The organism is Salinicola sp. CR57, from assembly GCF_003206585.1.
Lineage (GTDB): Bacteria > Pseudomonadota > Gammaproteobacteria > Pseudomonadales > Halomonadaceae > Salinicola > Salinicola lusitanus.
In genome coordinates, this window is record NZ_PZJL01000002.1 from 1 (window position 1) to 57671 (window position 57671).

A 57671-nucleotide genomic window follows, 5' to 3' on the forward strand; every position below is an offset into this window, starting at 1 on the left:
CCGCCGTTGGAACCGGCGATGGCCCTGCCCACATTGGCATCGTTGCCATTGACCGCACTAACGCTCAGGGTGCCACCGTCAACATCGCTGTCGTTGGCCAGCACGCCCTGGGCGGCGGCCACGTTGAGGGTGGCATTTTCACCGGTGCTGCCGGCATCGGCTCGAGCAACCGGCGCATCATTGGTGCCGATGATATTGATAGTAATGGTCTGACTCGCAGAGCCATCAGCCGATTTCACCGTAAAGGTTTCGGTCCTAATCTGGCCTTCACCAAGGTATTGAACCTTGCTGTTATCGACATTGAAGGTCCAACGGCCATCAGCTGTGATGGAAAGCGAGCCCAGCGAGGAGGTCACGCCGTCAGTCGCGCCACTGGCGCCCGTGAAGATCGCGCTACCCGGATTGAAACTCGACTGCCCGGTATCGACGTCTGTCACCGAGAGCAAGCCTGTCGTCGCGAGCTTTCCACCGCTAACGCCACTATCTTCCACGACGCTGCCAACAGCGGGGCCGCTAATGATAGCCACATCGTTCGTACCGACGATCGTCACAGTCAATGTGGCCACTGAAACATTACCTTGACCATCACTGACGGTGTAACTGACCTGGGACGTGGTTTGTTCGCCCGCTGCGAGAGAGTTGTAGGTATTTCCCGGCAGGAATCGATAACTGCCGTCGGATTGCACGATGAACATTCCGCCGTTGGAACCGGCGACAGCTCTCCCAACGCCCTCCGAGTTGCCATCGATGGCAACGACATGCAGCGCAGACCTGTCACTACCCAGGTCAGAATCATTGGCTAGAACACCGTGTACCGCATCGATGCTCAGCGCCTGCTCTTGCTGGGTGGAGCCAGTATCGGCAATCGCCGTTGGCGGCGTGGTGTCGACACCATAAGCGTGGGTGGTCGTTGCGGTGCCGGTATTACCGGCCCCGTCAGTGTGGCTGACCGTGGCATTGACCCGATCAGTACCGGCGTTGGCCAGCACCGCCCCCGGGACAGAGACGCTGAAGATGCCGTTGGTACCCACCGTCGTGGTATAGGTCTGGCCGCCTACCTCGATCGTCACCGTGTCGCCGCTGATCGCATCGCCGCCGGCCCTGCCGCTCAGAGTGACATTCTGCCGTGCTTCTGTGGCATTGATCACGTCGTCGCTGGCTACGGCGTTCAGACTGATCGTGACGACCGGCGCATTGGTATCGACAGCATAGCTGCCGGCAGTATTGGCGGTGCCGGTATTGCCGGCAGCATCGGTGTGGCTGACGACGGCCTGGATCGAACCGTTCTGGGCCAGCTGACTGCCGGGCACGGTGATGCTGAACGAGCCATCGGCTTTGACGCTGCCGCTGTAGGTCTGGTTGCCCACGGTTAGCGTCACGCGATCACCGGCGGCATACTCGCCGCTGACCTTACCAGTCACCGGAATCGGTTGGCCGGCTTCGGCGGCATTGACGACATTATCGCCAGCGATGGTGTCCAGGGTGATGCCAAGCGTCGGTGGCACGGTGTCGACGCCATAGGCGTGCGTGGTGGTGGCAATGCCTGTGTTGCCGGCCGTATCGGTGTGACTGATCACCGCTGTCACCGTCGAGCCCTTTGCAGCCGCCAGGAGACCGCCCGGCACGACGACGCTGAAGGTCAAATCGTCGGCGACAGCCACCTGGTACTGCTGGTCACCGATCGCGATCGTGACAGTATCGCCCGCAACGGCATCGCCGCCAGCGCGTCCCGTCAAGGTGATGGACTCCCCGGACTCGGCAGCGTTGATCACGTCATCACCGGCGATGGTATCCAACTGCACGGTCGGCGCAGGCGCATCGAGGTCGACACTGTAGGGCCGGATCGAGGTCGCAGTGACCACGATACCGTCACCGACATGTGTCAACGTCGCTGTCGCCGAGGGGAATTGCGCCAACACGCTGCCCGGGACGACGACCGCAAAGCTGAGATCCTCGTTCAGCACCGTGCTATAGGCAATACCACCGATGGTGATCGTCACCTGATCACCAGCAACGGCATCGCCACCGCCTTTGCCGCTGAGCGTGATGTTCTGCTCCGACTCCGCGCGGTTGACGATGTCATCGATGGCGATGGCATCGAGGCTGACACTGACGACCGGGGGCGCCGTGCCTCCGCCGCCCGCCGCGCCATCGCCCGTCGTCGTGTTCGCCTCGGGATTGAAGCTGGCAGGCGTCACCGTTACCCGTTCGGGACTAGCCTGCGCCGCCGTATAACGGTAGGTGCTGGACTCTTCGCGCCCGGTCCGGGCGATATCGAAAGGCGCGGAGAAACCACCGCCGCCTGCAATCGTCCCGCCACCTTCTCCGGCACCGGCCGCCGGAGCTTCCTGAATGGCCGTGGGGTCCTGTCCTGAAGCGATGGCCGCTTGAAGTGCCGCTACTTCCGGATCCGTCGCGGCCGGATCCGCCACAGCGACCGTGGCGATGCCTTCGATAATCTGCAAGGTAAACGGTTGCCCTGCGCTCAACGGCAGCACGGTGCCGTCGGCCAGAACGAGTCGACCGCCATCCGGTGAGAAGAGGGTGGCGCCTTCCGGAACCGCCATCCCCTGAACCAGGGGCTTTTGGGGATCCATCAAAAAGACATTGCCATCGACTCGAACGATAACGACGAGAGCAGCCATCGACTTTCACCTCAGCAGACCGAAGACACGGGGAATCGGGGGAGCCCCATTATTCGCGAAAAGTAACCGTTTGGTATCCAGATGCAACAAAATTCTATTAATCATCCTGAAGATCTTTGATTAATCGTAGCTCAGTTTTTACAAACCTTAGCAAATCCAGCGTGTTATAAAATGTTAGCGCGATAGGGCTCGACCAAAGAGACGATTAGCACCTCAAATCGATCGCGTTATAAGATTGGGCGGGCCCACTTCCTCCCCGTGCGAGATCGCCATGCTCGATGCCATACCCGCCAACCTGAGCCACCCCTGCTCTTCCCGTGTTCAAGCGATGCCCGACAACCAGATCGTCGCGGTCGCGGATCTCGCCCGGCACGACGCCTCGGTCGTCAGGCTCTGGATCGGTGAGGGTGACCTGCCGACACCTGAATACATCAAACAGGCGGCAATGGATGCATTGACGGACGACGATACCCGCTACAGCTACTCTCAAGGGTTGCCCGAGCTTCGCCAGGCACTGGCCGACTACCATCGTCGCCATTGGCAGGTGGACGTCTCCAGCGATCGCTTCTGCGTCACCGTCGGTGGCATGAATGCCGTCACCATGGCGATGCAGGCGATTCTCGATGAAGGAAGCGAAGTCATCATGCCCACCCCGGCCTGGCCCAATGCCAGGCAGATGATCGAGATCGTGGGAGGGGTCAACGTGCCGGTTGCCTTCGACTTCTACCCGGATGGCAATATCGAGCTCGACCTGGACAAGCTGTTCGCTAGAGTGACCGAGCGCACCCGTGCAGTCTTCATCAACTCACCGTCCAACCCGACGGGCTGGCGCATGCCGCTCGAGGATATGCGGCGGTTGAGAGACTTCTGCCGAGAGAAAGGGCTCTGGATCGTGGCAGACGAGGTCTACAATCACTTCGTCTATGACGGTGAAGGCCCAGCCTCCTCTTTCCTGCAGGTCTGCGAGCCTGATGACAAGTTGCTGGTGACCAACACGTTTTCCAAGAACTGGTGCATGACCGGCTGGCGTGCGGGATGGATCACGTTCCCGGGCGGCATGGATCAATTGTTCGCCCGACTCTGCCAGTACAACACCACCGGCGTGGCATCGTTCATTCAGCGGGCCTGTATCGTCGCTCTCGAGGAGGGCGATGAGTTCATCGCCCAGCAGGTCGCCCGCTGCCAGGCATCGCGGGACGTCCTGGTCGACGGGCTGACCGCGCTGGACAACGTGACCGTATTCTCACCCGAAGGTACCTTCTACCTCTTCTTCAAGGTTCACGGGCTCGATGAATCCAGCCTGGAGACGGCCAAGCGGATTCTGCGGGAAGCCAAAGTCGGCGTAGCCCCGGGCAGCGCCTTCGGTCCGGAGGGTGAAGACTACCTTCGGATCTGCTTCGCCATCGATCCCGAGCTTGCCAAGGAAGCGCTCGACCGGCTGACTCCGTTCCTTACCGATCTGGCCGACGCGTCACAGGACACCACTGCCTATCTAGAGGGCTGAACGAGACTGCCCGCCATCATTCGGCGGGCAGTCTCGCGCGGGGTTCGAAACCGTTCAGCAGGTCGACAGCCTTGCCAAGAGCTCGCTGCGGCGAGTCTCCGACATGAACGCGACTTCGATCGCGTTACCCGCCAACTGCTTGAAAAGCTCCCGATCCCAGTCGAAGGCCTCGAAACAAGCCAGGTAATTATTCAGTACGCCGCCGCCGAAATAGGCCGGGTCGTCCGAATTGAGCGTGACTTTCACCCCCTGCTCGATCATCGCTGGCAACGGATGATCGGCCATCGTCGGAACGACCTTCAATCGCACGTTGGAAAGCGGACAGACGGTCAGCGGGATCTGGGACTCGCGCAGACGCTCCAGCAGCGCCTCATCCTGCAGGCAGGCGACACCGTGATCGACCCGACAGATATCGAGTACGTCCAACGCTTCGCTGATATAAGTCGCCGGCCCCTCCTCCCCTGCGTGTGCCACGCGAGGAATGCCCAGCGCCTTGGCCCGTTCGAATACCGCCGCGAACTTGGCCGGCGGATTGCCCACTTCCGCGCTATCGAGCCCCACGGCGTCGATCGACTCGTAGAAGGGTGCTGCTTTCTCGAGCACGTCCATCGCTTCGCTCGCATCACGATCGCGCAGGAAGCTCATGATCAGTGCCGTGGTCATGCCCCAGCGGCGCTGTGCGTCTCGCATGGCACGGCGCAACCCTTCGAACGGGATCGCCAGCTCCACTCCCCGGTTCAGATGCGCCTGGGGATCGAATGACAATTCGACATGCACCACGCCCTCTTCGTGGGCACGCTCGAGGTACGCCATAGCGAGATCATGAAAATCCTGCTCGGTGTGCAGCACCCGCATACCCTGGTAGTAGAGATCCAGAAAAGATTGCAGATCACTGAAATCGTAGGCCGCGCGCACTTCATCTACCGTGTCGTAAGGCAGCGCCACGTTATTGCGCGCCGCCAGCGCGAACATCAGTTCCGGCTCCAGTGAACCCTCGATATGCAGATGCAGTTCGACCTTGGGCAGGCCCCGCAGCCAAGTCTTCATGAGCGTTCCTCGCCAGTTGATGGAATGCGATTCAGGATGCCGAAAATGAGTCGGCGAGGAAAGCATCGGCGGGGATGCCGACGGACGTCACGAGCGATACCCCTGGAGGCAAACTCCGTCGAAGAAACACCGTTCACGGGCAGTAAACGAGCATTTTGAGCCGGATTTCAACGCAATGTGGGCGAGCGCAGCTGTGTGCCGGCATTGTCGGGATCACACCCGCGTCGTCAGCACCTTGATACCCAACGCCACCATCGCCAGCCCCAGCACCCGGTCGATCCAATGACTGAAGCGTTTGAACGCACGATGAATTGGCGGAGTCGAGAGCAGTAGCGCTACCGCCGAGAACCAACCCAGTTGGATGAGCATGATCCAGGCGCCGTAGATGGCAATCTGGTATAGCGGCATCGACGGCGACAGCACGATGGTGAACAGCGAGACGAAATAGATGGGTGCCTTGGGATTGAGCGCGTTGCAGAGAAACCCGGTGCCGATGGTGCGCAGCGCCGAGCGCGGCGCCACCACCGGGGCATCACCGATATTCGCCGTCACGGCAGCCGGCCGTGAGCGCAACCCCTTGATCCCCAGATAGAGAAGGTAGGCCCCGCCCAGCAGCTTGATCGCCCACAGCGCTTCGGCGGAATTGGCGATCACCGCGGCGAGCCCGAAGGCGGAATAGACGATGTGGATCGACAGGCCCAGCGCGATGCCCAGGCTGCACAGCAGGCCGATGCGCTTGCCGTGGTTGAGCGTCTGTTGGGTGACGAGGACGAAGTCCGGCCCCGGCGAGGCGGCCGCCAGCAGATGCACGAAGGTGATGACGACCAAACCGTGTAGGATTTCCATGACGACTCCTGCGATACCGAAGAGAAGCGCGAGGTAATCCTGTCATGATCCAACACTTTCGCCATCAGGCCTACTGCAATCTGTGGTCGAACCATCGCCTGCTGACGGCCTGCGCCAGATTGTCGGTGGCCGAGCTACAGGCCAGACGCAGCAGCTTCTTCCCGTCGATCCATGCCACGCTCAACCATATCCTGGTCGTCGACGCCTACTACATCGACGCGCTCGAGGGGGGTACGCTCGGTCAGCGGGCGTTCGAGGACGAGACACCGCACGCGCGCATCGACACGCTTCTGCCGGCGCAGGAGATGCTGGACCGACGACTGATCGCTGTCTGCGACGAGCTGAAACCTTCGACGCTCGCCGACAACGTCACGCTCGAGCGGGCCGACCGTCGACAACTCGAGCCAGCACATCGCGTGCTGGCGCATCTCTTCGTCCACCAGACGCATCACCGTGGCCAGGTTCACGCCATGCTTTCGGAGACCGACGTCGCCCCACCACAGCTCGACGAATTCTTCCTGCTCGACGAAGCGCCACTGAGGCAGGCGGAATTCGAGGCGCTGGGCATCAGCGAAGCGCAGGTGTGGGGTGCACTTCGCTGAAGGCAATCACGCCAACTCGCGATGCGCCTCGGCGAGCGCCGCCATGCTGTTGAAGCGGAAGTCGACCCTCGGCATGTCGCCGGGATTCATGGTCGCGCCGAAGCCTTCCTTGTCGTGGCGACGATAGATCCAGCAGTTGGCCAATCCATAGCGGTTGGCCGGCTGGTGGTCGTGGAACATGCTCTCGGCGGTATGCAGGATTTTCGACTTGTCGATCCCGCGCTCACCGAGTTTTTCCAGCATATAGTCGAAGTTGCGCGCCGCCGGCTTGTAGGAACCGATGTCCTCCGCCGTGTAGACCGCATCGAACTCGACGCCAAGCTTGCGTTGGCTGTAAGCGAAGCTCTCGTTGTCGACGTTGGATAGTACCACCAGCTTGTAGTGCTGCTTGAGATAGCCAAGCGCCTCCGCCGTGTCGGCGAAAGCCGGCCACTGCTTGACGAAGTCACCGTAGGCCAGGCACTCGTCATGGTTGACCGCCACGTCCCACTCTTCCGCCAGGCGCTTGTAGACGACCGCCAACAGCAGCCGATACTGCAGGTGTGGCGTGTAACGCTGCTGGGTCGATTCATGTCGGGCGTGCGCCTCGAGCACCTGGTCGCGGCTCAGGCTCAGCCCGGTGCGCTGCAGCAGCGGCTGCAGCCCGGCGACCATGCCGCTCTCCCAGTCGATCAGGGTGCCGTAGACGTCGAAGGTCAAGGTGGTGAAATCCGTCAATTGCATGGTGTTCTCTCGGGTAGTGTCGAAATGCGTTTCCAGAGTCGTATGTCGATGCTTCGGCTGGCGTTCAACCGGACTCCGCGTTGAGCAGGCGTATGGCGACCTGGAGCTGCAGTCTGGCGTCGGCGTCGTTCAGGGGCATGCCCAGCGCCGTCTCCAGTCGCTCGATCCGATAACGCAGCGTGCTGATGTGGATATCGAGTGCTCGGGCGGTCTGTGCCAACTGGAAGCCGCTGTCCGCCAGCGCCGAGAGCGTCTCGACAGCACTCTGCCGTCGCGCGCCCTGCCCCAGGGCACGGGAAATGCGTTCGAGGAACAGCCGTCGCGCCTCGGCATCGCCTTCCAGCACCCGGTCGAACAGCAAGGCTTCGAAATCCCGGCGCTCCCCCGGCTTGAGGGAGGGCAGCAGACGCGCCACGTCGCCGACGCCCTCGGCAATGGCTGCCGTCCCCCGCGCTTCGCGACTGACCGCCATGGCCGCCGCGCCATCGTTGAGTTCGCGCCATAGCAGTGCCGTCGAGACATCGGTGCGAACCAGAAACAGCAACTGGTTGAGCGAGACGGAAATCAACGGCGGCAAGCCTTGGGTCTCGAGCTGCTCCCTCAGGCGACGCTCCCATTGCTCCCGACGCAGCAGCCCGTCCCGGCTCAGCGGGACCGGCTCGTTGAGCAGGATGGCACAGACATGGTAGCCGGCACGGGGATCCCACCCCTGCAGCGACGCCCGCTCCAGCGCGGCCGGGGTGGGCTCGAACCGCCCTTCCAGCAACGAGTCGACGAAGGCGTAGCCGAGCCGGGTCTCCTGTGCCTGCAGCGCCCGCTGGTGGGACAGGTGTAGTGCGGAGATGAGGGCAGCCTGCTCGGCGGCGCGCCGTTCCAGCTCGCCGACGGGAGACGCCGTCTCGTCGATCCACAGCGTAGCGGCCGGCACCTCCAGAATCCGTACCGGACAGGCCAGCATCCGGCCACCGCCCTCCTCGCCCAGGGAGCGAGCCGAGACCGAGGTCAGAAACTGGGCATCGGCTAGCATGGCCGATGTCGGCAGGCGTATCGTCTCGAGCCCGGCGCTGCCTCCCAGCCATTCGCCCTCCAGACCGGTAAAGAACACATCCCGCTCGAGCAACAGGCTCAATGCCGTAGCGATATCGCCCAGACTGCGCGCAGTCAGCGCCGACCGGGTGAGGTCGCGATGAATCCTTTCCGCCTGGGCGATCAACTGCCCCTGACGAGCGATCAGCCAGGCGTGCACCTCCTCGGTGATCTGGCTGAACGGTACATCCCAGGGAATCTCCAGGAGCGGGAAGTCCAGCGATTCGGCGACGCGACGGCTGGTCTCGGGGAAGGCAGTGAGAAACCTCGGCACCGCCAGCGCCACGCCGGCCAGCTTCTTCTTCACCAGCGCCTCGATCAGCGAGCGCTCGGCGGCCGGTTCGTCGGGCCAGTGGTAGCCGGTGGTCAACAGCAGTTGACCCTCGCGAACCCAGGCGACGATATCGGGATGATCGACCATGTGCACCCAGCGCAACGGCCGACCCAGCGAGCGCTCGCCGGCCACCACGCGAGCGTGACGCAGATTGGTCTCACGCAACGCCGTGGCCAGGTCGAGCTCGACCGGCGGCCGCTTCAGGTCGGTTTCGTCAACCGACACGGCGGTCAGCCATCCAGCCGCGTCGAGACGAACTTGGTGTCGAGATATTCGTCGATGCCGTAACGCCCCCCCTCGCGACCCAGCCCGCTATCCTTGACGCCACCGAACGGCGCCTGGGGCACGGAAGGCGCACCGTCATTGACACCGACGATACCGTAGTCCAGCCCTTCGGAGACGCGCGCCGCCCGCCCCAGGTTGCGGGTCCACAGATAGGCGGCGAGACCGAACGGCGTGGCGTTGGCGGCGGCGACCGCCTCCTCCTCGCTGTCGAAGGCGATCAGCGGGGCGACGGGACCGAAGGTCTCCTCCTGCATGATCTGCATGTCATTGGTAACGTCCGCGAGCACCGTCGGCGCAACGAAGAACCCGTCGACCTCACGCTCGGCCGTCAGGCGACGGGCTCCCTTGGCCAGGGCATCGTCGATATGAGACTGCGCCTTGTCGCGCCCCGCCTGGCTGACCAGCGGACCGATCTGGGTCGTCTCGTCTTCCGGCTGCCCCACGCGCAGTTCGTCGACCGCGGCCGTCAGGCGCTCGGAGAAAGCGTCGAGAATGCCACGCTGAACGTAGATGCGGTTGGCACAGACACAGGTCTGGCCACCATTGCGGAACTTGCTCGCCATCACCTCGGCCACCGCGGCCTCGATGTCGGCGTCGTCGAAGACCAGAAACGGCGCATGCCCACCCAGTTCCAGCGACATGCGCTTCATGGTGGCGGCGGATTTGGCGTAGAGATACTTGCCGACCGGCGTGCTGCCGGTGAAGGTCACCTTGCGGATGCGTCGATCTTCCATCAACACGTCGCTGACGGCTGCCGGTCGTTCGGCGGTGATCACCTGGAACACCTCCGCCGGCCCACCGGCCTGCTGCCAGAGCCGAGCCAGCAGCAGCGCCGTGATCGGCGTCTGCTCCGCCGGCTTGACGATCACCGAGCAGCCTGCCGCCAGCCCCGGCGCCACCTTGCGGGTGATCATCGCGGCCGGGAAATTCCACGGCGTGATCGCGAACACCGGGCCGACCGGCTGACGCAGCACGGTCAGGCGCTTGTCCGGATGCTGGCTGGGCAGAATGTCGCCATCGACACGCTTGGCCTGTTCCGCGTACCACTCCAGAAAGCCGGCGGCGTAATCCACTTCACCACGGGCCTCGCGGATCGGCTTGCCCATCTCCCGGGACATGGTGACGGCGAGGACTTCCTTGGCCTCCATCATCACTTGGTGCCACGCCTTGAGCAGAGCTGCCCGTTCGAAGGCGGTGGTCTTGCGCCACGCTTCGAAACCGCGTTGGGCATTGTCTGCAGCCAGCTTCGCCTGCGCCACGCCGCAATCGGCGACCTCGGCGATCACCTCCCCGGTGGCGGGGGAACGCAAGGCGTAGCGGCCGGCATCGGTGGCATCGAAGCCGACGATGGAGGCGGCGTAGTAGCTGGCGTCGGCGGGAGGGCAAAGCGGCACGGCGGGATTCTGAGAAGACGATGAGGTAGCAGACATCGATCCGGTCACCTGTTCGAAAAGTAGGAAGTCTGGCCATCCTACCCCTAGGGCGACACGAATTCCTCCTATCAGAAACAGGATTTTTCCGCTGTAGAGTTCTACTAAAAAAAGGAGGATCAGACCACGTCGATCTTCGCGATCACCTCTGCGGGCATCCGGTCGCGCCAGGTCCGGCCGGGATCGCCACTGGTCAGCAGGGTGTCGAAATCCGACAGCTCGGCAAAAAATGCCGCACGCATCACGTCGAGCTTGCTCTCGTCGGCGACCAGGATCCTGCGCTCCGCATGCTCGATGGCGGCCTGCTTGGGCGCCACTTCATGAAAGTGGAAACAGCTGGCTCCCTTTTCGGCATGGACGCCAGCGGCAGAGATCAACGCCTTGTTGATGCCCAGGCGTCGAATCGCCGTGGTGACGTCCTGCCCGCCGAAGGAGTCGGAAGCGGCGTAGTAGAGCCCCCCGAGCACCACCAAGCGCATGTTGGGCATGTCGCGCTGGCTGAACGCGTTGGCAACGTTGAGGGCGTAGGTGACGATGGTCACGTTCATCTCGCGCGGCAGCAACGCGCAGAACGGCATCAACGTCGTGCCGCAATCGACGAAGACGGTATCACCCTCCTCGATCATCGACACGACCGCCTCGCAGAGACGTTGCTTGGCCTTCGCGTAGCGGTCTCTCTGCGCATCGAGATTGTAGGCGACCGCGAACTGGGGGTTATCGGCCATCACCAGATGGCCGCCGAAAGAGACGATAGCGCCATTGCTGGCGGCGATATCCCGCCTCACCGTCATCTCGGAGACATCGCACAGCGTCGCCGCGTCCGCCAACGGAAGCGCACCGTGACGCCGAATCGCTTCACGGAGTCTCTCGAGCCTTACGGCGCTGCGGCCATTCATGGGGTTCTCCCGACATCATCTTCCAGATCAGGGTGTCGCAACAGTGTCTCGCGCGGCATGACTCTTCCTTGGAGGCGTATCTGGCAGCTCGGTATTGCCGTCGGTCGATGATCATACCCTGTAACGCAGCGAGGAGCCCGCAGGCTCCCCGTCGACGAATCTCTTCCCGCCAGGTTAGAACTGCCAGCCGACGCCGAAGTAGTAACCCCAGCCGGTGGAGCGCAACTCGAAACTGTCGCCATGACTGTTGGGGAACGGCGCCATCTCGCCATCGTTCCACTGTCCGCCGTTGTGGAAGTAACGCGCCACTGCCATGAACCGCAGGTGCGTGAACTGATATAGCAGCACGTTGGTCGCCACGGTCGATTCGTTGGTACGGGTCGGGTCGTTGTCGCCCAGGTCCGAACCGAAGTCGTGGTTGGTGAAACCGACGTAGACCAGCGACGCACCGTTATCGAAGCTGCCCAGCGGGTAGGAGTAGTTCAACTGGGCGCGATAGCCGTCCCAGGAGTGCTCGTTGGCGGCGCCGTAGTTTTCCCACTGGCGACGCTTGTAGAGATTGAACGAGAGCCCGAGCGGCGAGCCGGTGTCGATATCGGTGCCCAGGCCGGCATAAAGGGTGTTCTGGCGGCTCTCGGTGGTGTGCCCCCAATCGAAGATATAGTCGAAGGCGACGAACCACTCCTTGAACGGGCCGAAGCTGAGGTCCTGGCCGGTCATGTCATCGATGGAGAGGCGCGGCTCCAGCTCCATGAACACCGGCGACCCCTTGTCGAAGATGCCGCTGTCCGCCGCGTTGCCGACGCCGAAGAACTTCGGAAAATCGATATAGCCGTAGAGATCCAGCGGCCCCTTACGACCGAAGAACTCGTACTCCAGATAGATATCGTCGACCTGCTGCGGCCCGAATCGGATATTCTTGCTGCCGATGACGGTGAGGTTCTGATGATACCAGTCGGAAAGATAGGGGCCGTCGGCGGTTTGCCCCTCGGCGGCTGGCCCCTCGTCCGGCGTCTCCTGCTCGATGACCGGCGCACCGCCCTGATCATCGGCGGCCCAGGCCGGAGAGACGGCGAGCAGCATCGCCCCAACCCCTGCCGCCAGTGCCAGTCGCGAATGACGAATTCCCCCGTCTGCCGGCCTCACCGAATCCACCCTCGGCCATGCAAGTCGCTCTATCATGCGATCCCCCTACCTTGTTTGTTGTGACATCGTTGTTCGATTGGTCTGAAAAATCCCCGCGCTCACCCACACGGCGTCTTTGCGCCGATTCTTGCCTTGGCTGACCGACGCTCATCGATTTTTCAAACAGGGCCTACGGCATGGCCGTCTTGATTTTGTGACTATTTTTTCATCTACACCGTCGACCGACACCGCTTTGACACAAGCAAGTCTGGTAACGAAGCAGCCTAAAAAACACCATATATAGGCCTACCCACGGCTCAAAACTACTTTATGGGCTTGTTAAAAGAAAAACAATAAGTGACGAGCAAAACCCAAAAATGTTAAAAATATCTCAGGAACTGCGCTACTCGAGTGCCGGCCATCGTCATATCGGTCCATGACCACAGGCGCCAGGCCACGGGATCCGCTCCCCGCTCGCCGATGCCCTTCATGTGCGCTTCCTACCCACAAAGGCCAACACCAAGGACAACAACATGACACTCCTCATGGGTCTGGTCGGCGTCATCGTGCTACTGCTGATCGCGCTGATCTTCTCGAGCGACCGCAAGGCGATTCGCTTGCGTACCGTCATCGGCGCTTTCGCCATTCAAGCCGGTATCGGCGCCTTCGTGCTCTACGTACCTGTCGGCCAGAGCGTGCTGGGCTCCGTCTCCAGCGCCGTCAGCCAGGTCATCAGCTACGCCAACGACGGCATCGGCTTCCTGTTCGGCAACCTGGCCGACCCGACCAATGTCGGCTTCGTCTTCGCCATCAAGGTGTTGCCGATCATCATCTTCTTCTCGTCGCTGACGGCGGTGCTCTACTACCTGGGCATCATGCAGTGGGTCGTGCGCATCCTGGGTGGCGCGTTGCAGAAGATGCTGGGCACCTCGCGCACCGAATCGCTTTCCGCCACGGCCAACATTTTCGTCGGCCAGACCGAAGCGCCGCTGGTGGTAAGGCCGTTCCTGGCCAGCATGACGCGCTCCGAGCTGTTCGCGGTCATGTGCGGCGGCCTGGCGTCCGTCGCCGGCTCGGTGCTCGCCGGTTACGCCGAGCTCGGCATCCCCATGGAGTACCTGATTGCTGCCTCGTTCATGGCGGCGCCCGGTGGCCTGCTGTTTGCCAAGATTCTAATGCCGGAAACGGAGACGCCGGACGATCGCACCCAGCAGGCCAAGGAGGTCCTGGAAGCCGAGGACAAGCCGGCCAACGTGCTGGATGCCGCCGCTTCCGGTGCCTCGTCGGGGCTGATGCTGGCCGCCAACGTCGGCGCGATGTTGCTGGCCTTCATCGGTCTGATCGCCCTGATCGACGGCATCCTCGGTGGCGTCGGCGGCTGGTTCGGGATGGATTCGCTGAGCCTGTCGATGATCCTCGGCTGGCTGTTTTCGCCGCTGGCGTTCGTGCTCGGCATTCCCTGGCATGAAGCGACGCTGGCAGGTTCGTTCATCGGCCAGAAGCTGGTGGTCAATGAATTCGTGGCATACATCAACCTGGCCCCCTATATCAGCGGGGATACCGTGGTCGAGTCGACCGGGCAGGCGATGTCTCCCCACACCGCCGCGATCCTGTCGTTTGCGCTGTGCGGCTTCGCCAACCTCTCGTCGATCGCGATCCTGCTCGGCGGCCTCGGTACGCTGGCGCCCAGTCGCCGGCCCGAGATCGCCCGCTACGGCCTCAAGGCCGTACTCGCCGGCACCCTTTCCAACCTGATGTCGGCCACCCTGGCCGGGATCTTTCTGTCGCTGGCCGGTACCGCCTGACCCGGGGTGCTTGCCGCACAAACGCCATCAAGCCCCGGCAGACTGGGCGGAAACGCGCTAGGAGCCGGGCCGGCAGGAAACCGGCGCAAAGACGCCGGACAAGGAGATAAATGGATGAGCAGTCTCGAGCACGCCGCCAGCCAGGCGCTGGCAATGATGGACCTCACCTCGCTCAACGATGACGACGACGAGGGTGCCATTCGAGCCCTGTGTCGTCGTACCGACACGCCATACGGCGCCCCTGCCGCGGTCTGCCTCTACCCCGCCTTCATCGACGCGGCGGATCGCGAGCTGACGGCGATGGGAATCCGCGACCGGGTGCGGATCGCCACGGTGACCAATTTCCCCGACGGCAGCGTCAACGTCGAGCGCGCCTGCCGGGAGACCCGGGCAGCCGTCGCGGCCGGCGCCGACGAGGTCGATGTGGTCTTTCCCTACAAGGCGCTGATCGGCGGCGATGCCGAGTCGGGACGCGCCCTGGTCTCCGCCTGCCGCGACGCCTGCGGCGACCGCCTGCTCAAGGTGATACTGGAAACCGGCGAACTCAAGGACCCGGCGCTGATCCGCCAGGCGGCAGACATCGCCCTCGAGTGCGGTGCGGACTTCCTCAAGACCTCCACCGGCAAGGTGGCGACCAACGCCACGCTGGAAGCCGCCGAGATACTGCTTGGCGCCATTCGCGACAGTGGCCGCGACGTCGGATTCAAGGCCGCCGGCGGCATCCGCTCCAGCGACGATGCCAAGGCCTATCTGGACCTGGCCGCCAACATCATGGGCGAGGCGTGGCTCACGCCCGCGCACTTCCGCTTCGGCGCTTCCGGTCTACTGGACGCGCTGCTCGCGACACTCTCGGGCGACGACACCCAACCGACCCGCGGCGGATACTGACACGGTCGATCATGAGCGGAGAGCGCCATGCTGACGCAGGAAATCATTCGACGTAAGCGCGATGGACAGACCCTCGACCGCAAGATGCTCGACCTGGTCATGGGCGGCATCGCCGACGGCAGCATCGGCGACGCGCAGATCGGCGCGTTCGCCATGGCCGTCTATCTCAACGGCATGAACCGGGACGAGGCGGTGGCGCTGACCGAATCGATCCGCGACTCCGGGCAGGTAATGCGCTGGGACGACCTCGCATTTGACGGCCCAGTGCTCGACAAGCACTCCACCGGCGGGGTCGGCGATCTGGTGTCGCTGGTCCTCGGCCCCTGGGTCGCCGCCTGCGGTGGCCACGTGCCGATGGTCTCCGGTCGCGGCCTGGGCCACACCGGCGGCACCCTGGACAAGCTCGAATCGATTCCCGGCTACGACGTGACCCCGTCCGACGCCGTTTTCCGCCGCCTGGTGCAAGAGGTCGGCGTGGCGATCATCGGCCAGACCGGGTCGCTGGCGCCGGCCGACAAGCGTCTCTACGGCGTTCGCGACGTCACCGCCACGGTGGAGTCGATCCCGCTGATCGTCGCCTCGATTCTGGGCAAGAAGCTCGCCTGCGGCCTCGAGACGCTGGTGATGGACGTCAAGGTCGGCAGTGGCGCCTTCATGCCGACGCCGGAAGCGTCGCGCGAACTGGCCGAGGCGATCGTCGCCATCGGTTGCGGCGCGGGCACCCGGACCAGCGTACTGCTGACCGACATGAACCAGCCGCTGGCCGACTGCGCCGGCAATTCACTGGAAGTCTTCGAGGCACTGCGGCTGCTTGGCGGTCATGGCAAGGAGAGCCGCCTCCATCAAGTGACGCGGTCGTTGGCCCAGGAGATGCTGATCCAGTCCGGCCTGGCCAGCAATGCCGGTGATGCCGACAAGCGCCTGGATCGCGCGCTCGACTCCGGCGAGGCGCTCGAGCGCTTCTCGCGCATGGTGCATGGTCTCGGCGGCCCTGGCGACCTGGCGGAGCGCGCCAACCACTACCTCCCCCCCGCCCCGGTCACGCTCGACCTCGAGGCGGATCGGACGGGATTCCTCCGCGCCATCGACACACGCGCACTGGGCCTGAGCGTGGTCGAGCTGGGCGGCGGCCGACGTAACGCAGGTGATGCCATCGATCACCGAGTCGGCCTGTCACACATCGCCCCGCTCGGCCAGCACCTCGAACCGGGACAGCCGCTGCTACGCATCCATGCCGCGGACCGGGCCGATGCCGACGCCGTCAGCCAACGCCTGCGTCACGCCTTCGACCTCGGCGATGCGCCCGTCGAGCTGCCCCCGCTGGTTCACGCCACGCTGCGCCAGGAAGATCTGTCATGAACGAGGCAAAGAGATGAAACGCGCGATTCTGCTGGTCCTCGACTCCTTCGGCATCGGCAACGCCCCGGATGCCGCGGACTTCGGCGATGCCGGTTCCGACACGCTCGGGCATATCGCCCGCTATCGCGCCGATGCCGGCCGGCCGCTTGCGCTACCCAACCTGGCTCGTCTCGGGCTCTATCACGCCCATCGGCTGAGCACCGGCGAATGGGCGGCCGGCGTCGACGTTCCCGACACCGTCGCGGGCGCCTGGGCCTGTGCCCGCGAAATCTCCTCCGGCAAGGACACCCCCTCCGGCCACTGGGAGATCGCCGGCGTGCCGGCACTGTTCGAATGGGGTTACTTCACCGAGCGCGAGAACAGCTTTCCGCCGGAACTGCTCGAAGCATTGATCGAGCGCGCCGAGCTGCCCGGGGTGCTCGGTAACTGCCACGCCTCCGGGGTGCCGGTGATCGAGGCGCTGGGCGAGGAACATATCGCCAGCGGCAAGCCGATCGTCTACACCTCGGCGGATTCCGTGTTCCAGATCGCCGCCCATGAAACCCACTTCGGTCTCGACCGCCTGTACCGGCTGTGCGAGATCGCCCGCGAACTGCTGATGCCCTACAACATCGGCCGCGTCATCGCCCGGCCGTTCATCGGCGAAACGCCGGAAACCTTCGAACGTACCGGCAATCGCCGCGACTACGCCATCGAACCGCCGACGCCGACCGTGCTGCAGAAGCTACACGACGACGGCGGCACCGTACTCGGTGTCGGCAAGATCGGCGATATCTACGCCCACTGCGGCGTCAGCGAGGTACGCAAGGCCCACGGTTTCGAGGCGCTGTTCGACGCCACTCTGAAGGCGATCGGCGACGCTGGAGACCGGACGCTGGTGATGACCAATTTCGTCGATTTCGACACGCTCTACGGCCACCGCCGCGATCCGGAAGGCTATGCCGGCGCCCTGGAGGCCTTCGACCGGCGTCTGCCGGAGGTGATGGCAAGACTCGAGCCCGGCGACCTGCTGATCCTCACCGCCGATCACGGCAACGACCCGACCTGGCGCGGGACCGACCACACCCGTGAGCAGGTGCCCATCCTGATCGCAAGTGACACGCTGGCCCCCGGCAGCTATGGCCGCCGCGAAAGCTACGCCGATATCGGCCAGACGCTGGCCGAGCATTTCGGACTGACCTCGATGGACCATGGGCGTTCACTACTGACGGAATCGCCCCAGGGAGACAAATGATGGCAACCCCGCATATCGACGCCCAATCGGGCGCCTTCGCCGACACCGTATTGATGCCTGGCGACCCACTGCGCGCCCAGTTCATCGCCGAAACCTTTCTCGACGATGTCGAGTGCGTCAACCGAGTGCGCAACATGCTCGGCTTCACCGGCACCTACCAGGGCCGCAGGATCTCGGTGATGGGTAGCGGCATGGGCATTCCCTCCTGCTCCATCTACGCCAAGGAGCTGATCACCGAGTATGGCGTCGAGCGACTGGTTCGGGTCGGCTCCTGCGGTGCGGTGCGCGACGACGTCGCGGTCAACGATATCGTCATCGGCATGGGGGCGAGCACCGACTCCGGCGTCAACCGGGCGCGCTTCGGCGGTCACGATTTTGCCGCCATCGCCGATTTCGACTTGGTCCGCCATGCGGCGGACGCCGCCCGCGAACGCGGCACGAAGATCAAGGTCGGCAACCTGTTCTCGGCGGATCTGTTCTACACGCCGAACGTCGAGTTCTTTCAGACCATGAAGCGCCACGGGATTCTCGGCGTCGAGATGGAGGCCGCCGGCCTGTATGGGGTCGCCGCCGAATTCGGCGCCCGCGCGCTGACCGTGTGTACCGTCTCCGACCATATCCTGGCCGGCGAGGCCCTCGATGCCCAGGCGCGCCAGACCGGCTTTTCCGAGATGATGGCGATCACCCTGGAAGGATTGTTGCGCGATGATCGGGAGACGAATCGATGAAACCGGCCGCGACCGATATCCAGGTGTCCGATGAAGTCCGGCGGATGGCGCTGCACGTTCGCGACAACGCCTACGTGCCCTATTCCGGCCATCCGGTGGGCGCAGTGTTGATCAGCGAGAGCGGCCGGATTCACGCGGGTTGCAACGTCGAGAGCGCCAACTACAAGGGACTCTGTGCCGAGGCCAGCGCCATCGCCGGGCTGATCTCCAGCGGCGAGCGCGAGATACGCGAAATCTACGTCATCGGCCCCGGCGAGCACCTCTGCACGCCCTGCGGCGACTGCCGTCAGCGCATTCGCGAATTCGCCACGCCGGAGACCCGGATCGTGGTTCTCGACGGCGATGGCCGCCCGCTCAAGCGCTATACCATGGACGAACTGCTGCCCGACTCCTTCGGCCCGGAAAATCTGAACAAGACCTCAGGGATGCGCTGAGCGGTGTGCAACGAGCTCGCCTTTCGCGTGGCAACGCTCGACGACCTGCCGGCGCTCTGGTCGATTCGTAACCGGGCGGCAAGGGTTCAGTGCGCGGGGCACTACCCGCCCGCCGCACTGGAGACCTGGCTCGCTGCCGCACCGAGCGACGGTTTCCGACATCTCCTTCGACAGGGTCACGCGATCGTGGCGGAACAAGGGCGGAACATCGTTGGCTACACCGTCGTCGACGTCGGCGAACGGGAGCTGGAAGCGCTGTTCGTCGCCCCGGACCATTTCCGGCGCGGTTGTGGTTCGCAGTTGCTGGCCCGGGCCGAGGAGCTGGCCAGCCAGGAAGGCATCGTCACCTTGACGCTCTCCCTCGCTGACTGACGCAACGGTCCATTCCCGGCCGGGATTTCTGCCCTGGAGAGGACCACCGACCGAACCGATTGGGTATACTCGGCGACAAACAACAGCAATCCGATATCACCACCCCGGATCGTGCGGAACGCCCATGTTCTCAAACGGCTTCTCGTCCTTCGAATCACTGCTCGTGAAGAGCGCCAACCAGCGAGAGAGCGCCGAGCTGCTGCTACTGTGCTGGATCTATGCCAACAAGACCGTGACCCTGCGGGAAGATCGCCGATATCTCGAGCGCCTGGCCGGGCTCGCACGCCATCGGGAGGATCTCGATATCCTGCTGTCGGCGGTGACGCAGAGCCGTCTCGACGACGTCCAACTGGCAGCCGAGGTACTGGTGAAGGCACAGGCCGAGCCGGCCAAGGCATTCCTGCGCGAAGCGGTCGTCCTCGCCACCAGCGATGGCGCCCTGAGCCTGCGCAACCATCATATCCTGCGCTTTCTGGCCGACCTGTCATGTGTCTCTCCTGATTCGCTGCGGGCGCTCTACCGGGAAGTCACCGGTCGCACGCTGGCCGCCCCGGAAGACCTCAGCCACCGCAGCCACTGGCAATCTGCCGAAGCGGGGTTCGACGCCGCGAGCGCCGCCGAGCAGCCGTACGCCGGCGCGACGCGACAGACGACTGCCGCGCCTCGAGCCTCGTGGCGTGCCCGCGTCAGGCGACTGGCGGAAAGCCAGTGGCATGAACGCAGGCGCCAGCAGCGGTTGCGTCGCCAGCAGGCCCAGCAAGCCCGGGAGCGAGAACAGCGACGGGAAGCCGCGGCCAAGGCCGAGCGGGAACAACGGGCACGCGCGGAGGCCCGGAGAAGGGCCGAAGAGGAGGCGCGCAGGAAGGGCGAGGAGGAGGCGCGCCAACGGTGGCACCAGCAGGAGCAGCAGCGACGGGAGCAAGCGCACCGACCTGACCACGCAGCCCCCTCCTATCGCGTTAGGCGGGCCCTGATTGAACTCGAGCTGGGTGCCAACGCTTCCCGACAGGAGATCAAGCTCGCCTATCGCCGTCTCGCCCAACGCCATCACCCCGATCGCTTCCACGGCCAGAGCGAGTGGCGAGTCACGCTCGCCTCGCAGCGCTTTCAGCGCATCAAGAGCGCCTACGACCTGCTGATGCAGCATGCGTGATCTCTACCTGCGGCTGGGCATCGCGAAACAGGCGACGCCGGAGGCACTGAGCCGCGCGACCCAGCGCTGTCCCAATCAGTCATTGAGGGCGGATGCGCAAGCCGCCCTGGGCTCGCCCGAGCGCCGCGCCGAGTATGACGACATCCATCGTTTGCTCAGCGATATCGGTCAACTACGGGCCGGGCTCGGCCTGACCCACGCGCCCCACTGGCACGGCGATGCGGCCAACGACTTCTCGCCGATGGCCGCGCCTGCCGCCGCTCGCCAGCAGTTGCTGACCCGCAAGCTGGACGTCGCACTGCGCCATTTCCAGACCCGCCGGCGACGCCGAGCCTGGGCCTCCGGCGCCATCGCCAGCGGTCTGGTCGCCGCCTACCTGGTGGGCCGCCTGCTGGGGTGAGCCGGATCGCCTGGGGCGGTTACGCATGTCAGGGTCGACGCCGGAATGACGGGGCCTGAGGCAGCGATTTCCCATCATCGACCGCCGCAGAACGCAGACCGATATCATCGGGCTGCAGCGGGCCTTGCGGCATCCGCCGCAGGAAAAGTTGTTCGACCGACCCGGCTACTGGCGTCACCGCCGCTCTCTCAAAGGGTCCAACAGCCCACTAAGGCCGTTGTGATCGATCTCGTGCATCAGCGCGAGCAGACGTCCGATCTCCCCGCCCGGAAAGCCCTCTCGGGCGAACCAGTTCAGGTATGGGCCCGGCAGGTCGGCAATCAGCCATCCCTCGTACTTGCCGAAAGGCATCTTGCGGGTGACCAGTCTGGTGAGGTCTTCAGGCTCCATTGCGTCTCCTTCGTCGATTTTCGGCCGCATTCTACAGGGTTCGATAGCAACCGCCGCCACCGCACCCCATGAGCCAGAGGCATACCGTCATTCCCAGCGGCCGCTTGCCCCACCGGGTAGCAAAGGCGTTAGGTTATAGCGCCATAAGCATGGCGTATCGACGCCTACGATAACGATAACGGGAGACGGGTATGCAGACTTCGCTGCGGCCACTGGTATTCTGGCCGACCTTTTTGATACTGCTGGTCGCGGTCATTGCCAGCTATGTCGACCTGGACGCGTTTCTGGCCACGGCCAGCGCGCTCAACGATGCGGTCCTGACCAATTTCTCATGGCTGTTCAGCCTGGGCAGCCTCTATCTGCTGGTCATGGCGGTGATCGTCTATTTCTCTCCGCTCGGCGGTATCCGCATCGGCGGCCGGGATGCCACGCCGCTGCTGTCGCGCCTGCGCTGGTTCTCGATCACCTTGTGCACCACGCTCGCCGTGGGTGTGCTGTTCTGGACCACCGCCGAACCGCTCTACCACTACATGGGCCCACCCGACTCCAGCGGGCTGGAGGCGGGGTCGAGCGACGCCATGCTGTTCGCCATGTCGACCATGTTTCTGCACTGGTCGTTCACGCCCTATGCAATCTACGCCGTGCCGGCGCTGATCTTTGCGCTGGCGTTCTACAATCTGCGCCTGCGCTTCTCGATCTCGAGCATGCTGGAGCCGGTCTTCGGCCCCAGGATCAAGCGCTTCGGCGGCCTGATCGATGCAATCTCGCTTTACGCGCTGGTGGCCGGTATGGCATCGTCGCTGGGCACCGGCGCGCTGACCCTGGCCGGCGGCGCGGGCCAGTATCTGGGCGGTGAGACCAGTCCGCTGCGACTCGGCGTGATCATCGCCATCATCGTGGTGACCTTCGTGATTTCAGCCGCCAGCGGCCTGCAGAAGGGCATCGCCCGATTGTCGTCGTTGAATGCCGTGCTGCTGGCGATTCTCGGCGTTTTCATGTTCATCGTCGGCCCGACCGTCTTCTGTCTGGCCCTGGGCGTCGAATCGTTCGGCGTCTATCTCGACAACTTCTTCACCAAGAGCCTGTTCACCGGCGCCGCGGGCAACGACCCGTGGCCGCAGTGGTGGTCGATCTTCTACTGGGCGGTGTGGTTCGCCTGGGCACCGGTGGCGGCGCTGTTTCTGGGCAAGATCTCCCGCGGCTACACGGTGCGCGAGTTCCTGCGCGTCAATCTGCTCTATCCGGCACTGTTCGCCAGCGTCTGGATCCTGATCTTCTCCGGCACCGCGCTCTACTTCCAGGCTCATGCCGGCACGGGCGGCGCCGACCTCTATGCCGTGCTCAACGATCGTGGCGTCGAAAACGTGCTCTATGCGCTGTTCCGTCAGTTGCCATTCTCCCAGGTGTGGATACCGCTGCTGCTGTTCATCGCCTACATCTCCTACGTCACCGCGGCGGACTCCCAGACCGACGCCATCGGCAACCTCTGCACCCGCGGCCTGACAGCCGACTCCGACCTCAACGCCGGTGTCCCGATGAAGGTGATCTGGGGCGTGATCGTCGGCGTGGTCTCCTGGGTCATGGTCAGTTTCGTGGGAATCGACGGCATCAAGATGCTCTCCAACCTCGGCGGCCTCCCGGCGATGCTGATCGTGCTGCTGGCCACCGGCTCGCTGTGGGCCTGGCTCAAGCATCCTGAGCGGCTCGAAAAAGTACCGACACCTTCAACCCCTTCCCGCACAGCCAAGGACAAGGCATGAAGATCAAGCAGGACTTTCCGCACCGCGTGCGCGAAATCGAGAACCAGTGGATCGTGCTGGCCGACGGCACCCGCCTGGCTGCCAGAATCTGGCTGCCGGAGGATGCCGAAACGACCCCGGTGCCGGCGATCCTCGAGTACCTGCCCTACCGCAAGCGGGACGGCACGGCGGTGCGTGACGAGCTGACCCACCCCTACTTCGCCGGCCACGGCTACGCCAGCGTGCGCGTCGACATGCGCGGCAACGGCGAATCGGACGGACTGATGGAGGATGAGTACGCGGCGCAGGAGCAGGCCGACGCGCTGGAGGTGATCGACTGGATCGCTCAACAGCCGTGGTGCGACGGCAAGCTCGGGATGATGGGTATCTCCTGGGGCGGCTTCAATGGCCTGCAGGTGGCCGCGCTCAGACCCGCCCCCCTCAAGGCGATCATCACCCTCTGCTCCACCGACGACCGCTACGCCGACGATATCCACTACAAGGGCGGCAATATGCTGCTCGAGAATCTCGGCTGGGCCGCCACCATGCTGAGCTTCTCCGCCGCCGTGCCCGATCCGCTGCTGGTCGGCGAACGCTGGCGAGAGATGTGGAAGCATCGTCTCGACAACATGCCGCTGCTGGCCGAGCCCTGGCTGCGCCACCAGCACCGGGACGACTACTGGAAGCATGGTTCGATCTGCGAGAACTATGGCGACATCGAAGCCGCGGTCTACATGATCAGCGGCTGGGGCGATTCCTACATCAATACGATCCCGCGGATGATGGAGCATCTCTCCTGCCCGAAGAAGGCGCTGCTCGGGCCCTGGATGCACAAGTACCCCCACTTCGCGATTCCCGATCCGGCCATCGGCTTTCTGCAGGAGGCGCTGCGCTGGTGGGACTACTGGCTCAAGGGCATCGATACCGGGATCATGGATGAGCCGCCCTGCACCTTCTATCTGCAGGATGGTGTCCCGCCGGCGCCCAAGTATCTGGAACGGCCGGGCGAGTGGGTACGCACCTCGAACTGGCCCGCGCCAACCGACGAGATCGAGACGACGATTCTCGCGCTGAGCGAGCGTGGCCTGAGCCCTGACGGCGAATTGAGCGGTGATCGTCTGATCGCCTCGCCGTTGACGGCAGGCTCGCTGCAGGGCGAGTACATCCCGCTGTGGTTCGGTGCCGACTTTCCGCCGGATCAGCGTCGCGACGATGGCCTGTCACTGACCTTCGACTCCGAACCCTACGCCGAGGGTCTGGATATCCTGGGCCAGCCGACGGTCGCCGCGACGATCGCCAGCGCCGAAGCTTGCGGTCAGTTCCACGTGCGTCTGTGCGATGTCGCGCCGAGCGGCGAGAGCGCGCTGATCACCTACGGCACGCTCAACCTCAATCTCCGCGACGATGCGGGCAGGATCACTCCGCCGATTCCCGGCGAGCCGATGGACGTGCGGCTACCGCTGGATCTGATCGGCTACCGCCTGCCCAAGGGACACCGCCTGCGTCTGGCACTCTCCAGCGCCAGTTTTCCGCTGATCTGGTCACCCCAAAAGCGTGCCGACCTGACGCTCAAGGCTGGCAAGCCGACTCTGGAACTGCCGCTATGCCGAGCCGAAACCATCCCGATGCCGTTCGAACCGCCGGAGAGCGCCACGCCGTGCCGGGTCGAGACGCTGCGCGCCGGTCAACCCAGGCGCACGATCCATGAAGACGTGGGCAGCGGCGAGGTGACCGTCACCATCGAGGACGACATGGGAGACGTGCGCTTCGAGAGCCACGGCCTGCGCGTCGAGCAGCGCGCGAAAGAGGTCTATTCGAGCCACCCCACCGATGCCACCCGTACCCGTGCCGATATCGAGTGGGTCTATCGTGCCAGCCGTGAGCAGGGCGTAGGTCGGTTCTCCGTGGAAGTGACCAGCCGCTATCACCTGCATTGCGACGAGACCACCTTCTACCTGAGCGCCGAGCAGCGCGCGTTCGAAGGTGAAACGTTGATCAGCGATAGATCATGGGAGCGGGAGATTCCGCGAACCGCCACCTGACCGTGCCTCTCGGGGCGTCGCACGACGCCCGTGTTATGCTCCGCAGCCGTCATTCCACGGTTGCGGAAGCCTCCATGTCCACGCGCGATGCCCTGCCACCCCTCACCTGCCTGCGCGCTTTCGAAGCGGCCGCCCGCCATGGCAGCTTCACCCAGGCGGGGAGCGAGCTCAGCCTGACCCAGAGCGCCGTCAGCCGGCAGATCAAGCGGCTCGAGGAGGACCTGGGCCGCCCGTTGTTCGAGCGCCACTACGACGGCCTGCGCCTGACCCCGGCCGGCGAGCACTATTTCCGCGTGGTACAACGCCTGTTGCGTGAGCTCCGCGACGAGACCGCTCGCCTGCGGCGTCGCGGCGACGATCGTCAGTTGACGCTGACGTCGAGCCCGACCATCGCCTCGATCTGGCTGGCCCGCCAACTGCCGGACTTCCAGCGCGCCCATCCCGATATCGAGATCCGCATTCTCACCGTCGAGGACCCTCACCGCCTCGACCTGGCCGAATTCGATCTCGGTATCTACTACCACGTGCCCCGGGAGGTCGACCCGCCAGGCCTCACCGCCGATGCCATCTTCGCCCAGGAAGACGTCGCCGCCGTCTGCAGCCCGATCTATCTCGAGCGTCACGGGGGCATCGCCGATCCGCAGGACCTGCTGAACCGACACACCTTGATGGTGGTCGAGGATCACTATCACGACTGGTTGACCTGGGAACTCTGGTTTCAGGCGCTGGAACTCGACTGGCAGCCACCCCTTCATACCCTGCGCGCCAACAGCTTCCAACTGCTGATGAACGCGACGCTGGCCGGCCAGGGCGTCACGCTCGGCTGGACCCGCCTTCTGGCTGCCGAGATCGCCCAGGGCAATCTCGTTCACGCCCTCCCGCACAAGATCCCCAGTCGCGGCCGGCTCTCGTTGCTGACGCCGCAGCACCGACATCTTACCGAACCGATGCGCGCATTCCGGGAGTGGGTGCTGGGCTGAGCGTCACCCGCGGTGTCAGTCGACGATGAACAGCTTGGCGCCGCTCTCGGTCGAGGAGCGGTGCGGTTCGGCCTGATCGGCAACCTGGTAGCTCTGTCCCGGCAGTAGTCGAAAGACTCGGCCGTCCTCCAGTTCGGTGACGAGCTCGCCTTCGAGACACAACAGCACATGGCCCTTGGAGCACCAGTGATCCGCCAGGTAACCCGGCGTGTATTCGACCATTCGCACGCGGACCGCACCGAACTGCCGAGTTCGCCAGAGCGCCTTGCCGGTCTCACCAGCGTGTTCGGTCGGCGTGATCGCCGACCAGTCCGTGGTGCCGAAAGATATGTCGTCGAGCTGCATGGACTCTGCTCTCTCCTGCAAGGGAATTGAACGAAGCAAGGGGATCGAACCGGGGACATTGCCACAGCGAAACCGGATCGTCTTGCGAATTGCGGCGCCTGTCCCTGCCTGCTCCGGTTTTCAATCGCGCCTCCGGGAGAGACAATCGGCCCATCAGACTACACGAACTTACACTGAGAAACGGATGCGACATCAAAGCGTCAAGCAACTGGCCCGACTGCTGCTGGAGCCTTGCGACCCGGCCAAGGGGCAGATTCCCTCTGCTACCGACACCGCCGACTACCGAGCGCTCACTCGGGGAGAGCGCGGTCGCGTCGATCTGCTGGTGACGCGCACCCGCCGTATCGTCGGATTGCGTGCCCATCGGCGCCTGCCGATCTTCATGCGGCCCTTCATTGCCCTGCGCTGGGGCTGCTTCAACGCCTTCGGTGCCGAGTTCGCACCGCTGGCCTGGTTGACCAACGCCTTCATTCGCGACGTCCCGACCTTCCATCGACCAGAGATCACCAAGGCCTACGTTCCGACGGGATCACCAACCCCGGGGCTCGCGGCGCCAATCGCGCCCTCTGCCTGAATCGCTCCATTTCCTGGGCCCTGAACGCAAAAAACCGGCAGCGCTGACGCTGCCGGTTTTCATTCATTCATGCCGCAAATATTCGATCAGGCGCGATGCCCGGCGCCCGCCTTGTGCGACGAACTCGGTTCCTGCAGGCGGTCTCGCGCCTCGGGCGGAGACTTGTCGCTGCTGCACAGCCGCAGCGCAACGAACAATCCGAAAGCGACGAAGCCGACGACAATACAACCCAGACTGAATAGACTCATTGCGCACCCCACGTATCGAAATCGTTATCTACCGGGCTGGACCGCAATGCTCCGAATTCGAGGCTTGTGAGATTCGGTGTCCGCTATCCGGTTTTTTCGACGCCGCTCTGGCGCGATCGACGTCACTTTTTGGTCATGCCTTCCTGGTTCGTCGGAGCGAGCCGCCCTGTCCGCATCGGTCGCGCCGTCAGCATACTTCGAAGATACCCGACAAATTTACAATCCGATTCACAAAAAATCAATTGATACTTTACGATTACCTAATAACACAAATTATAAATTAACAGATGCTGATCAGCCATTAGCGATTGGTGGGTCAGACCAATGGCTATGGGGGCGCGGCGACCGAGAACCTGTCCTGGAGCCAGACTCATGCCGAGAGGCGAAGCGCCGTCTAGCGCGGCATGACTCTCACATCGGTCAGGTTCTCCAGCGGCTGCGGACGATCGATCAGGTAGCCCTGGGCGAAGTCGACGCCTAGCCGCGACAACTGCGCCATGATCTCGGGCGTTTCGACGAATTCGGCGATCGTCTTCAGGCCCACGGTGTGTCCCACCGTGTTGATCGCTTCCACCATGGCCCGATTGATGGGGTCGGTATCGATATCCTTGATGAAGGCACCATCGATCTTCAGGTAATCCACCGGCAGCTGTTTCAAATAGGCGAACGAAGAGAGACCAGCGCCGAAATCGTCCAGTGCGAATCGACAGCCCCACTGCTTGAGACGATGGATCAACCGAGTCACCGTGGATAGCTGGGAGATCGCCGCACTTTCGGTAATCTCGAAGCAGAGCGTACCGGCCGGTAGTGCCGCCTGCTGCACCCACAGCGCCAGCTCCTCGCAGAAGCGTTCGTCGGAGAGCGATGCGCCGGACAGGTTCATCGACCAGGTGTCGATACCAGCGCCCGCCTTGTGACGATACCGGTCCGACAGCCACGCCAACGTGTTGCGCGCCACCCAGCGATCGATCCGTGCGATCAGGTTGTAACGCTCCGCCGACGGCATGAAACTACCCGGAGCGTACAGCCTGCCGTTCTCCTCCAGCCGCACCAGTATCTCGTGATGATGGATATCCCCGGGATTGGCCACCGAGGCGATCGATTGCGCGTAGAGCCGGAGGCGATCCTGGTCCAGCGCCGCCTGCAGGCGCGGCACCCACTGCAATTCGCCATGACGATCGAGCAACTGGCGATCGTCCACCTGGTAGATATGAACACGATTGCGCCCCGCCTCCTTGGCGGCATAGCAGGCGGCATCGGCACTACTCAGCGCGTCGCTCAGAACGACCGAGCGAGCCACGTCCAGCCCAACCAGGCCGATGCTGACGCCCAGCGAGAACGTCCGCCCTTCCCAGCTGAAACGGAAATCGTCGATCGCCTCACGAATACTCTCGGCGACGCGTAGCGCATCGTCCAGATCGCACTCGAAGAACACGATGCCGAACTCGTCGCCACCCAGTCGCGCCAGCAGGTCCGTATCCCGAACCTGGGCGCGCAGCAGCATCGATAGCTGGCGTAGCAGCTCGTCTCCCGCCCCGTGGCCACAGGTATCGTTGACGATCTTGAACTGATCGAGATCCAGATAGCAGAGCACATGGAAACCTAGCGCATCGAGCAGCGCCGCCTGCAGCCGTTGCTCGAATTCACGCCGATTGACCAGCCCGGTCAGCGCATCGTGGCTGGCCTGATGGTTTAGCTTGCGGGTCAGTTCGCGGGTCAGTGTCTTGTCCTGGAAGACGACGACCGCTCCCACCGTATAGCCGCCGCGACTGCGAATCGGAGCGGCGGAGTCCTGCACTGGCCAATGACTGCCATCGCGCGCGACCAGCAGGCGCGTCTCGAGACTGGCGATCGCCTTGCCACTGGCGAGCACCTGGCGGGCGGTATTGTCGATCTGGGTGTTCGACGCCTCGTCGATTAGGCTGTAGATCTGGCCTACCGGCAGTTGCCGGGCAGCCTCCAGCGTCCACCCGGTCAAACGCTCCGCCTCGGCGTTGAGAAAGGTGACCAGACCGCTGTGATCGGTGGTGATCACCCCATCACCGATCGACGCCAGCGTCACCAAGGCGAGCTCCCGCTCGCGGCTCAGTTGCTCCTCGATTCGCTTGCGCTCGGTGATATCACGCACCATACCGGCGAATTCCGCTTCCGAGCCGGACGCTCCCTCGCTGACCTGGATTTCCAGAGAGCGTGTCCCCGCTGCCGTGCGGACACGCAGCTCGCGACGTTGACCAGGCGCCGGAACCCGGCAACGAATCAAGGCCTCGACGGGGGTCCCCATCACCGCCTCGGCGCTGACACCGAACAGCACCTCCGCGCCCGGATTGATCGCGGTAAGAACGCCATCGCTTCGCCAGGTCAGCATGCCATCGCGCAGGTTGCGCATGATCACCTGGGTGCGTGTCATCGCCCGCTCCAGCGCCGCAGATACCCGGTTGTAGCTGGCCGCGATCTGGCCGACCTCGGTGAACGGGTCGGCCGCGACCCGCGCACCGATCTCGCCATGCTCCTCGTGCTGGCGCATGGCGTCGAGCAACTCGAACAGCTCGGTGCGGGCGCCGTGCTCGGCCATGTTCAGCCCCACCTCCTCAGCCTCGGCCGAGACGCGTAGCGGAAGCCACCGCCCCAGCATGCCGAACAGCAGCCAGCTCACCAGAAACGCCCAGAGCCCGCACACCACTACGCCCAAAAGCTGCACACCGCACTGCGCGGCCCAACCCAGGCCGGTGCCAAGACGGTCGGCGTCGCCAAACAGCCCCACGGCCAACGTACCCCAGACACCGGGAGCGAGATGGGCGGGGATGGCGCCGACGGCATCGTCGATACGCCATCGCAGCAGCCACTCGCTCACCAGAACCATCAGCACCCCGCCCACGGCCCCCGTCACTACCGCCGCATCGACCGAGAGATCATGAGCGCCGGCGGTGATCGCGACCAACCCGGCGATCGCACCGTTCAGGGCGTAGAGCACCTCGGCGAAACCGCGCAGTTTCCAGCCCAGCAGCAAGGCCGACATGACGCCGGAGACGGCCGCGATCACAGTGTTGATCAGGACGCCCGGCACGCTGGCATCGAACGCCAGCGTGCTGCCGCCGTTGAATCCGAACCAGCCGATGAACAGCACCAGCACGCCCAGCATGGCGAGCGGCAGATCGCCCGCCGGCATCAGCTTGGTGGCTTGCCCGGAGACGAAGCGCCCATGTCTTGGCCCGATCCGCAACACGGCGGCCAGCGCCACCCAACCGCCGACGCTGTGGACCACGGTGGAGCCAGCGAAATCAATGAAGCCGAGCGCGGCCAACCAGCCCGGCTCACCGGTGTAGCCACCGCCCCAGGCCCAATGGCCGAAGACCGGGTAGATCAGGCCACTGACGATCAGGGTGATGATCAGATAGGACTGGAACGGCATGCGCTCCGCGACCGCGCCGGAGACGATGGTTGCCGCCGTGGCACAGAACATGACCTGGAAGAGAAAGTAGACCGCCAGCCAGTAGGTGCCCTCCCCCTCGAACTCGGGAAAGAAGAACGTCGTACCGAACCAGCCGCTCTGGCTGCTGCCGAACATGACGCCGAAACCGACGCACCAGAACACCAGCACCGCCACCGCGAAATCGCAGACGTTCTTCATCGCCACGTTGATGGCATTCTTGCTGCGCGTGACGCCGGCCTCCAGGCACAGGAATCCGGCCTGCATCATGAATACCAGTATGGCGCCAAGGGTGACCCACAGCGCATCGACCGCCGCCACCGATTCGCTCATCGTAACGCTCCTGGTCCGTATTCTTGTTGTTGTTGGTCACATGACATTGTTCGTTAGAAGCGTTATCGGCCGTCAGGGGCGCGACTGTATCTCACTCTCCGGGGATGCCCACGGTATCCCGACTCTACTGGGCGTCCGGCTCGCCGGGGGCCGTTACCGACTCACGGGTTGTCTCACCGCGGGCAGGCACCGGCGTCTGCTCCATCACCACACTCATGCGCGGCATTGCCAGATCCAGCCCGTCCTGATCGAAGCGCTGCTTCAGACGCAGGTTGAAGGCCCGGGCCACGTCCCACTGCATGATCGGCGCGGTGCGCATTCGCACGCGCAGAATCGCCGCCCCGGCATCGAAGCTCTCGATGCCCTGAACCTCCAGTGCCGACCAGATGTGGTGGCGCATCATCGGGTCGCTGCGCAGATCGTCGGCAATCTCGCGCACGATCTCGATCGCATCGTCGATCTTCATGTGATGGGCGATCCGAATCCGCAGCAGGGCAATGCCGAACTCGCGGGAGTAGTTCTGGATCCCCTGGATCTGACTGAACGGGATGATGTGCACGATGCCATCGAGATCCCGCAGCTTGACGGTGCGAATGCTCAACGCCTCCACCGTGCCGCTGTGCGTTCCCAGATTGACGAAATCGTCGATCGCCAGTGAGTCCTCGATCAGGATGAACAGGCCGGTGATCAGATCCTGGACCAGCGTCTGCGCACCGAAGCCGACCGCCAGGCCGATGACACCGGCACCCGCCAGCAGCGGCGTCACGTTCACGCCCAGATTGGCCAGCGCGATGATCAATGCGATCACCGCGATGGTCACGAACACGGTGTTGCGCAGCAACGGCGTGATGGTCTGGGCGCGGGCGCTGGCGTTGACCCGCCGGCCGTGGCGACGGCTACTGCGCAGTAGCGCATGCTTGATCGCGGTATCCGCCAGAATCCATACCAGCCAAGCCAACAGGAATGTCGCGCCCAGCCCGAGCACGCCCTTTACGATCTGCTGCCCGATGCCGGCGGAGGCGCCCACCGCCCATAGCGACGAGCCCCAGACCCGCATCGCCAGCTCGGCGAATACCATCCAACTGGCCAGATGGGCCAGGGTGAAGCCGAAGCGCGCCAGGCGTGCTGAGTATTCCGAGGAGGGGTTCTCGCGAACGTTGGCGCCTCGCCGATGTATCAGGCCGGTAACCACCAGGGTCGCGATCATGAGCCCAGCCGTCACCACCGCACGGAAGAACGCAATGCGCGAATCCTCTGCCGACATGATCATCGCGATCAGCGATACCGCCACCATGACCAGAATGGGGATGTGCCAGATCCGGCTGAATGCCCGAATCAGTTCGGTGGTCGCGCGACGCTGCTGGCGTTGAGAATAGGGGCGGTTGCGAATCAAATGTCGTATGGGCCGCCGGAACACCAGAACGAAAGCGCCCAGCAGCGATGCCGCCAGCACATTGGCGATCAGCGACAGGAAGGTCGTGACCCCTGCGCCCAGCGGCTTGACCATCGCCTCGGCATTGGCCGCATCGCCCAGCGCGACCAGCGCCCCCAGCGCAAACAGCCAGCGGGCTCCACGCCGCCGCAGGATGCGTAGCGCGGTGTGACGGTGTCCGCTGCCGAAAAGCGAGAACACGATTTCACAAATCGCCGAGAAGACAGCGCCGCAAAGCGTGGCATACGCCGCGACCATGGCCAATGTCAGACCCACGGTGCCGGTCGTGACCTGATGTACGGTCACCAGCGCGGCAACGAAGCCGATTGCCAGAGGCACCACGCGCCGCACGATATGGCGAACGAGCGTCCAGGTCGTCGGCTCCGCCGGTAAATGCCACGTCAGCCCCAATCGGCGGACGCCCCAACGCCAGAGCGTTGCCACGAGCAAAGTCACCCCGACCCAGAGTGCGGTGACCCAAGCCAGCTCGAAAAAGACTCTAGGCCAATGACGTTGTTCGCTGACCAGCGTCGAGAGATCGTCTCCGGCCTGGTCGGCGCGGGTCGACCAGTAGCGGATCGGGTTGTCGAGCCCGTCGGTTTCCAGGGAAGAGAACGACTGTGCGAGGGCGCCCAACAATCCTTCCGACTTCTCCTCCTGCTTGGCATCCGCCGCCGTGGCGTCACGTAGCTGCTTGAGTTGCTCCAGCAGCGACTGGCGCTGGTCGCTGTTCTCGAGCGTGGTGATGATCTGATCGAGCGAGCTACTCAGTTCCTGTGGAGTGGGGGCGGATGCCGACTGAGTACCGCTGCTCTGCTTGCCGCCCATCAGCGAGGTCAAGGACTGCGCCGACGCCGGCAGGCTGACCAGCAGTATCAGGACCAGCCCCAAGATCCATCCCAGCTTTCTCAATCCCGTCACGTTGACTCCTGTCCGCATCAATATCGAGCCGTCGAGGGCTTGTCGCCAGACATCATGCTATCCACGCGAGGCCAGAACAACGCTTCGACTCTTTGGTCCAAAGGTCGAAGCTGCTCTATCTTCAATGGAGATGTTGCCTCACGGGCGCGCTCGGCACGGAGGTCTGACCGACCCCATACGCCGCCGTCATCGATTCCGTCATCATTTTCCACATTTCGCTCGGACGCTCATGCAGGGCCAGCGAAATCACGCAAGGAGAGACAGATGCGCCTTTCAGGCAAAGTCGCCCTGGTGACCGGCAGTACCCAGGGCATTGGTCGCGCCATTGCCGAGCGTCTCGCCCAGGCCGGCGCCGATGTCGTCGTCAGCGGTAGCCGGCCCTCGGAGCGCGCCGAGGAGACCGCACGCAGTGTCCGCGCCCATGGCCGGCGGGCTGCGATCGTGACCGGAGACATCGGCGATATCGATACCAATCGTCGCTTGATCGCAGAGAGCGTCGAGGCGCTGGGCCGGCTGGACATTCTCGTCAACAATGCCGGCCTCGAGATAGATTCACCCTTCCTTGACGTCGAGGAAGCCGACTACGACAAGGTCATGCGCACCAATCTCAAGGGCGTCTTCTTCACCACCCAGGCCTTCGTCCGCCATCTGCGCGACGAAGGCCGCGGCGGCCGCGTGATCAACATGAGTTCGGTCCATGAGGATCTGCCCTTCCCAGGTTTCACCAGCTACTGCATGAGCAAGGGCGGCATGCGCATGCTGACCCGCAACCTGGCCATCGAACTGGCGCCGCTAGGCATCACCGTCAACAGTGTGGCGCCCGGTGCCATCAAGACCCCGATGAATTCGGCGCTCGACGAGAATCCGGAGAAACTGCGCCATCTTCTCGGTAACATTCCACTCAACCGTCTGGGCAGGCCCGAAGACGTGGCGGGCGTGGTCGAATTTCTGGCATCCGACGATGCCGCCTACATGACTGGCGCATCACTACCGGTGGACGGCGGGCTACTGTGGCAATATGAAGAATAACCAGGGGGCCATGTCGTCTCCGGTACGCTCCACGTTACGCAGGGAAACCGACATGCTCGACAGCTTTCAGATGTCATCCGAGAGCGCCTGCTCGATCGACGAGGCGGCGATCACCCCCCACGACCGCTTCGGCGAGCTGTTCGAGGCGGTCGCGCTGGCGCATATCTTCGAGGACTCCAAGACCTTCGCCGACTCGATTCCGAGACAGCGGCCCGAGGAGATCATGGAGGCCTACGAACAGCAGCGACGGCAGGTGGGATTCGATCTCGCCGTCTTCGTCTCCGATCACTTCTACAGCGACATGGTTCCAGGCAGGGGCTACGAAGCCCGCCCCGAGCACGACCTGATCGAACATATCGACAACCTGTGGCCGGTGCTGACCCGCAATTCGCGTCAGCATCCGCGCTGGTCCTCGTTGCTCGCCCTGTGCCACGACTATGTGGTGCCCGGCGGGCGGTTTCGCGAGTACTACTACTGGGACTCGTACTTCACCATGCTGGGGCTCGCCGCCAGCGGCGAGAACCACCTGATGTGCGCGGTCACCGATAACTGCGCCGATCTGATCATGCGCTACGGCCATATGCCCAATGGCAACCGCACCTACTATCTCAGCCGGTCCCAGCTACCGCTGTTCTCGATGATGGTAGAACTGACCGAGCGCCAGGGTCTGCGCAAGGCGGTCGACTATCTACCCCAACTGGAGCGGGAGTACGCTTTCTGGATGGATGGAGAGAAGACGCTGGCCCCCGGGGAGAGCCATCGACGTTGCGTGCGCCTCGACGAGGAAAACCGGCTGAATCGGCACTGGGACGATCGCGCCACGCCCCGTGAGGAGTCGTTCCGGGAGGACATCGAGATATCCCAGCGCGCTGCCCGCCCCGCGGAGGCGCTGTTCCGGGATCTTCGCGCCGGCGCAGAGAGCGGATGGGATTTCAGCGGGCGATGGCTGGAGGATGTGACGGATCTCAGCACCATTCGCACGACTCACTTCATCACGCCGGAACTCAACGCGCTGCTATTCCATCTCGAGCAGACACTCTGTCGCCTCCATACCGCCACGGGTGACGACGCCAGGGCCGGAGATTTCCGTCGCCGCTCGCTGCGCCGGCAAGCGGCAATGGACAAGTATCTCTGGAGCGATACCCGAGGCGCGTATTACGACTACGATTTCGTGCGGGGCCAGAGCAGCGTTCACCTGACGGCCGCCTGCGTCGCTCCGCTGTTCGTCGGCGCGGCCTCCGACGCCCAGGCCGAACGTGTCGCCAACATCATCGCCAACCGACTCGTGACGCCGGGCGGTCTTGCCACCACGGAGATCACCGATAGCCAGCAGCAGTGGGATCATCCCAATGGCTGGGCACCGCTGCAGTGGATGGCGATCGAGGGACTGCGGCGTTACGGCTTCACCGAACTCGCCGACACCATCGCCGACCGCTGGCTGGCCCTGGTCGAGGAGCTTTACCGCCGCGAAAGCAAGCTGGTGGAAAAATACATCCTCTACCCTGGTGCGGATTTCGCCACCGGCGGCGAATACCCGCTTCAGGACGGCTTCGGCTGGACCAACGGCGTCACTCGGGCGCTACTCGCCCAGCGCGCCGGGCATCAGTAGGATCACCCCCAGCGGCGGCAGCGTCAGCACCAGCGACTGAGGCTCGCCGTGGGCGGCGACCGCCTCGGTCTGCAAACCGCCACCGTTGCCTGCATTACTGCCGCCGTAACATGCCGCATCGGAGTTGAAACGCTCCTGCCAGCTCCCGGCGGTAGGCACCCCGATGCGATAGCCGCCGAGCCGTTGCGGCGTCATGTTCGCCACCGCCAGGGCCTCGCGACCGTGGCGGTCCCGACGCCACCAGGCGAAGACACTGTTGTGGCTGTCGTCACCGATGACCCATTGAAAGCCATCCGCCTCACAATCCAGTGCGTGAAGCGCCGGATGCGCGCGGTAGAGCGCATTGAGATCGCCCACCAGGCGACGAATGCCGGCGTTGGGCGATTCCTGCAACAGCCACCAGTCGAGTTCACGGTCATGGCTCCACTCTCGGCCCTGGGCGAATTCGCAGCCCATGAACAGCAGTTTCTTGCCGGGATGCAACCACATGAAGCTGAGGTAAGCCCTCAGGTTGGCAAATCGCTGCCAGTCATCGCCAGGCATCTTGTCCAGCAGCGATCCCTTGCCGTGTACCACCTCGTCATGCGAAATCGGCAGCATGAAGCGTTCGTTGAAGGCGTAGATCAGGCCAAACGTCAATTGATCGTGATGATAGCGGCGATAGAGTGGATCGTGACTCATGTAGCTCAGGCTGTCGTGCATCCATCCCATGTTCCACTTGTAGCTGAAACCCAGGCCATGCTGATCGACCGGCGCCGTGACACCGGGCCACGCCGTCGACTCCTCGGCGATGACGACCGCACCAGGCACCTCGTCATGGACGATCTGGTTGAGATGCTGGAGGAAGGCCACCGCCTCGAGGTTCTCCTGCCCGCCGAGATGGTTGGGAATCCACTCCCCCTCGCGGCGGGAGTAGTTGCGATAGATCATCGAGGCGACCGCATCGACCCGCAGGCCGTCGATATGGAAGTCACGCAACCAGTGCAACGCTGAGGCCAGCATGAAGCCGTGAACCTCGCGCCGCCCTAGGTTGTAGATGTAGGTATTCCAATCCTGGTGATAGCCCTCGAAGGGATGGGCATATTCGTAGAGCGCAGTACCGTCGAAACGCGCCAGACCGTGAGGATCGGAGGGGAAATGGCCGGGGACCCAATCGAGGATCACGCCGATACCCGCCATGTGGCAGGCATCGATGAACGCCGCGAACTCCTGCGGCGAACCGAAGCGTCCACTGGGCGCGAACAGCGATAGCGGTTGATACCCCCACGAGCCGCCGAAGGGATACTCCATGATCGGCATCAGCTCGATATGGGTGAAGCCCATCTCGAGCACGTACGGGATCAGCGATTCGGTCAGGTCCCGCCAGCCATAGATCCTGCCGTCGTCGCCGCCATGCTTACGCCAGGAGCCGGCGTGAATCTCGTAGATCGAGATCGGCGCCGTGGGGGCATGGCGTCCGGGCCTTTCGGCCATCCAGGTCTGATCATGCCAGGCAAACGGCGTCGCGTCGGCCACCACCGATGCCGTCAGTGGCGGCGGCTCGGTGGAGAGCGCAATCGGATCGGCCTTGAGTAGACGCTCGCCATTGATGTCGATCAAGGCATACTTGTAGCGCTCACCGGCGCCGATCCCGGGGATGAAAATCTCCCACACCCCCGAGGGGTAACGGCAGCGCATCCCGTGACGACGCGAATCCCAGCCGTTGAAGTCGCCGACCACCGCCACCCGCTGCGCGTTGGGCGCCCATACTGCAAAGCGTACGCCCTCGACGCCCTCGACCGTCATCGCCCGGGCCCCGAGGCATTCACCCAGGCGCCGATGGCTCCCCTCGCCTATCAGGTAGAGATCGGTGTCGCCAAGCAACAGCGGGAAGGCGTAGGGATCGGCGACGGTCTGCTCCCCGTCAGGCCACCGGATATGCAGTCGATAGGCACAAGGCTTTGCCATTTTTCCAACGAAAAACCCATCGATGGCGCCGAGTGTACACTCCCCCAGTAAGCGATCACTGTCGCGCTCCACCAGCGATACCGACAGCGCACCCGGCAGATAGGCGCTGACTTCCAGCTCGCCGCCGGCCGTGACATGGGGACCCAGTACGGCGAAAGGGTTGGCGTGCGTCGCATGCGCGAGCGACTCCAGATCCGCCACGCCGAGGCGAGAGGCACTCACCCCTGCCAAGCTGGGCGAAGGTGTAGCGGGAAGCTCGGCATCGTTCTCGCCGACCGCGCCACGAGCGTGAGTCGGTGTCATGAGCCACCTGCCGGTCGCAGGATGTCGAGAGAGCGATCAATCATCCGATGTCTCCTCTTCGATCAGTTCGAACAGCGAAAGGCTACGCGACTTGACCCGATAGCCACTCTCCATGGGGCAGCGCACGTCCCCGGCGGCTGGATCGAAGGTTTCTATGCGTCTCAGCCACTCGCTCCCCCCCGGGACGTCCGGCAGCACGAAGTCGACGTCCTGGTCAGAGGCATTGAGTGCCAGGAACACCGTGACGTCGGAACCGAAGCGGCAGATCCCGGTGGGTTGCGCATGCCCGTTGAGGATGACGCCAATTGCCTTGGCCTCCTCGTCGTGCCAATGGTCCACCGTCATCTCCTCCGCGCTTGGCGTGAGCCAGGAGACGTCCTTGATGCCCAGGTTTTCGTCCAGCTTGCCGGTCATGAAACGTCCGCGTTCCAGGATCGGATACTGGCGCCGCAGCCGGATCAGCTGGCGAGTGAACGCGAGCAGACCGCGTCCCTCATCGGACAGGTTCCAGTCGACCCAGCCGATGTTCCCATCCTGGCAGTAGGCATTGTTGTTACCGCCCTGCGTGCGGCCGAACTCGTCTCCGGCCAGCAGCATCGGCGTGCCCTGGGACAGCATCAGCGTGGAGAGCAAGTTGCGCATCTGGCGCATGCGCAGCTCGCGAATGCCGGCATCGTTGGTCTCCCCCTCGACGCCATGGTTCCAGGACACGTTGTCGTCGTGACCATCCTGGTTGTCTTCGCCATTGGCCTCGTTGTGCTTGTTGTTGTAGCTCACCAGGTCACGGAGCGTGAATCCGTCATGGGCGGTGATGAAGTTGATCGACGAGAACGCCTTGCGCCCGCGGTGGTTAAACAGATCGGCCGAGGCGGTCAGGCGGTTGGCAAAGGCAGGCAGGCGACCCTCGTCTCCCCGCCAGAACGCTCTCATGTCGTCGCGAAAACGGTCGTTCCATTCCGCCCAACCGGGCGGGAACTTGCCGACCTGATAGCCACCCGGGCCGCAGTCCCAGGGTTCGGCGATCAGTTTGCACTGGGACAGCAGCGGATCCTGGCGACAGGAGTCGAGGAACCCGCCCCCTTCGTCAAAGCCATCGGCCTCGCGCCCGAGGATCGTGGCCAGGTCGAAACGGAAGCCGTCGACACGCATCTCGTCGGCCCAGTAGCGCAACGAGTCCGTCACCATCTGCAGGACCCGGGGATGGGACAGGTTCAAGGTATTGCCGGTGCCGGTGTCGTTGATGTAGAAGCGCGGCTCTTCCGGCATCAGGCGATAATAGGAGGCGTTGTCGATGCCCTTGAACGACAGCGTCGGCCCCATCTCGTTGCCTTCCGCCGTGTGGTTGTAGACCACGTCCAGCAGCACCTCGATGCCGGCGGCATGGTAGCGCGCCACCATCTGCTTGAACTCGCTGACGGTCTCGGTCGACATGTAGTTCGGGTGCGGCACGAAAAACGCCAGGGTGTTGTAGCCCCAGTAGTTGTGCAGCCCCTTCTCCTGCAGGTGCCGGTCATCGGCAAAGGCGTGAATCGGCATCAACTCGAGGGAAGAGACGCCCAGATCGACGAGATAGTCGATCACTTCCGGCACGGCTAGCCCCGAGAACGTGCCACGCAACGCTTCCGGTACTGCCGGATGGCGCATGGTGTAGCCGCGCACATGTGTCTCGTAGATGACGGTATCGCTCCACGGCACCCGGATCTCGGTGGATCGTCCCCAGGTGAACGCCGGATCGATGACACGACAGCGAGGCATGAACGGCGCGCTGTCTCGCTCATCGAAGCTGAGATCGCCATCCTTGTGGCCGATGGTGTAACCGTAGAGAGCATCGTCCCAGATCAACTCACCGACCAGTTGCTTGGCGTAGGGATCGATCAGCAGCTTGTGATGATTGAAACGATGGCCAGCTTCCGGATCGTAGGGGCCGTAGACCCGATAGCCATAGAGCTGGCCTGGGCGGGCATCCGGCAGATAGCCATGCCAGATCTCATCGGTGTACTCCGGCAGCACGACCCGCTCCAGCTCTTCCTTTCCGGTTTCATCGAAGAGGCAGAGTTCGACTCGAGTCGCATTGGCCGAAAATAGCGAGAAGTTGACGCCGAGCCCATCCCATGTCGCCCCTAGCGGGTAGGGAAGCCCCTCCCGAATCCGAGACCGCATGCTTCCTGCCTGTTGAACGACCTGCCCCATCGTCCCATCCCGTCCCCAACGCATATCGGTCATCGACTACCCTCCGGGCGAGCCAGGTTCATCCTGTCACCCTGTGATACCCAGTGTGGGTCGGTTATTCGCTGTTGTCGTCGTTCGTCCCGCGGGGCTTGCGCGGCTTGGCGGCCGTTTTCCTGCTACTGCCCTCAGTGGCCTTTGCCGGACTCCGCTTACGCGCCGGCGAGGCGCTTTCGCTGCCACTCGCCGCCTTGCGCCGCGCTGGGGCCCGGGGTCGAGGCTGGCTTGGCGGTGCGTCGATCCCGGTATCCGCCTCCTTGCGCGCCTCGGTCTCGGGATCGTCCAGCGGCAGACGCGGCTCGTCTATACCCAGTTCGTCAGGCTCGGCGGGCGGATCCTCGTCCTCCAGCGGCGAGGGTTCGTCGGACGCCGCGCGCCACTCCTGTTCTTCCTCACGGGCATTCTCGGCTTCGACGATACGTTCGGCCATCTCCCAGTGACGCGCCTCCTGACCGTCGGGGCGCCCCTCCGACTCCCATATGCGATAAGCCAGCATCCGTATACGTTGTTCACGACCGGTCATCATGATGCGCTCCTTTCTGTTTGCGTGACTCGACGGGGGCATCCCTGCCCCACCGGGTTCGTTCGACACCAGCGCCGACGAGACCAGTGACCCATCCTCAAGATAGCGGGTTCAGGACGCCCATACCCAAACTCCGCAGGGGAAATCCGATAAATGTCGATGCAGCGGCAGTGCCGCCTCGGCCTCCACCGGCGCCGGCGTCAGCCAGCCCTGACCGACACCGTTCAGGTTCAATGCTTCAAGCGACAACGCCGTATCCGACCACTGGAGCTGCCCCTCGAGGGTCTCGTCCATCAGCGCCGCTGAGAGTCGGGTGACGACCACCAGCAACGTCATGTCCCGTGCTCGGCGTGCAAAGGCGATGACGCAGTCGGCGTGGGCCCCGGTCGCCTGCAGTGGCAGATATTCCCCGTCGTCGAAAAGCGCGGGGTGGTCACGTCGCAAATTCAACAAACGCTGCAGGATGGCCTGCTTGACGGCGCCGTCCCGCCAGTGACGCCAGGCCGCCACCGGTGTTTCGGCATGATCCAGGGCCTCCCGGCGCGCCGCCATGTGGACCGGGCGACGATTATCGGGATCGACCAGGGAAAGGTCCCAGAACTCGGTGCCTTGATAGAGGTCGGGAACGCCCGGTGAGCAGAGTCTGAGAACCGCCTGCGCCAGGCCATTGACCGCGCCGGGCATGTCGAGCACCGCCGCTGCCGAGGCCAGCTCGCGGGTCAGCGCATCGCCGGTCAACGCACGCCGTATGGCATCCTCGCCAGCCTGCTCGTAGCGCTCGTCGGGGGCCAGCCAGTGACTTGCGAGCTTGGCCTCGCGCATCGCCTTGCGCTGCCAGGCGACGAGACGATCTGCGTACTCATGCAGTGCCTCTCGCTCGCGGGAAGCGGACTCCTCGCTGCACGCCTGCGTTGGGGCCAACTCCAATGGCCATGCTGCCAGCAGCAACTGGAGCATCATCAGGCGGTCCCCACCGCCGGGTGCGGCGTGACTGTCATAAAGACGCGAGTCTCTGGCCCAGGCACGCAGTTTGGGGGCCAGTACGTCGCCCCATTCACTCAATGCCGCCAATCGCGCACGGACGTCCTCGCCACGTTTGTGATCGTGTGTCGCGGTGGTCAGCATGGCATGAGGGAATGTCGCCAGACGCTGCCGGTTTGCCTGATGAAAGCGCTGGACCGGATAGGCGAAGTGAGCGCCCTCGCAGCCAACGTCGTTACGCGACAGCAGCACTGCCGAGCGATAGCCGGCGGTATCCTCGACGGCCTTCGCCGCGAGTGGCGAGGTCAGTTGCTGGAAGCGGGTGATCGCGCTCAAGCGCAACTCGCGCTCAGGCTCGTCGAACGCGTCGGGTGCCTCGCCACCGAGCCAGTCATCCAGTAGCGGCAGCCACGAGGCGTCGGCGGCGGACAACTGCGACCGCGCCGCCTGCATGGCATGCTCGAACGCGCCGATATCGACCTCGGGACGACCGTTGCGATCGGTATAGCTGCGATAGACCGGATAGCCGATCGCCAGCGCCGCAACGACACGTCGAATCGCGGGCAGGCTGAATTCGCGAGTGGCGGGACTGGCGTCAGCCAGGGCCCGCATCGCCCTGACGCAACGCTCGAATTCGGCAGTCAGCGGCCCGTGCAGCATTTCCTGACGCGCGATCTCGACCTCGGCGGCGAAATCCGCGGTGCGACCGCTGACCTCCCGCCATAGCCGAGTCAAAGGCTCGCGACCTGTCGGGTCGTGCTGGATACCCGAGACGAGATCGAGAAATTCATAGCCCGTGGTGCCGTCGACGCCCCAGTCGGTGTGGAGGCATTCGCCGTCACCCAGGATCTTCTCGACATAGATCGGCAATCGCTGGCTCTCTACGCCCTGCCGCTCCGAGATCGCATCGAGACGACCGCGCAGCCGCAGCGCATAACCGCGCGGGTCGGCCAGGCCATCGATGTGGTCGATACGCAGTCCGTCGATCCAGCCGCGCTCCACCAGCGCCAGGATGTATGCATGAGAAAGATCGAATACGCTCTCGTCTTCGACCCGCACCCCCGCCAGCTCGGTAATATCGAAAAATCGGCGCCAGTTGAGCGCATCGTTGGCGGTGCGCCAGTAGAGAAGCCGATAGGCCTGACGCTCCAGTAGAGCGTGCAGGCGCGAGCACCCCGCCCGAGTCTTGGCATCATGGTCCGCGATGACCGCCGCAACCAGCGGATCATCTCCGGCCAGTTCCTCCCTCGGCGGGAGTGCGGTTGCCTCACGAGCGTCCGTTGACGAGGCCGCCAGCAGCGCTTCGGTCTGGCCGGGGTCGATCGGAAACCGATGCTCGTGGTAGGCGACGAAAAAGGCGCTGTGGGTCGCATCCCAGGCCAGCACCAGTTCGCCATTTTCCAGTACCCGCAGGTAGCGATCCCCCAGAAAAGGCAGCAGGACCTTGCCATCGGCACCGGGCTGCTCCCAGTCGATATCGAAACAGCGGGCATAGTCACTGGCGCGCCCCAGAGCCAGCATGTCCTGCCACCAGGGGTTCTCTGCCCCCACCGCCAGATGGTTGGGCACGATATCGGCCACGATTCCCATCTCCGCGGCATGCAGCGCCTCAACCAGGCGGGCAAGTCCAGCCTCGCCGCCCAGCTCCGGGTCGATCCGGGTCGGGTCGACACCGTCGTAACCGTGGGTCGATCCTGCTCTCGAGGTCAGGAAGGGCGACAGATAAAAGTGGCTGACACCCAGCGCGGCGTAGTAGTCCACCTGCCGTCGAGCGTCATCGAAGGTAAAGTCGGCGTGCAGTTGCAATCTGACGGTGGCGCGAACGGCTCTCATGATCGATCTCCCCGCCGGATGCGGTCTATGCGCGTCAGCCGTTGCCGTACGGCCCGAGTCTCGAGTGCCTGGGGCGCCGGGACCGGTAGCCGGCGCCGCCAGTTGGGATGCTCATCGAGGGTCCCCGGCAAATTGGCCTGCTCCAGCAAGCCCAGCAGATCCTCCAGCGGGAACAGCGCCAGCGGCGCCGGCGTTCTCGCCACGTGCGCCAGCGTCGCATCGATGACGTCGCTGACCTCAACGGCATCGGGGCCCAGGGGCTGGCTGGTGTCAGTGTCGACGCCAAGACCGCAGACAGCGGCCAGCCGTCGTCGCTCCTCGCCTCGCGCCTGCCTGAGTTCGGATAGCGTCTCGTCTTCGGCGAGCAGACCCAGGCGATCGCGCCACTGCAGATCGTTCTCGAGCCACCAGCCCGCCACCGTGGGAAGATCATGGGTGCTGGTCGTCGCCATCGTGCCCTCGCGCCATGAACCGGCCGGGAGGAAGGCATCGCCCTCGCGTTCGAACCACATCACGCTCATGCCCAACACGCCGCGATCCGCCAGGGTGTCGCGAAGCCCGTCCTCGACCGTTCCCAAATCCTCGCCGATGACGATGGCCCGGTGGCGCCAGGATTCCAGGGAGACCAGGCGCAGGAGATCGTCCAGCGGGTAGCGTAGATAGGCCCCCTGCTGGGACGACTCACCTTCCGGGACCAGCCATAGCCGCGATAGTCCCAATATATGATCGATGCGCAGACCGCCGGCGTGGGCCAGGCTGGCCCGCAGCATGGCGAGGAAGCCACGATACCCGGAATCGACCAGCCCCTCCGGCGAGAACGCCGCCACACCCCAGTTCTGGCCGTGGGCATTGAACGCATCCGGCGGCGAGCCGACGCTTAGGCCTCGATGGAGTTCAGCGGGATCGCTCCAGGCCTGGCTGCCGGCGGGATCGACGCCCACCGCCAGGTCGGCGATCAACCCCACCGCCATACCGGCGCGTCGCGCATTCTGCTGTACCCGGTCGAGCCCGGCGGCCACCAGCCACTGCAGAAACACGGCGAAGGTGATCGCCTCCCGGTGCTGCTCGGCGAATGCCTCGACCGCTTCACTACCCGGATCACGCCACTTCTCGGGCCACTGGCGCCAGTCGGCCTCGTCGGCCTGCGCCTGCAGCACTTCGAAACGGCAGTGGCGCTCCAGCCCTTCCCCCCCGTCACGTCGGAAGGCGACCAGTCGAGAGCGCCACTCCAGTGCGCTCTCGTCATGCTGAACGTACTGGAATAGCCGCTCCAGCATCGCCAGCTTGAGACGGGCACTGGCTGGCCAGTCGATCAGCGCCAGCGACTCCTGCCGCGTCATGCTCTCGACGAAGGGTGCGCTTGCCCGATCCAGTATCTCGTCGTCGAACAGGCTCTCCGGCGAGGCGTGCCAGACGTTGTGAAACAGCCGGCTGGAGGGGGAATAGGGGCTAAATCGTTCGGGGTGCGCCGCGAACAGCGCATGCACGGGACTGATGGCAACGGCATCCGCGCCGGCCTGGGCCACCGCGCTGCACAGCTCATCTAGCGCGGTCAGGTCCCCAATCCCGGCATCGCCATCACGCCGAAGCCCGTAGAGTTGCGCGGCAACCCCCCAGTATCTCGGACGCGCCTCTCCCCGCTCGTCAGCGATATCGGAGAGTGTGAAGCAACGCGCTGGCGTCACTGCCAGCAGACGGGTGACGCTGTCGTCGCCCCGGCCGGTGAGAAAGCTCACCCGGTGATAGCCGATTTCGTGAATGGCGGGCAGATGACCACCGGCATCGAGATGACCGTCCAACGTTTCGCCGCTCTCGAGCCGGATAGCGAAACCGCATCCGCTCGCCTCGGCAACCGGGACCGGGAAAGGCCGTTGCTGGTCGGCGATCAGCAACGGCGGCAGTTGATCGAAAGCGACCGGTTGGTGGCGGGCTCGCCAGCGAGCCAGGCTAGCCTCAACCGCCTGGTCATCGGCGGCCGGCCAGCCGAGGCAGTCGAGCATGTGGCGCTGGCGCGCCTCGGAGAGCGACTGACGTCGATCATCACTGCCGGTCCACTCGACCAGCAGCCCGACCGACTCGGCGAGCTGTTGCAGCGAATCTGAACGTTCGATCAAAGGCTGACCCTGGTCCGTCATGAATGGGGGGCTCCCGCCACGTCATCGGCTACCCTCTTGGCATCCGCCGGGCCAAGCCACACCGCGCTCGCGCGGGCCGGCAATTGGCCCCCGCCGAGAGAGTCGGTGATGTCTGGTCGCGAGCAGGCCAGCGGGTCGCCACGAAGGCCCAAGCCAACCGGACCTAACGAGAGGTTGATCGCGGCGGTCAGTACTTGCCCGTCGCCCATCTGCCAGGCGGCCTCCACCGCCTTGTCGCCAAGGACCCGAGCGCCGAGCGCATGGCAACCCGACAGGCGGGGGACGATGAAGCGGTGACGCAGCGCCAGCCATGTCGCGAAGCGCGCCCGATAGTCGCGATGCTCGGGCATGGCCGCTTCCTGATCGTCGAGCTGCGAAGCCGCGAAAGTCGACGCCGCGTTGGGATCGGGAATCCGCTCGCGCTGTGCCGGATCCTTGAACGCGCTGAAGTCCGCGAATTCGCGACGACGGCCCTCACGCACCGCATCGGCCAGATCATCTCGGTGGTCGGTAAAGAAGAGAAATGGTCTCCTCGACCCCCACTCCTCGCCCATGAACAGCAACGGGATGGCGGGAGAGAGCAGCAGCAGGAGCGTCGCGGCATCGAGCGCGTCGGGCTCGCTCAACCGTGACAGACGCTCGCCAAGAGCCCGATTGCCGATCTGATCGTGATTCTGGAGGAAGTTGACGAACGCCGTGGGCGGCAGGTGCCCGCTGGGTTCTCCCCGCGCCTCTCCCTTGCGCGAGCGCTGGCCTTGATAGACGAACCCTTCAGCCATCGCCGTCGCCAACTTCGTCGTGGCGTTCTCGACGAAATCGGCGTAATAGCCTTCATGCTCATCGGTCAGCAGCACATGCATGACGTTATGCCAGTCATCGGCCCACTGGGCGTCGAACAGATCCGGTGCCAGCAGGCTGGCCTGGTTGTTCTCGTTCTCCAGGATCAGATGGCAATGGCGGGTCGAACCGACGCGCTCGCGCAGAGTCTGCCCCAGCTCGACCAGGAAATCCCGTTCGCTGATGGCGTGGACGGCATCGAACCGGAGTCCGTCGAAACGGTACTCGAGCAGCCACATCAGCGCATTGTCGATGAAGAAACGCCGCACCTGCGGACGACGGAAGTCGATGGCGCCGCCCCAGGGTGTCTGCAGGTCTTCACGAAAGAATGACTCGGCGTAGTGAGGCAGGAAGTTGCCGTCCGGCCCGAAGTGGTTATAGACCAAATCGAGAAAGATCATCAGGCCGTGCCCGTGAACCTCGTCAACCAGCGCTTTCAGTGTTTCCGGCGAGCCGTAGTAGGACGCGACGGCATAGGGCTGGACGCCGTCGTAGCCCCAGTTGTGCTGCCCGGGACACTCGGCGGCCGGCATCAACTCGATGGCGGTGATGCCCAGCTCGACCAGTGCCGGCAGGCGCCGACGCAGGCCATCGATGCCACCGCAGGCGCCCAGATGGACCTCGTAGATCACCGTCTCTTCCCAAGGACGGCCCGTCCAGTCGCCATGGCGCCACTCATGATTGCGGTCGACCAGCAGGGAGGCGCCGTCGACGCCACCCCGCAGTGCTCTCGAGGCGGGATCGGGCACCGGCATCCCGTCCTGGTCATCCCCGACGAAGACGCGATAGCGGTAGGCCGCTTGCGGGGGACACTCGAGCTCGAGCTCGAACCCGCCCTCGCCAACCGGATCCATCGGCTGCGGTGACATGCCCTCGCACTCCAGCATCACCCGCCGGGCGCTGGGCGCCCACAGCCGAAAGCACGTGCGGCCATCGGCCATCGGCGTCGCGCCGTAGAAAGGCGCCCAAGGCGTTCGCGCCTCGTCACGGGGCCCGTCGGTGCTGGCGCTCATGGCGCCTCCTCGAACCAGGTCTCGTGACGCAGATACAACGCGGCCATGGGCGGTACCGTCACGGCAAGCGACTGGGCATGGCCGTGGCTGGGAATCGCTTCGGTCGTCGCGCCATGGCCATTACCCACGTTGCTCCCTCCGTAGAAGACGCTATCGCTGTTGAGTATCTCCCGCCACCGGCCCGCACCGGTGACGCCAAACCGATAGCGGTAATGCACGCACGCCTGGAAGTTGCAGAGACAGATCATGCTGGCGTGTCCGCTCTCGGTATGGCGGGCGAATACGACAACGCTATTGTCACTGTCGTCGTCGACCAGCCATTCGAATCCGAGCGACTCGTCGGCACGAATCTGTAGCGCCGGCTCGTTGACGTACAGCCGGTTGAGATCGGCCACGAGACGCAGCATCCCCGCGTGCCGGGTCTCGAACAGCAGCGGCCAATGCAGCGGCGCCTCCCAGGGGCCTGCCAGTACTTGGCCCAGCTCCACGCCCATGGCCACCTGCTTGTCGCCAGGCAGCGCCCACATCAGCGCCAGACACGCCCTGAACGCCGCGAAACGCTGCCAATCGTCCCCGTGGACTGTCTGTCGCCACTGGCCTAGCGCCGAGCCTTCATCTGGCACCTGCTCCAGTAACCCACGCGAGCTCGCGCGCGGGGTCAGCGCCTCGACCCAGTCGCGGTGTCGTAGATGGCGTCCGGTAGGACCCAGCGCGAGATAGTCGGCGCTGGCAACCTGCCATCGCGGTCGACGATGCAACGTCAGCGTCGTCCCTACGGTGTCACTGCCGAACAACCGACAGCCGCTATCGCGGCCGTGCTCGTCGATGCCGTCGAGATGACAGCGCTGACACCATTCGAGGAACTCGGTCTCGGACATCGACGCAGGACGCTGGACCACGACGCCCACGCCCGCGACATGACAGGTCTCGACGAACTGGCAGACCACCGCGTAAGGCACCGCGACAATCCCCTCGTCGAGCACGATATGAGTAAATCCCAGGTCGGCGACGTAGGGCACCAGTTCCTGGGCGAGCTGATTCCAGTTCAAGGGCAGAGGGAAGCGGGAGGCGTACCAATCGACACCACACAGCCGGTAGAGCGACAACGGCATGTCGCCGCCGTGACGCCCCGCTCTCGATCGCATCCAGTCCCCGTCGTCCCAGGACCACGCGTCCTCGGCCTCCCCCTCATCGGCGGAGCCCCCGACACTTGACGCCGTGCGGGTCAGCGTCCCGTCCTGATCGTTCATGCGAGCGGCTGCAACCCCGAGGCTCGCTCGTGGCATCGAGTTAATGCTAGCGACGGCCCCGTTGGTTCCTGCGGAGTACTTCATCGGCTAGTCACCTGCTCATTGGAATGGACAAACGTCTCGGTCAGCAGGTCGGCGTAGAGCCGGCGATAGGGGATCACGGCCTGGCGCCAGTGCAGCCGCCCGGCCATCGCTGCGCGGCGCATGGCGTAGAACAGGTCGGTGGCCCGAAAAAGATCGAAGGCATGCAGCACCGTGGCGCGATAACTGTCCAGGCTCATGTCGTCGAACAGCAAGCCATTGATTCCGTCCTGTATCGTATCCGCCAGCCCCCCCGTTCGGTGCGCGATCGGCAACGAGCCAAAGCGTTGGGCATAGAGCTGGCTGAGGCCACAAGGCTCGAAACGGGAAGGCATCAGCAGGAAATCGCTGCCCGCGTAGATCTGACGCGCCTCGCCTTCATCGAATCCGATGTTGACGCCCACCTGGCCGGGGTAGCGCGACGCCATCTCCACCAGCGACTGCTCGATGGCGTACTCGCCGCGACCGATCACCACCAGTTGCCCACCGGCCCGCACGATCGAGTCGGCCACCTGTATGGTGAGATCCAACCCCTTCTGCGCCACCAGCCGCGAGACAACGGCGAACAGCGGACCGCTGCTCGGCTCCAGTCCGAACATGCGGCGCACACGCTGGATGTTGGCGCGCTTGCCATGCCAGTCGTTGATACCGAAATTCGGCGCCAGATGGGGATCGGTACGGGGATCCCAGCGGTCATCGATACCGTTGAGCAGGCCGCTGAGCCGGCCCTCCAGGGCCCGCTTCTTGAGCAGCCCCTCGAGCCCGCATCCCAGGGCGGGCGTGGTGATCTCCTGAGCATAATTGCTGCTGACAGTGGTCACGTGGGAGGCGTAGGAGAGCGCCGCTTTCATGAACGAGATCTGGCCGTGAAACTCGACGCCATCAATGTGGAAGGCAGATGCAGGAATGCCCAGCGCCGACATGCGCTCCAGTGGAAACACTCCCTGATAAGCAAGATTGTGAATGGTGTAGACCGAGGGAACGTAGCGCTTGCCGAGCCAACGGACGTAGCCTGCCGTCAAACCGGTCGCCCAGTCGTTGAGATGGAGCAGTTCCACCTGCCAGTCGAGTAGCGTCGCGTCATTGATGATCTCGGCCGCCGCCATTGCCAGTCGAGCGAAGCGAATGTCGTTGTCCGGCCAGCCCACCCCCAGCTCGTCACCGTAGGCATTGCCGACCCGATCGTAGAGTTCGGGGCACAGCACGACGTAGATGATCAATCCGTCCTCGCAGAGAAGACGTCCGATCTCGCAGGCCGGCAAATCGTGCCGGGCGGGAAGGCTGGCCACATGCGCGATGGGACGACCGGCGGTCAGGAGTTGGCGATAGCCGGGCATCAGCACCCGCACATCATAGTTGGGCTTCAGCGCCCGGGGCAGTGCCGCGGACACGTCGCCCAGCCCGCCCGCCTTGATGAAGTCGGCGATCTCGGTGGTAACGAACAGTACACGGCGATTACGGATCGGCGGTGAGGGAAGCGGGCGTGACAATGCCCCTGCCGGGGCCCTGGACGAGGATCGACCGGATGGCGACGCGAGCCAAAGGGGGTCCTCCCCATATCTCGCAGCCGTATGACTTTGCCTCCCACGAACTGCGGCCTGCGTCATGTTCAGCCTCCCTGAACATTGAGTCCACCAGTCAAATTTAACCAGCGTCGACACATCATCCTGCGCCTCGACAGCCCATGACGGCCATAACCGACGTTAATAGAGAAGACCGACGGTTGGTCGCCCGTGCCGAAATGCCGGGTAATGATTCGCGGGCGTGATCGGGTGACGAACGTCGCTCGTTGGCGCCGCCCCCTCCTACACATATATGCCACCGGGTGCATAGCGTCAAAGCCTGTTTGGCTCGCTGCCGCGACCATCGAAGCGGCGGCCATTAAAAAAGGCAACCTCCGTGGGAGGTTGCCTCTGAAAAGCCGATTTCTCGGCAGCATCGACACAGCTTGCTAGTGACTTTCATCCGGCGTCGGCTGGCGATCGTCGCGCCGCTTGCCACGGCCTAGTCTCGACTGCAGCCCGTGGGTGACCTTCATGATCAACACGTAGGTCGCCGGCACGAACACCGTGGCCAGCAAGGTGATGGAGATCATGCCTCCCACGACCGGCGTTCCGATCTGGTTGCGGCTGGCCGCGCTGGCACCGGATGCCAGCGCCAACGGCAGGGTGCCGCCGATAAAGGCAAGCGACGTCATCACGATCGGACGGAATCGCTGGCGCGCCGCCACCTTGGCCGCGTCGACCACCGACAACCCGGCGTGCTTGCGCTGCTGCTCGGCGAATTCGACGATCAGGATGGCGTTCTTGGCCGCCAGGCCGACCACCACCAGTAGCCCCACCTGCAGGTAGACACTCGTGCTCAACCCAGCCAGGTAAACGGCCAGAATCGCACCGATGAACGCAAACGGGACGGCGGAGACGACGGCCAGCGGCAAGGTCCAGCTCTCGTACTGGGCCGCCAGGATCAGGAACATCATGATCACGCCGAAGGAGAGCGCCAGTGTCGCAGCCGTGCCCACGTTCACCTGCTGATAGGCCTCGCCGCTCCAGCCCATTCCGTAATTGGAACCCAACGTATCGGTGACGACTTCCTGCATCGCCTGTACCGCCTGCCCGGAACTGTAGCCCGGTGCCGGCCCACCCGAGAACTGGGCGGCCGCATAGGTGTTGTAACGCTGCAATACCGTGGGTGCCTTGTCGCGCGTCAGCGTGACCAGCTCGGAAAGCGGAATACGCTGGCCCTCGCCACCTCGCACGTAGACCTTGCTCAGGTCATCCGGGTTGCGACGGAAGTCATCTTCCGACTGCAGGTAAACCTGGAAGTTACGGCCCGAACTGGTGAAGTAGTTGACGAACGAACTGCCGAAGGTACTCGCCATGGTAGTGTTCAGGTCGGCAATATCGACCCCCAGGCTGCGCGCCTTTTCCGTATCGACGTCGGCCTTGTAGGACGGCACATTGACATCGAGCGACGTGAATACACCCGCGAGCTCCGGACGTTTGGCGGCGGCTTGCATCACCTTGCCGGCGGCCTCCGACAACTGCTGCGACGTGTCACCGCCGAAGGATTGCAGATAGCCGGTGAAGCCGCCGGTCGGCGACAAGCCCTGAATCGGAGGCAGGTTGAACGCCACGGTCTGCCCGCCCTGGATCTGGGCCCCGATCTGCATGATCTTCTGGGTCAACTGGTCGACAGTGATATCACGGTCTTCCCAAGGCTTCATCGTCACGAAGACCGTGCCCTTGGCGGTATTGGGCGAGCTCGACAGGATATCGAATCCAGGTATGCCGGTGACGAAATTGATCCCTGGCACCTCGTCGCGCAGGCGCTGGCTGAGCTCCTGCACGTAGGCATCGGTGCGCGCCACCGAGGATCCTGCAGGCAGGTTGACGGCAGCCAGCGCGACGCCCTGATCCTCGGAAGGAAGCAGTGCCGCCGGCAACTGGGCAAAGATCAACCAGGAAACGATGCCTGCGGCAGCCAGGCCGACTATCACCAGCCACAACTGGTGGATGATGAAGTTGGTGATCGCCATGAAGAAGTCGGTGATCTTGTCGAATATCTTGTTGAACCAGTCGAACGGCTTGCGGATGGCGCGGACGAAACCGGACTGCCGGAGGCGATCCTGGTTCTTCAGGAAGATCGCACTCATGGCCGGGGTGAACGACAACGCCACGACGGCCGAAATCGCCACCGAGATCGCGATGGTGATCGCGAACTGCTGATACATCTGCCCGGTCAGGCCGCTCATGAAACCGACTGGCACGAACACCGCCGCCATGATGAAGGCGGTCGCGATGACCGCGCCCGACACCTCTTTCATTGCCTCGAGCGCAGCGCTGAACGGGGTCGCCTCCTCGTCCTCCTCCATGATGCGTTCGACGTTCTCGATGACCACGATGGCGTCGTCCACCACGATCCCGATTGCCAGTATCATGCCGAACAACGACAGCAGGTTGATCGAGAAGTCGAGCAGGTACATTCCGGCAAACGTCCCCACCACCGAAATCGGCACCACCGACATCGCCACCAGGGTGGAGCGCCAGCTCTGCAGGAACAGGAACACGATCACCGCCACGAGCAGCAAGGCCTCGATGAAGGTGTGCTCCACCGACTGCACGGAGGCGTCGATGAACAGCGTCGTGTCGTAGGGGATATCGAAATCCAGTCCCGGCGGGAAACGCGTCTTGAGGTCCGCCATCGACTGCTTGACTTCTTTGGCCACGTCCAGCGCGTTGGCGCCCGGCTGCAGGTAGATGGCGATCGGCGCGATCGGCTTGTTGTTGACATAAGCCTGAATGCCGTAGCTGTTTTTCCCCAGTTCGATACGGGCCACATCGCTCAGGCGCAGCGAGGAACCATCCGGGTTGGTCCGCAGCACGATCTCGCGAAACTGGTCGACGCTCTCGTAACGGCCCTGGGTGGTAATGGTATAGGTATAGGGGGTGGGATCGCTCTGTGGCTCGGCGCCCAGCTTGCCGCCCGCCACGACCGCGTTCTGCGCCTGTATCGCCGAAGAGACCTCGGCCGGGGTCAGGTCGTACTGGGCCAGCTTGTCCGGGTTGAGCCAGACACGCATCGCGAACTCCTGGCTACCCAGCACTTCGGCCTGCCCCACGCCTGGAAGGCGTGAAAGCTCATCGGTCACGTTGATGTTGGCGTAGTTGGTCAGATACAGGGAGTCGTAGGCATCGGAGTCCGAGGTGATGCCGACGAACAGCAGGATGCTGGATGACCGCTGCTCGACCGTGACCCCCTGGGACTGCACCTCGCCGGGTAGCTGCGACAGCGCTCGCTGGACCCGGTTATTGACGTTGATCGTCGCCGTCTGCGGATCGGTGCCGATATTGAAATAGACACTCATGGACATCTGACCGCTATCCGAACTGCTCGAGGTCAGATAGATCATGTCCTGAGTACCGTTGATCTCCTGGGCGATCACCGAGGCGACCGTGTCGGAGACCGTCTGAGCGCTGGCACCGGGATAGGTCGCGGAGACGCTGATCGTTGGCGGTACGACAGGCGGGTACTGCTCGATGGGCAGCGTGCGCATCGCCATCAACCCGATCAGCGTGATGATGACCGAGAGGACGGTGGCGAAGATCGGGCGTCTGATGAAAACGCTGGAAAAGTTCATCAATTGGCCCCGTTCTGTCCGTCTTTCGCCTCTTGCGCGTCGCGATGGGCGCCCTCGACGCCTTCACCACCCTGGGCATCGGCCGCCTGGGAGGGGTTCTCGCCGGCGTTGTTTTGCGGCTGCGGCACTTGGCCGTTGAAGGCTTGCGCGTCGATCTCGTCGCCAGCGGAGACGCTACCGATGCCCGACACGACGACTCGGTCGCCCGGATTCAACCCGTCGGTGATGATCTGCCAGTCTCCCGCGATCTCGCCCAGCGACACGAAACGTGACTCGGCCTTTCCTTCACCGTTGACGACGAAAACCTGGGGTCCCTTGAGTCCCTCGGTCACCGCAATGGCCGGCACGGCGTAGACGTCGTAACGCATGACGTTAGGCAGCTTGACCCGCACGAACTGCCCCGGCAGGAAGAGCTGGTCGTCGTTCTGGAACACGGCTTCGGCCTGGACCGTGCTGGTAGATTCGTCGACTCTCGATCCAAGGAAGTCGAGCTTGCCCTGCAATTGAAGCGCCTTGTGACTGGCACTTTCGGTGCCCGGTGCGGTCAAAACAGCGACGTCGGCCTGTTCGGCATCGCCCCGTTGACGCTGGCGACGGAGGGAAAACGCATCATCGGCGGGCAGTGAAAAACGCACCTCGATCGGATTCAGCGGCGTGATGGTCGCCAGTTCCTGAGGCGGCTGCACCAGGTTACCGACATTGACCTCGCTCAAGCTGATCATGCCGCTGACAGGCGCATTGACCTGGGTGTAGCTGAGATCGATCTGGGCACTGTCCAGCGCCGCCTGAGCCTGGGCCTGGGCGGCTTGCGCGGTCCGCAGATCCGCCTGGGCCTGATCGCGCTGCTGTTGGCTGACGGAGTTCTGGTTGTAGAGACGCTGGTAGCGCTCGGCGTCGCGCTGGGCGCGATACACCTCCGCCTGCGCGCTCTGCACGTCGGCCTGGTTCTGAGCGACCGTGGCCTCGTAGGGCGCCTGCTCGATGGTGAAGAGCTTGTCACCCTTCTCGACCATGCTCCCCTCGCGATAGTGACGGGCTTCGAGGATCCCCTCCACGCGACCCATCACCGTGACCTCACGGTTACTCCGAAGCTGGGCGGGATACTCCTTGGAGAGCGAGACATCGTGGGCCTTGACCTCCAACACTTCAGCCTTGGTGGGCGGTTTCTGTTGTTGCCCCCCACCTTGCTGAGCACTCTGCTGATCGTCTCCACCGCAGGCGGCCAATGCCAACGACAGCAACATCGCCCCACCGAAACCGAGGGTGCCATTCATGAAATTAGGGCGCATGAGTCTCCGTCCTGGAAAGGGGTGCCTAAAGGAATGTAGCGAGCTTACAGGCATACATACATGAATGTAAACTTGCCGATAATTCGTTATGCTGCATCTTGCCGACTTTAATCCGCCCATAAGAAAAGCCATTCGCCATGACTCACTCACGCCAGCGACGACATCACCATGCCCAAACGCACCAAGGCTGAAGCCGAAGCCACCCGAGAGGCCCTGCTCGACGCCGCCGAAGTCATTTTTCTCGAGCGCGGCGTTTCGAGAACCTCGCTCGAGCAGATCGCTCGCCAGGCGGGCATGACCCGCGGCGCCGTCTACTGGCATTTCAAGAACAAGTCCGACCTGTTCCACGCCATGCTGGATCGCGTCAAGATGCCACTTCGCCAATTACTGGATGATGTCGAGGACCCCGAACGTCCCCGCGCACCGCTGGAGAGTCTACGGTTGGCTGCCCTGCACGCATTGGAGCGGCTGCAGGGTCCACGTTCCCGGCGAGTGCACACGATCCTGTTTCACTGCTGCGAGGCATCCAGCGACGTCAATATTCTCGAGTTGCACCAACGGCTCGCCGACGACTGCTACGAGACCATGCTGGAACGCTTCGAGGAGGCAAATCGCACTGGCACGATGATAGCGAGCATCGAACCGGAAATCGCCTGCCGCATGCTCATGTCGATGTTCGGCGGTCTGATGCACGACTGGCTGCGCGATCCGACACGCTATGATATTGGCGATATCGGCCCGCGCATGATCGACACCTTCTTCGAGCGCATCTCGCCATGCGCGACCCACTGCACCTCGCCGCCCCACTCTTCTTCCTGAACGCCGGCCGCGCGGGCGGGCAGCGCCATCGATCAGTCCGGGCGGCGGCGAAGACAAGACTTTCGTCGCAAAGACACCACCGTTGTGACCCTCGACACTGGGCGGTCTTTGTGCCGGAGGCTTTCGATCATGACCTATCCAGACTGGCTAGTCGTCGAGGACGACCGCTTTTCCTCGCTGGTCTTGCCCAACGGCCAGCTCGAGCGACTGTGGCAGACCGGTCGCTGGTGCGAGGGGCCAGCCTACTTCGCCGCCGGGCGCTATCTGCTCTGGTCGGACATCCCCAACGATCGTATCCTGCGCTACGACGAAAATGACGGTCACGTCTCCGTCTTTCGCCAACCCGCTACCTTCAGCAATGGCCAGACGCTGGACCGGGAAGGCCGCCTCATCACCTGCGAGCACGGCAGCCGCAGCGTCACTCGCACCGAGCACAACGGCCGTATCACCACCTTGGCGGAGGCCTTCGAGGGCCACCGGCTCAACTCGCCCAACGATGTCGTGGTCAAGTCCGATGGCTCGGTCTGGTTCACCGATCCCAGCTACGGCATCGACAGCGATTACGAAGGTGGCAAGCGACGCTCCGAGCTGGATTGCCACGTCTACTGCCTCACCCCCGGCGGCGAACTGCACCGAGTGGCCGACGATTTCGAGAAGCCCAACGGCCTCGCCTTCTCCCCCGACGAATCCTGGCTCTACGTGTCAGATACCGGCGCGACGCATCGCGCCGACGGGCCCCGACATATCCGGAGATTCCGCGTCGATCGGGATCATCGCCTGCAGGGCGGCGAGGTGTTCGCCGTCTCGGACTGCGGTCTCTTCGATGGTTTTCGCCTGGATATGGCCGGCAACCTGTGGACCAGCGCCGGCGACGGAGTTCACTGCTACGCCCCGGATGGCACTCGCCTCGGTCGCATCCTGATCCCGGAGACCGTGGCCAACGTCTGCTTCGGCGGCATCAGCCGCAATCGGCTCTACGTCTGCGCCACCACGTCGCTCTACGCAGTGCCCCTCAATACCCGAGGGCATCACGTCATCGGCGAGGCCGTCGCCCCTGCCGATATTCGCGCTCCGGCACGCGCCTGATCGACGACTCCCGTCAGCCGGCCAGAATGCGATCGGCCGCCCGCGCCACACCGTGGCGATAGGTGCCGCCGAACAGATAGAGATGGTTGAGCAGCGGGTAGAGCTGGAACAGCGCTTCCCGCCGCTCCCAGTCCGCGGGTCGGTCGCCGTCCCAGTAGGCTTCGAAGAAGGCGTCGCCCGGCCCGCCGAAGAGCGTCAGCATGGCCACGTCCACCTCGGGATAGTGCCGGTAGACGGCGGGGT

Annotated in this window: 43 protein-coding genes (1 of these 43 running past the window's edge); 19 read left to right on the top strand and 24 right to left on the bottom strand. The window is 63.9% G+C overall.

Features of this window, described 5'->3' with window-relative positions; genetic code table 11:
* On the bottom strand, positions 1-2645 hold a 2645-nt coding region (locus tag DOM56_RS03940), incomplete at its 3' end, for a retention module-containing protein (protein WP_157958154.1).
* Between the two features lie 271 nt (positions 2646-2916).
* On the opposite strand from DOM56_RS03940, the gene DOM56_RS03945 reads away from it, so the two are divergent.
* Entirely contained in the window at positions 2917-4149 is a 1233-nt protein-coding gene (locus DOM56_RS03945) for a pyridoxal phosphate-dependent aminotransferase (RefSeq protein WP_110707611.1), read from the top strand.
* A 54-nt stretch (positions 4150-4203) separates the two neighbouring features.
* Here the strand turns inward: DOM56_RS03945 and DOM56_RS03950 are convergent, their stop codons facing one another.
* Together DOM56_RS03950 and DOM56_RS03955 are read right to left on the bottom strand one after the other, a co-directional pair.
* Positions 4204-5196: an adenosine deaminase gene (locus DOM56_RS03950; protein WP_110707612.1), complete on the bottom strand. Its 993-nt coding sequence runs from the start codon at positions 5194-5196 to the stop codon at positions 4204-4206.
* A gap of 213 nt (positions 5197-5409) precedes the next feature.
* The gene (locus DOM56_RS03955) at positions 5410-6042 is read right to left on the bottom strand and encodes a LysE family transporter (RefSeq protein WP_110707613.1); all 633 of its coding nucleotides are present in this window, start codon (positions 6040-6042) and stop codon (positions 5410-5412) included.
* A 44-nt stretch (positions 6043-6086) separates the two neighbouring features.
* Between DOM56_RS03955 and DOM56_RS03960 the strand changes: the two genes are divergently transcribed.
* Complete coding sequence (locus DOM56_RS03960; RefSeq protein ID WP_110707614.1) at positions 6087-6644, top strand: DinB family protein; 558 nt, start codon at positions 6087-6089, stop codon at positions 6642-6644.
* A gap of 6 nt (positions 6645-6650) precedes the next feature.
* On the opposite strand, the gene DOM56_RS03965 is transcribed toward DOM56_RS03960, so the two are convergent.
* The 5 genes from DOM56_RS03965 to DOM56_RS03985 all read right to left on the bottom strand — a co-directional run bounded on the left by DOM56_RS03965 (position 6651) and on the right by DOM56_RS03985 (position 12481).
* Positions 6651-7367, bottom strand: coding sequence for a haloacid dehalogenase type II (locus tag DOM56_RS03965; protein WP_110707615.1), 717 nt, complete (start codon positions 7365-7367; stop codon positions 6651-6653).
* A 64-nt stretch (positions 7368-7431) separates the two neighbouring features.
* On the bottom strand, positions 7432-9012 hold the full coding sequence (locus tag DOM56_RS03970; protein WP_198655674.1) for a PucR family transcriptional regulator: 1581 nt from the start codon (positions 9010-9012) through the stop codon (positions 7432-7434).
* Positions 9013-9017: 5 nt separating this feature from the next.
* A complete protein-coding gene (locus DOM56_RS03975; RefSeq protein WP_110707616.1) occupies positions 9018-10502 on the bottom strand; it encodes an NAD-dependent succinate-semialdehyde dehydrogenase in 1485 nt (494 codons plus the stop codon).
* Between the two features lie 119 nt (positions 10503-10621).
* On the bottom strand, positions 10622-11398 hold the full coding sequence (locus DOM56_RS03980; RefSeq protein ID WP_110707617.1) for a DeoR/GlpR family DNA-binding transcription regulator: 777 nt from the start codon (positions 11396-11398) through the stop codon (positions 10622-10624).
* Positions 11399-11572: 174 nt separating this feature from the next.
* Positions 11573-12481, bottom strand: a complete 909-nt coding sequence (locus DOM56_RS03985) for a nucleoside-specific channel-forming protein Tsx (protein ID WP_110707618.1) — start codon at positions 12479-12481, stop codon at positions 11573-11575.
* Positions 12482-13056: 575 nt separating this feature from the next.
* On the opposite strand from DOM56_RS03985, the gene DOM56_RS03990 reads away from it, so the two are divergent.
* The 9 genes from DOM56_RS03990 (at position 13057) to DOM56_RS04030 (ending at position 20896) form a co-directional block, all read left to right on the top strand.
* On the top strand, positions 13057-14328 hold the full coding sequence (locus tag DOM56_RS03990) for a NupC/NupG family nucleoside CNT transporter (protein WP_110707619.1): 1272 nt from the start codon (positions 13057-13059) through the stop codon (positions 14326-14328).
* Between the two features lie 114 nt (positions 14329-14442).
* The gene (gene deoC, locus DOM56_RS03995; protein ID WP_110707620.1) at positions 14443-15216 is read left to right on the top strand and encodes a deoxyribose-phosphate aldolase; all 774 of its coding nucleotides are present in this window, start codon (positions 14443-14445) and stop codon (positions 15214-15216) included.
* A 27-nt stretch (positions 15217-15243) separates the two neighbouring features.
* Positions 15244-16575, top strand: a complete 1332-nt coding sequence (gene deoA / locus DOM56_RS04000; RefSeq protein WP_110707621.1) for a thymidine phosphorylase — start codon at positions 15244-15246, stop codon at positions 16573-16575.
* A 13-nt stretch (positions 16576-16588) separates the two neighbouring features.
* Entirely contained in the window at positions 16589-17809 is a 1221-nt protein-coding gene (locus tag DOM56_RS04005; RefSeq protein ID WP_110707622.1) for a phosphopentomutase, read from the top strand.
* Complete coding sequence (deoD, locus tag DOM56_RS04010; RefSeq protein WP_110707623.1) at positions 17809-18537, top strand: purine-nucleoside phosphorylase; 729 nt, start codon at positions 17809-17811, stop codon at positions 18535-18537. The genes DOM56_RS04005 and deoD overlap by 1 nt, the downstream gene beginning before the upstream one ends.
* A complete protein-coding gene (locus DOM56_RS04015) occupies positions 18534-18971 on the top strand; it encodes a cytidine deaminase (protein ID WP_110707624.1) in 438 nt (145 codons plus the stop codon). Before deoD ends, DOM56_RS04015 begins: the two co-directional genes overlap by 4 nt.
* 27 nt (positions 18972-18998) lie before the next feature.
* Entirely contained in the window at positions 18999-19343 is a 345-nt protein-coding gene (locus DOM56_RS04020; RefSeq protein WP_157958155.1) for a GNAT family N-acetyltransferase, read from the top strand.
* A 124-nt stretch (positions 19344-19467) separates the two neighbouring features.
* Positions 19468-20496 carry a J domain-containing protein gene (locus DOM56_RS04025; RefSeq protein ID WP_110707626.1) on the top strand — a complete coding sequence of 343 codons (1029 nt, stop codon included), beginning with the start codon at positions 19468-19470 and terminating at the stop codon, positions 20494-20496.
* Positions 20489-20896 carry a hypothetical protein gene (locus DOM56_RS04030; RefSeq protein ID WP_110707627.1) on the top strand — a complete coding sequence of 136 codons (408 nt, stop codon included), beginning with the start codon at positions 20489-20491 and terminating at the stop codon, positions 20894-20896. Before DOM56_RS04025 ends, DOM56_RS04030 begins: the two co-directional genes overlap by 8 nt.
* A 174-nt stretch (positions 20897-21070) precedes the next feature.
* Here DOM56_RS04030 and DOM56_RS04035 read toward each other — a convergent pair whose 3' ends face one another.
* Complete coding sequence (locus DOM56_RS04035; RefSeq protein ID WP_110707628.1) at positions 21071-21286, bottom strand: DUF3820 family protein; 216 nt, start codon at positions 21284-21286, stop codon at positions 21071-21073.
* Positions 21287-21477: 191 nt separating this feature from the next.
* Here DOM56_RS04035 and DOM56_RS04040 point away from each other — a divergent pair, with 191 nt between their 5' ends.
* The 3 genes from DOM56_RS04040 (at position 21478) to DOM56_RS04050 (ending at position 26047) form a co-directional block, all read left to right on the top strand.
* Positions 21478-23046, top strand: coding sequence for a BCCT family transporter (locus tag DOM56_RS04040; protein WP_110707629.1), 1569 nt, complete (start codon positions 21478-21480; stop codon positions 23044-23046).
* Entirely contained in the window at positions 23043-25067 is a 2025-nt protein-coding gene (locus tag DOM56_RS04045; protein WP_110707630.1) for a CocE/NonD family hydrolase, read from the top strand. Before DOM56_RS04040 ends, DOM56_RS04045 begins: the two co-directional genes overlap by 4 nt.
* Positions 25068-25141: 74 nt before the next feature.
* Complete coding sequence (locus DOM56_RS04050; protein ID WP_110707631.1) at positions 25142-26047, top strand: LysR substrate-binding domain-containing protein; 906 nt, start codon at positions 25142-25144, stop codon at positions 26045-26047.
* Between the two features lie 15 nt (positions 26048-26062).
* Here the strand turns inward: DOM56_RS04050 and DOM56_RS04055 are convergent, their stop codons facing one another.
* Positions 26063-26392: a DHCW motif cupin fold protein gene (locus DOM56_RS04055; RefSeq protein WP_110707632.1), complete on the bottom strand. Its 330-nt coding sequence runs from the start codon at positions 26390-26392 to the stop codon at positions 26063-26065.
* Between the two features lie 184 nt (positions 26393-26576).
* On the opposite strand from DOM56_RS04055, the gene DOM56_RS04060 reads away from it, so the two are divergent.
* Positions 26577-26966: a hypothetical protein gene (locus DOM56_RS04060; RefSeq protein WP_110707633.1), complete on the top strand. Its 390-nt coding sequence runs from the start codon at positions 26577-26579 to the stop codon at positions 26964-26966.
* Between the two features lie 86 nt (positions 26967-27052).
* On the opposite strand, the gene DOM56_RS19645 is transcribed toward DOM56_RS04060, so the two are convergent.
* From DOM56_RS19645 to DOM56_RS04070, 3 genes are all read right to left on the bottom strand, one after another.
* Positions 27053-27214, bottom strand: coding sequence for a hypothetical protein (locus DOM56_RS19645; RefSeq protein WP_157958156.1), 162 nt, complete (start codon positions 27212-27214; stop codon positions 27053-27055).
* Positions 27215-27608: 394 nt separating this feature from the next.
* On the bottom strand, positions 27609-30974 hold the full coding sequence (gene amt, locus DOM56_RS04065; RefSeq protein WP_110707634.1) for an ammonium transporter: 3366 nt from the start codon (positions 30972-30974) through the stop codon (positions 27609-27611).
* 124 nt (positions 30975-31098) lie between these two features.
* Positions 31099-33327: a mechanosensitive ion channel domain-containing protein gene (locus DOM56_RS04070; RefSeq protein WP_157958157.1), complete on the bottom strand. Its 2229-nt coding sequence runs from the start codon at positions 33325-33327 to the stop codon at positions 31099-31101.
* Positions 33328-33591: 264 nt separating this feature from the next.
* Here DOM56_RS04070 and DOM56_RS04075 point away from each other — a divergent pair, with 264 nt between their 5' ends.
* Together DOM56_RS04075 and treF are read left to right on the top strand one after the other, a co-directional pair.
* Positions 33592-34356: a 3-oxoacyl-ACP reductase family protein gene (locus tag DOM56_RS04075; protein WP_110707636.1), complete on the top strand. Its 765-nt coding sequence runs from the start codon at positions 33592-33594 to the stop codon at positions 34354-34356.
* A 52-nt stretch (positions 34357-34408) separates the two neighbouring features.
* Positions 34409-35965, top strand: coding sequence for an alpha,alpha-trehalase TreF (treF, locus tag DOM56_RS04080; protein WP_110707637.1), 1557 nt, complete (start codon positions 34409-34411; stop codon positions 35963-35965).
* On the opposite strand, the gene glgB is transcribed toward treF, so the two are convergent.
* From glgB to DOM56_RS04130, 10 genes are all read right to left on the bottom strand, one after another.
* Positions 35936-38215 carry a 1,4-alpha-glucan branching protein GlgB gene (gene glgB / locus DOM56_RS04085; protein WP_110707638.1) on the bottom strand — a complete coding sequence of 760 codons (2280 nt, stop codon included), beginning with the start codon at positions 38213-38215 and terminating at the stop codon, positions 35936-35938. The genes treF and glgB overlap by 30 nt on opposite strands.
* A 36-nt stretch (positions 38216-38251) precedes the next feature.
* Positions 38252-40375, bottom strand: coding sequence for a glycogen debranching protein GlgX (gene glgX / locus DOM56_RS04090; RefSeq protein WP_232822166.1), 2124 nt, complete (start codon positions 40373-40375; stop codon positions 38252-38254).
* Positions 40376-40499: 124 nt separating this feature from the next.
* Positions 40500-40967, bottom strand: a complete 468-nt coding sequence (locus tag DOM56_RS04095; RefSeq protein ID WP_232822167.1) for a DUF2934 domain-containing protein — start codon at positions 40965-40967, stop codon at positions 40500-40502.
* A gap of 108 nt (positions 40968-41075) precedes the next feature.
* On the bottom strand, positions 41076-43778 hold the full coding sequence (treY, locus tag DOM56_RS04100) for a malto-oligosyltrehalose synthase (RefSeq protein ID WP_110707641.1): 2703 nt from the start codon (positions 43776-43778) through the stop codon (positions 41076-41078).
* Positions 43775-45913, bottom strand: coding sequence for a 4-alpha-glucanotransferase (gene malQ, locus DOM56_RS04105; RefSeq protein WP_110707642.1), 2139 nt, complete (start codon positions 45911-45913; stop codon positions 43775-43777). Before malQ ends, treY begins: the two co-directional genes overlap by 4 nt.
* Complete coding sequence (gene treZ / locus DOM56_RS04110; RefSeq protein ID WP_110707643.1) at positions 45910-47763, bottom strand: malto-oligosyltrehalose trehalohydrolase; 1854 nt, start codon at positions 47761-47763, stop codon at positions 45910-45912. Before treZ ends, malQ begins: the two co-directional genes overlap by 4 nt.
* The gene (locus tag DOM56_RS04115) at positions 47760-49013 is read right to left on the bottom strand and encodes an alpha amylase C-terminal domain-containing protein (RefSeq protein ID WP_157958158.1); all 1254 of its coding nucleotides are present in this window, start codon (positions 49011-49013) and stop codon (positions 47760-47762) included. Before DOM56_RS04115 ends, treZ begins: the two co-directional genes overlap by 4 nt.
* An 80-nt stretch (positions 49014-49093) precedes the next feature.
* On the bottom strand, positions 49094-50584 hold the full coding sequence (gene glgA, locus DOM56_RS04120) for a glycogen synthase GlgA (protein ID WP_232822168.1): 1491 nt from the start codon (positions 50582-50584) through the stop codon (positions 49094-49096).
* Between the two features lie 461 nt (positions 50585-51045).
* Complete coding sequence (locus DOM56_RS04125) at positions 51046-54234, bottom strand: multidrug efflux RND transporter permease subunit (RefSeq protein ID WP_110707646.1); 3189 nt, start codon at positions 54232-54234, stop codon at positions 51046-51048.
* The gene (locus tag DOM56_RS04130; protein WP_232822169.1) at positions 54234-55523 is read right to left on the bottom strand and encodes an efflux RND transporter periplasmic adaptor subunit; all 1290 of its coding nucleotides are present in this window, start codon (positions 55521-55523) and stop codon (positions 54234-54236) included. Before DOM56_RS04130 ends, DOM56_RS04125 begins: the two co-directional genes overlap by 1 nt.
* 168 nt (positions 55524-55691) lie before the next feature.
* Between DOM56_RS04130 and DOM56_RS04135 the strand changes: the two genes are divergently transcribed.
* Positions 55692-56342 carry a TetR family transcriptional regulator gene (locus tag DOM56_RS04135; protein WP_110707648.1) on the top strand — a complete coding sequence of 217 codons (651 nt, stop codon included), beginning with the start codon at positions 55692-55694 and terminating at the stop codon, positions 56340-56342.
* 129 nt (positions 56343-56471) lie between these two features.
* A complete protein-coding gene (locus DOM56_RS04140; protein ID WP_110707649.1) occupies positions 56472-57428 on the top strand; it encodes an SMP-30/gluconolactonase/LRE family protein in 957 nt (318 codons plus the stop codon).
* A 13-nt stretch (positions 57429-57441) separates the two neighbouring features.
* Here DOM56_RS04140 and DOM56_RS04145 read toward each other — a convergent pair whose 3' ends face one another.
* Positions 57442-57671 carry the final stretch of a fructosamine kinase family protein gene (locus DOM56_RS04145; RefSeq protein ID WP_110707650.1) on the bottom strand. It continues 616 nt past the right edge of the window, so the window shows 230 of its 846 coding nt (coding positions 617-846); its start codon lies off the right edge, out of view; its stop codon occupies positions 57442-57444.

Bases quoted from the DNA above. Each gene is read 5' to 3' on its own strand.
- DOM56_RS03945 (WP_110707611.1), top strand. From the start codon at position 2,917: ATGCTCGATGCCATACCCGCCAACCTGAGCCACCCCTGCTCTTCCCGT.
- DOM56_RS03950 (WP_110707612.1), bottom strand. From the start codon at position 5,196: ATGAAGACTTGGCTGCGGGGCCTGCCCAAGGTCGAACTGCATCTGCAT.
- DOM56_RS03955 (WP_110707613.1), bottom strand. From the start codon at position 6,042: ATGGAAATCCTACACGGTTTGGTCGTCATCACCTTCGTGCATCTGCTG.
- DOM56_RS03960 (WP_110707614.1), top strand. From the start codon at position 6,087: ATGATCCAACACTTTCGCCATCAGGCCTACTGCAATCTGTGGTCGAAC.
- DOM56_RS03965 (WP_110707615.1), bottom strand. From the start codon at position 7,367: ATGCAATTGACGGATTTCACCACCTTGACCTTCGACGTCTACGGCACC.
- DOM56_RS03975 (WP_110707616.1), bottom strand. From the start codon at position 10,502: ATGTCTGCTACCTCATCGTCTTCTCAGAATCCCGCCGTGCCGCTTTGC.
- DOM56_RS03980 (WP_110707617.1), bottom strand. From the start codon at position 11,398: ATGAATGGCCGCAGCGCCGTAAGGCTCGAGAGACTCCGTGAAGCGATT.
- DOM56_RS03985 (WP_110707618.1), bottom strand. From the start codon at position 12,481: ATGCTGCTCGCCGTCTCTCCGGCCTGGGCCGCCGATGATCAGGGCGGT.
- DOM56_RS03990 (WP_110707619.1), top strand. From the start codon at position 13,057: ATGACACTCCTCATGGGTCTGGTCGGCGTCATCGTGCTACTGCTGATC.
- deoC (WP_110707620.1), top strand. From the start codon at position 14,443: ATGAGCAGTCTCGAGCACGCCGCCAGCCAGGCGCTGGCAATGATGGAC.
- deoA (WP_110707621.1), top strand. From the start codon at position 15,244: ATGCTGACGCAGGAAATCATTCGACGTAAGCGCGATGGACAGACCCTC.
- DOM56_RS04005 (WP_110707622.1), top strand. From the start codon at position 16,589: ATGAAACGCGCGATTCTGCTGGTCCTCGACTCCTTCGGCATCGGCAAC.
- deoD (WP_110707623.1), top strand. From the start codon at position 17,809: ATGGCAACCCCGCATATCGACGCCCAATCGGGCGCCTTCGCCGACACC.
- DOM56_RS04015 (WP_110707624.1), top strand. From the start codon at position 18,534: ATGAAACCGGCCGCGACCGATATCCAGGTGTCCGATGAAGTCCGGCGG.
- DOM56_RS04025 (WP_110707626.1), top strand. From the start codon at position 19,468: ATGTTCTCAAACGGCTTCTCGTCCTTCGAATCACTGCTCGTGAAGAGC.
- DOM56_RS04030 (WP_110707627.1), top strand. From the start codon at position 20,489: ATGCGTGATCTCTACCTGCGGCTGGGCATCGCGAAACAGGCGACGCCG.
- DOM56_RS04035 (WP_110707628.1), bottom strand. From the start codon at position 21,286: ATGGAGCCTGAAGACCTCACCAGACTGGTCACCCGCAAGATGCCTTTC.
- DOM56_RS04040 (WP_110707629.1), top strand. From the start codon at position 21,478: ATGCAGACTTCGCTGCGGCCACTGGTATTCTGGCCGACCTTTTTGATA.
- DOM56_RS04045 (WP_110707630.1), top strand. From the start codon at position 23,043: ATGAAGATCAAGCAGGACTTTCCGCACCGCGTGCGCGAAATCGAGAAC.
- DOM56_RS04050 (WP_110707631.1), top strand. From the start codon at position 25,142: ATGTCCACGCGCGATGCCCTGCCACCCCTCACCTGCCTGCGCGCTTTC.
- DOM56_RS04055 (WP_110707632.1), bottom strand. From the start codon at position 26,392: ATGCAGCTCGACGACATATCTTTCGGCACCACGGACTGGTCGGCGATC.
- DOM56_RS04060 (WP_110707633.1), top strand. From the start codon at position 26,577: ATGCGACATCAAAGCGTCAAGCAACTGGCCCGACTGCTGCTGGAGCCT.
- DOM56_RS19645 (WP_157958156.1), bottom strand. From the start codon at position 27,214: ATGAGTCTATTCAGTCTGGGTTGTATTGTCGTCGGCTTCGTCGCTTTC.
- amt (WP_110707634.1), bottom strand. From the start codon at position 30,974: ATGAGCGAATCGGTGGCGGCGGTCGATGCGCTGTGGGTCACCCTTGGC.
- DOM56_RS04075 (WP_110707636.1), top strand. From the start codon at position 33,592: ATGCGCCTTTCAGGCAAAGTCGCCCTGGTGACCGGCAGTACCCAGGGC.
- treF (WP_110707637.1), top strand. From the start codon at position 34,409: ATGCTCGACAGCTTTCAGATGTCATCCGAGAGCGCCTGCTCGATCGAC.
- glgB (WP_110707638.1), bottom strand. From the start codon at position 38,215: ATGACACCGACTCACGCTCGTGGCGCGGTCGGCGAGAACGATGCCGAG.
- glgX (WP_232822166.1), bottom strand. From the start codon at position 40,375: ATGCGGTCTCGGATTCGGGAGGGGCTTCCCTACCCGCTAGGGGCGACA.
- DOM56_RS04095 (WP_232822167.1), bottom strand. From the start codon at position 40,967: ATGATGACCGGTCGTGAACAACGTATACGGATGCTGGCTTATCGCATA.
- treY (WP_110707641.1), bottom strand. From the start codon at position 43,778: ATGAGAGCCGTTCGCGCCACCGTCAGATTGCAACTGCACGCCGACTTT.
- malQ (WP_110707642.1), bottom strand. From the start codon at position 45,913: ATGACGGACCAGGGTCAGCCTTTGATCGAACGTTCAGATTCGCTGCAA.
- treZ (WP_110707643.1), bottom strand. From the start codon at position 47,763: ATGAGCGCCAGCACCGACGGGCCCCGTGACGAGGCGCGAACGCCTTGG.
- DOM56_RS04115 (WP_157958158.1), bottom strand. From the start codon at position 49,013: ATGAACGATCAGGACGGGACGCTGACCCGCACGGCGTCAAGTGTCGGG.
- DOM56_RS04125 (WP_110707646.1), bottom strand. From the start codon at position 54,234: ATGAACTTTTCCAGCGTTTTCATCAGACGCCCGATCTTCGCCACCGTC.
- DOM56_RS04130 (WP_232822169.1), bottom strand. From the start codon at position 55,523: ATGCGCCCTAATTTCATGAATGGCACCCTCGGTTTCGGTGGGGCGATG.
- DOM56_RS04135 (WP_110707648.1), top strand. From the start codon at position 55,692: ATGCCCAAACGCACCAAGGCTGAAGCCGAAGCCACCCGAGAGGCCCTG.
- DOM56_RS04140 (WP_110707649.1), top strand. From the start codon at position 56,472: ATGACCTATCCAGACTGGCTAGTCGTCGAGGACGACCGCTTTTCCTCG.